Below are 55,491 nucleotides of genomic sequence, written 5' to 3'. Positions count from 1 at the left end.
GCCGACAATGCTGAGCGGCGTGGGGACTCAACAGGCTCCGCCATGCTTGCTACCATGCAGCCCACACTAAGCCGAATCGACAGGGAGTGCATGAACCGCGGCCATCGACTGGAGCCCGATCTCTGGCTGGAACGTTATGGTACCTACCTGTTTCGCTATGCCCTGGCCACCTTGCGCGACGAGCGTCTGGCCGAGGATGCCGTGCAGGATTGCCTGCTCGCCGCCTGGCAGGCGCAGGCCGGTTTCGCCGGCCAGGCCAGCGAGCGCACCTGGCTCACCGGCATCCTCAAGCACAAGATCGTCGACATCGTGCGCCGCGACAGCCGGGAAAAACCCCTGGACAACATCGAGCCGGACAACCCCTATGGCGAGTTCGAGGCCGGTTTCGACCAGACCGGGCACTGGGCCCAACTCGTTGCCGAATGGGGCGATCCGGCGGCGGCCTTCGAGAGCAAGCGCTTCTGGCAGGTACTGGAGGCCTGCCTGTCGGCCATGCCCCGTCGGCTGGCCCAATTGTTCATGTTGCGCGAGGTGGTCGGCGCTGACAGTGCAAAAGTTTGTCAGGAACTCGATATCACGCCGACCAATCTATGGACGATGCTGTACCGCAGCCGGATGAGCCTGAGGCGTTGCCTTGAGCGAAACTGGGCTGGGGCGGAGGGGGCGTGATGCTCAGTTGCAAGGAGGTCAGTCTGCTGGTGTCGCAAGCGCGGGACCGCCGTCTGAGTTGGTCCGAGCGCTGGGGCGTGCGCCTGCACCTGTGGGTCTGCGAGCAGTGCCGGCGGTATCAGCGCCAGGTCGCCTTTTTCGGCTGGCTGGCGCAGAAGCTGGAAGCCGATCCCAGTCCGTTGACCGGCGCCGAACTGCCCGAGGCCGCGCGCGAGCGCATCCAGAAGGCGATCGAGGCCTGCCGGCATGAAGGTTGTCGTCATTGAAGCGTGTTTTTTCACCCAGCAACGAAGAGAGGAGCATTTGATGAAAACCAAGCAAACCACCCTGACCCTGGCCCTGGGCAGCGCGATCGCCGCCAGCATGGCGGCTGCCCCGACCTCGGCCGAAAGCGTGTTTTCCACCCAGCCCCTGAAAGGCGGCTACATGGTGGCCGAGTCCGGCAAAGCCCAGGGCGACGCCAGAAAGGCCGCGCAGGGCAAGACCACCACCGAAAAGGCCGCCGAGGGGAAATGCGCCGGCCAGACCAAGGCCAAGGAAGGCAACTGCGGCGCCAAGACCATGGGCAAGGGCATGGAAGGCAAGTGCGGCGAAGGCATGTGCGGCAACCAGCCCAAGGCGAAGACCAAGGCCAAGGCCGCCGAAGGCAAGTGCGGCAGCGGCGCCAAGGCCCAAGAGGGCAAGTGCGGCAGCAAGAAGTAACGCGGCATGACGGCTAAGCGGACCTTGCAAGGTGCCGGCCTCGGTTTTCGGCGGGAACTCATCCCCGCCCTGAAGGCCGGGGTGCCGTCCGCCATCGATTTCTTCGAGATCGCGCCGGAAAACTGGATCGATCTGGGCGGTGCCTATGCCCGCGACCTGCGCCGCTTCACCGAGCGCCACCCCTTCGTCTGCCACGGCCTGTCGCTCTCCCTGGGCGGCCCGGCGCCGCTGGACGAAGTGTTGCTGAAAAAGATCAAGGCCTTGATGGCCACGCACAAGATCGATCTTTACACCGAGCACCTGTCCTACTGCTCGGACGACGGCCATCTCTACGACCTCTTGCCCATCCCCTTCACCGAGGCGGCGGTGCGTTACGTCGCCGGCCGCATCCGTCGCACCCAGGACATCCTGGAGCGGCGCATTGCGGTGGAGAACGCCTCCTACTACGTGGCCGCACCCATCGCCGAGATGAGCGAGGTCGAGTTCATCCGTGCCGTGCTGGCCGAGGCCGACTGCGACCTGCACCTTGACGTGAACAACGTCTACGTCAACAGCGTGAACCACGGCTTCGACCCGGTTCAATTCCTGCGCGCCATGCCGGCCGAGCGCATCGTCTACCTGCACATGGCCGGCCATTACCAGCAGGCGCCCGACCTCATCATCGACACCCACGGCGCCGAGGTGATCGAGCCGGTCTGGCAACTGCTCGATACCGCCTATGCGCTGTTCGGGGTGGCGCCGACTCTGCTCGAACGCGACTTCAACATCCCGCCGCTGGCCGAGCTGGTGGCCGAGGTCGGGCGCATCGCCGCCTTGCAGGCCCGGCATGCCAAGACAGCCGCCGTCGCCTGACATGGACTTCCAGGATTTCCAAAGGGCCTTCACCGGCCACATCCGCGACCCGAAGGGCGCGCCCAGGCCCAAGGGCGTGCCGGCACGGCGCATGCGGGTCTACAGCGAGCTGCTCTACAACAACGTCGAGGGTTTCCTGCTCGCCTGTTTCCCGGTCTGCCGGGCCGTGCTCGGCCAGCGCAAGTGGAACCGACTGACGCGCGGCTTCTTCCGCGAGCATCGCAGCCACACCCCCTTCTTCCGCCAGATCCCCGACGAGTTCCTGAAGTACTTGCAGGATACCTGGCAGCGGCCGGACGACGTGCCCGAGTTCCTGCCGGAGCTGGCCCATTACGAATGGGTGGAGCTGGAACTGGCCACGTCCAACCGCGACGAGGCGATGCCGGCCTGTGCGCCCGATGGCGATCTTTTGGCCGGGCGGCCGCTGGTCAATCCGGTGCTGCAGGCGCTGGCCTATCGCTATCCGGTGCACCGCATCGGGCCGCGGTTCAAGCCGAAGGCCGCGCCGGCACTGCCGACCTTCCTGCTTGCCTGGCGCACGCCGGAATTCGAGGTGCGCTTCAGCGCGATCAATGCCGCGACGGCGCGCCTGCTGCAGCTGTTGTTGGCGGATGCCGGGCTGACCGGGCAGGCCGCTATCGAGCGGCTGGCCGCCGAGTGGGACCAGGTCGACCGGGCGGCCATGATCGGCTCCGGGCGACAGGCCCTGGTCGATTTGCGGGCGATGGGCGCCATCCTCGGCACCCGCGCTTGAGCCGGCGTCACAAAAACTTCACGAAATCGTCATACCATTCCCCCAACGATCAAACAGGGGGACGCATGTCTGCCAGCATTCTTGTCGTCGAAGACGAACCGGGCATCCAGGAACTGCTCAAATTTAACCTGGGCCAGCACGGTCACAAGGTCCAGGTCGCCAGCGACAGCGAAGAGGCCCTGCAGGCCATGCGCGGCGCCCTGCCCGACCTGATCCTGCTCGACTGGATGCTGCCGGGCATGGCCGGCGTCGATCTGGCCCGGCGTATCCGCGGCGACGGCCGGTTGAAGGACATCCCCATCATCATGCTCACCGCCCGGGCCGAGGAGGCCGACAAGGTGAAGGGCCTGGAGACCGGGGCCGACGACTACATCACCAAGCCGTTCAGCCCCAAGGAGCTGATGGCCCGAATCAAGGCCGTGCTGCGCAGGCGGGCGCCACAGATGACCGAAGATGCGGTCGAGATCGCCGGCCTCAGGCTCGATCCGGCCAGCCACCGGGTGTTCGGTCGCGAGCGGGCGATCGATCTCGGCCCCACCGAATTCCGCCTGCTCCATTTCTTCATGACCCACCCCGAGCGGGTCTATTCCCGCACCCAGCTGCTCGACCAGGTCTGGGGCGACCACGTCTTCGTCGAGGAACGCACGGTCGACGTCCACATCCGCCGCCTGCGCAGTGCCCTGGAGCCGACCGGCCACGATGGCCTGATCCAGACCGTGCGCGGCGCCGGCTACCGGCTGTCGGCCAGCTGACATAGAATCCTGGTTCCCAAAGCATCCAGGTTCGAAAAGCCGAACATGCTCGCCTTCTGGTGGCGCCCGCTGGTTTTCGCGGCCCTGCTCGCCCTGTTCGCTCTGCTGATCGGCGCCATCTTCGGCCGGGTCGGCGGCTGGATCGCGGTCTGCCTTGGGCTGGCCGGTCTGCTGCTGGTCCACCTCTACCAGCACTCCCGCCTGTTCGCCTGGCTGCTCAAGCCCGGCCGCACGCTGCCCAGCTCCGAAGGCCTTTGGGGCGAGACCTTCTATCGCCTGGACAAGCTGATGCGCAGCCACCTGGACACCGAACACCGGGTCAGCGCCGAACTCGACCAGATGCAGGAGGCGACCCGCCTGCTGCCCGACGGCGTGATCATCCTCGACACCCAGAACCGCATCCAGTGGTTCAACGAGGCGGCCCAGGCCATGCTGGCCCTGCGGCCGGAGCGCGACTTCGGACAGTTCATCACTTATTTGTTGCGTAGTTCCCGGTTCAACGAGTGGCTGTTGGGCGAGGAAAACGAAGTTTCGGCGGAGGCCCATGTCGGCGCAGCCGACGTGAAGCCCGCGTCAGCGGGCGGCCGCAGCCACTACACCCAGCCGCTGACCCTGCCCGCACCGGCGGCCAAGGAAAAGACCCTGAGCCTGCGCATGGTGCCGCTGTCGCACGAGCAGAAGATGCTGCTCGCCCACGACATCACCGAGATCGACCGGGTCGAGGCCATGCGCCGCGACTTCGTGGCCAACGTCTCGCACGAGCTGCGCACGCCGATCACCGTCATCGTCGGCTTCCTGGAAACTTTCGCCGAGATGGAAAAACCCGACCCGGCCCAGTTCAAGCAGCACGTCGCTCTGCTGCGCGAGCAGTCCGAGCGCATCCGCCGCCTGGTCGACGACCTGCTCACCCTGGCCCGACTGGAAAGCGACAACGACGTGCGCGACGCCCCGGTCGACGTGCCCGCCCTCTGCCGGCGCCTGCTGGAAGAGGCATGTTCGCTCAGCCACGGCCGGCACGACATCACTCTGGAGGCCGACTGCCGCGTCTGGCTGCTCGGCAGCGAACACGAGCTATACAGCGCCCTGACCAACCTGGTCAGCAATGCCGTGCGCTACACCCCGGAAGGCGGCCGCATCGCCATCCGCTGGCGCGAGCGGGAAGAAGGCGGCGCCGAGTTCTCGGTCACCGACAGCGGCGAAGGCATCGAGCCGCAGCACATCCCGCGCCTGACCGAACGCTTCTACCGGGTCGACCGCGGCCGCTCGCGCGCCACCGGCGGCACCGGGCTCGGGCTGGCTATCGTCAAGCACACCCTGCAACGGCACCAGGCCCGCCTGCGCATCGACAGTACGGTGGGCAAGGGCAGCACCTTCACCGCCTGCTTCCCGCCCGAGCGGGTCATCCCGCCGCTGCAGGCAGGCGTCGAGACAGCGCCGCAATCAAACGCGGCCTGATTGTCGTGTCCCCACGCGGCTTGCCTGCGCGTTGGGCCTGCGCCCAGATCGCCTCCGGAAAGTGCTTGTCGTCGGCAAAGCGCGGAATCACATGCCAGTGCACATGCGGCACCATATTGCCCAGACTGGCGAGGTTGATCTTGTCGGGCTGCATCACCTCTCTTACCGCTGACTCCACCGTGAACACCACGTCCATCAAGCGCTGCCGATCCTGTTCGGGCAGGTCGGTCATTTCTTTGATGTGGGCGTTGAGGATGACCCGGCAGAAGCCGGGGTAGGCGGGGTCGTTGACGAGGATGACTCGGCAGAAGGGGTCTTGCCAGAGGAGGTCTTGGTTTTCTTTGGTGCAGAGGGGGCAAATGGGCATAGATATGTACGAGTGAAGGTCTTATTTTGAGGTCTCTGTGTCGAGACAGTATTCGTCGCCATAAATTGATTGATATTTAATAATCAAGCGCGCTCTCTTGGTTGCATGCTCTACTTCTTCTGGCTTCGGCAAGTGCTCACCAATGAACTGCAACACCACTAAAGGCCGGTTTTCCTTTTCCGACATCATGTATCCATTTGCCACATAAGACACATGAGAATGGTAGTTGTATTGGGGAAATAGGATTTTGATGGCTTTGAGTAGTGGTTCTCCAGCTTCGCCGCTAATCGTTTGCCCGTCGACTTGAACAAAGAATAATTTAATTAAGGCCGGTCCAATTCCATTATTGATGAGATCAATTTGATATCGACTGGCATTGTCGTCTGAATGCGACCATGTTGTTAGGTGTGGTGTGACTGATAGCCTGTTATGGCGCCTTGCCACAGATGTTTGCCACCAAGTGATGCCAAATGCACACAGCGCAATAACTGCTGTAGCAATGTCGGCGATAGTTGCCCAGTCAATTCCACAATCTGTATCCATGGCCGTTACGCTCTAAACAAATAAGCTGTCTAGTTAGAGTGAAACGCAATCTGTCGAGACGCGCAACTCAAAAACGGTTCCAAATAATTGGTCCGCGGGGAAGGGGAGCTTTGTGTTCACGTCTGGCCTTCGGCCGGGGCCGCCCGGCAGCGGGCATACTTTCTTTGCTCGTGCAAAGAAAGTAGCCAAAGAAAGCACGCCCCGCTTCGCCGGCCTTCGGCTCCCCGATCTTGAGCCAAATGATTGGGCGGCTGCGTAACTCGCCCTTCGGGCTCAGACAGTACTCGCCGACATCCCCCAATCATTTGGCTCAAGATCGGCGGCTCAGAGGGGAGGGGTGAGTCAACTAACGTGCTGAATTCCCGCGAGCGGGAATGCCGTTTGTTTTGAGAGAGGGTCGGCGCGGTGCGCCGACCCTCTGTCTTTGGTCTTTAGGTTTTTTGTTTTGATTTTAATGTCCCCTCTGACGCCGCCGGTGACGATGGCGTCAGGCAGGGAAGCCGAAGGCCGGCGAAAGCTGTCTGAGCGAAGCGAGTTCTTTCGCCGCCTGCGTGGCGGCAGCGGCGCCGGGGTTTCGGCGGAAGCGGGGCGTGCTTTCTTTGGTTACTTTTCTTTGCACGAGCAAAGAAAGTGACGCGCTGCCGGGCGCCCCCGGCCGTAGACACAACGTGCACCTCTTTGTCTGCCTAAATTGCACGGCCCAACTCATGCGGTGTACGAACCCCGCATGACATCGGCTACTTGCAATCAAAATCCCAAGTGCAAGACCGAATCCACTTCACGCACCGCTCCCCCTCATAAACCACGCATTCGGGTTGGCAGCGCATGCATCCCGGTAGGCGGTCGCTGACATTCATCATGGGATTGACCTTGACGTCCTTGTTGAAGCGGGCAACTTCTTTGCCGGACTCGTCGACGATGGCCTTGCCGTCGGCGGAGATGCGCAGCATCACCTTCGGGGTTTCGAGTTGGGCCTTGGCGTTGTCGGCCAGGGCGGGGAGGCTGGCGAAGCCGAGGCTGAGGGCGAAGATGACGAACAACTGCCTTGCCAGATGCCGGATCATGATGGACTCCCTTGTGCGTGGTGGATGTTTCTTTCTAGCACAGGGGCTGCGCCGCACCGAGGCGGCGTGGCGCTAGGCGTTGCCCTTTTCCGCGGCGATCCTTCTCAGGGTCGGCACGGCCAGACCCGCCTGGTCGGCGTGCTGCAAGGCCCGTTTCAGGCGGGCCGGCGCGGTGCGGCCGGCGCAGGCGTGCAGGGGGTCGGCGTTGAAGGCTTCAAGCAGGCCCTGCATGAGCTTGAGCCGGTCCTGCTCGCGGCCGGTCAGCCAGTCTTGGATGTCGAGCACATCGGCGGCAACGGCCTCGGCCAGGTCACGATGTTGGTTCCAGAGGCCACCGACATCGCCGCCAACCACCAGGCCGGCGATGTTGCTGGTGAGGATATAGAGGTTCTTGCGCACCAGTTCCCACTCCAGGGCGGCGGCGTCGGCCAGGGTGCGGGCGGGCAGATCGAGGGCGCCCAGGGCCGTGACCAGACGGCCGGCGGCCGGGCCGAAGGCGGGCGAGGGCAACAGGGCCTTGGCGTCCATGCCCGTTTTCTTTTCGAACCAGACCGAGATGACCGTGGGCTCGACCAGCTTGTGGCCGATCCAGTCGCGCGGCAGCAGTTCGTTCTGCAACAGGCCGATGCGGCTTTTCCAAGTCGGCGGCAGGTTGGTGAGTACGCTGTGCAGATCGGCCTCGGCCACAGCGACCAGGACCAGTGCTGGTTCGGGCCATTTGGCGGCGACGATGTCCATGTCGTCGCCACGGTTGACCGGCACGACGGTGTGGCCGGTGCGCAATAAGCCGCCGGCGAAGACCCGGCCGAGCTGGCCCAGGCCGATGAGAACGATGCTCTTGTCCATGGCGATCCCCTTGTGCAATGAGGCGATTGTAAGGCCGCTTCCGACCCTTTGCTCAAGCCTAGTAGAATCATCGGCATTCATTTCGGGAGTAGCCTCATGCCGTTTACCGCACCTGCCATCAAGTCGTTCCAGCCGCCGCGCCGCACCCTGATGGGACCGGGGCCCTCCGATGTGCCCCAGCGCATCCTCGATGCCATGGCCCGGCCGACCATCGGCCACCTCGACCCGGCCTTCACCGACATGATGGAAGAGATCAAGCAGCTCTTGCGCTATGCCTTCCAGACTGGGAACAAGCTGACCTTTCCGGTCTCCGGTCCCGGCTCGGTCGGCATGGAGACCTGCTTCGTCAATCTGGTGGAGCCGGGCGACAAGGTCATCGTCTGCGTCAACGGCGTGTTCGGCGGTCGCATGGTGGAAAACGTCAAGCGCACTGGCGGCATCCCCGTGCTGGTGGAAGACGCCTGGGGCGAGCCGGTGAGCCTTAACAAGGTGGCCGATGCCTTCGCCGCCAACCCCGACGCCAAGGTGCTCGCCTTCGTTCACGCCGAGACCTCGACCGGTGCCCGGTCCGACGCCAAGGCCCTGGCCGAACTGGCCCGCAAGCATGGCGCGCTCACCATCATGGACTGCGTCACCTCGCTCGGCGGCATCCCGGTGCTGATCGACGCATGGGGCATCGACGCGGCCTATTCCGGCAGCCAGAAGTGCCTGTCCTGCACCCCCGGCCTGGCGCCGGTTACCTTCAGCGAGCGCGCCATCGCCAAGGTGCAGGCGCGCAAGACGCCGGTGCAAAGCTGGTTCATGGATTTGAACCTGGTGCTCGGCTACTGGAGCGGCGAGGGCCGCCGCACCTATCACCACACCGCGCCGATCAACCCGCTCTATGGCCTGCACGAGGCCCTGGTGATGCTGGCCGAGGAGGGCATCGAGAACGCCTGGGCGCGCCACCGCGCCATGCACGAGCGGCTGAAGGCCGGCCTCGCCAAGCTGGGGCTCAGGTTCGTGGTGGCCGAGGCTGCCCGCCTGCCCCAGCTCAACTCCCTCGCCATCCCGGCCGGCATCGACGATGCCGCCGCCCGCGGCCGCCTGCTCACGGAATTCAATCTGGAGATCGGCGCCGGCCTCGGCGCGCTCGCCGGCCAGATCTGGCGCATCGGCCTCATGGGCTACAGCGCCAAGCAGGCGAACGTCGACTATTGTCTGAAGGCGCTGGAGGCCGTGTTGGCCGTGGAGGCGCAGCCGGTCGCAGTCATCTGAACAGCAGCAGCGTGCCGCTGATCACCAGCAGCACGCTGATGCCACGTTTGAACCACTCTTGGTCGATACGCAGGTGGATGTGGCCGCCGAGGTAGAGGCTGACCGCCATTACCGGCAGCATCAGGGCGATCAACAGGCCGTTCTGCGGGCTGTACAGCCCGCTCGCCAGATAGCCGATCAGGCGGTTGGCGCCGTCGAGCATGAAGATGGTGGCGAAGGTCGCGCGGAACGCGGTCTTGTCCAGGCCGCGCAGGTGCAGGTAGACCACATAGAAGGGGCCGCCGGTGCCGAACAGGGTGCCGACCAGGCCGCCCAGGCTGCCGGCCGGTGCCGCCCAGAGCCGGCTATGGCCTTGGTGTGGCGCCGGCGCCAGCAGGGAATACACCGCATAGACGATGATCAGCGCGCCCATCACCCGGGTCAGCAGCGCGGCGTCCACCGTCTTGAACAAGTACAGTGCCGTGAGCACGCCGGCCAAAGTGAACGGCAGCAGCGGCAGGATTTCGCGCCAGACGATGGCGTGACGGTTCTTCAGGCCCTGGCTGGTGCTCGCCAGATAATCCAGCAGCACCACCATGGGCACCGCGCTGGCCAGCGGCACGCCGTCCAGCACCAGCAGCGGGATGGCGATCAGGCCCGAGCCGAAGCCGGCGACGCCGCGCACGACATAGGCGAAGGCGATGATCGCCGCGGCGTAGAGCAGATGCAGGTCGAAGGCGATCTCGAACATTCTGTTCACTCCACCCGGTTGGTCAGGATGCCGACGCCGTCGATCACCACCTGCACGGTGTCGCCGCTCTGGATCGGCCCGGCGCCGAGCGAGGTGCCGCAGCTGATGATGTCGCCCGGGCTCAGGCTCATGTCCTGCGAGATGCGGGCGACGACCTCGCGCGGCCGATAGAACATGTCGGCCACCGGATAGTTCTGTTTCTCCTCGCCGTTGACCAGCACCCGCACCGACAGGCCGTCCGGCTCGATGCCGGTGCGAATGCCGGGGCCGAAGGGGCCGAAGCTGTCGCAGCCCTTGGCCCGCGTCCACTGCACGAAGCTGGGGTCGCACTTGAGCCAGTCGCGGGCGGTGACGTCGTTCACGCAGGTGTAGCCGAAGATGTGCCCGGCGGCCTCGGCCACGCCAATGTTGCGGCAGGCCTTGCCGATGACGATGCCCAGCTCGCCTTCGAACACGATCTTGCCGTCATAGCCGGCCGGCCGGCGAATAGCCTCGCCCTCGGCCAGATAGCTGGTGTCGGCCTTGATGAAATACAGCGGGTGGGGCGGCTGGCTCAGGCCCTCGGCTTGGGCGCGCTGGTGGAAGTTGTTCCACAGGCCGATCAGCTTGCCCGGGGTCACCGGCGTCAGCAGCTTGACCGCGGTCAGGGGCAGGCGGACACCGGTGGCCAGCGGCCGGCCGAAGAGATCGCCGTCATGGACCTCGACTATATCGCCTTCCAGGGTGCCGATATGGGTCTTGCCTGCATGCGTGAAGCGAATCCAGTAGGCCATGATCTCCCCTATGTTTTGTTCGAGGCGCGTGTCGCCCAAGTTTAGACCAACCGGCCCCAAGCCGGGAACCGGCCGCGCTGCTTCAGCTTGAGGCGGGCTGGATGAAGGCATCCAGGGTATGGATCAGCTGCTCGATGTGCAGCGGTTTGGTCAGATAGGCATCGAAGCCGGCACCTTCGCCGCGTTTGACGTCGTCGGTGGTCGCGCTCGCGGTGAGGGCAATCACCGGCACGCCGGCCAGGCTGTCGAGGGCACGGATGCGCCGCAGGACCTCGAAGCCGTCCATGCCGGGCAGGCCGAGGTCGAGCAGGATCAGATCGGGCCGGTTTTGTGCCAGCAGCTCCAGCGCGGCCTCGCCCGAGGTGGCCAGCAGCACGGTCAGCTCGGGCCAGTGGTTGGCCAGGGTCTTTTCCACCAGCCGCATGTTGATCGCGTTGTCCTCGACATAAAGCACGGTGCCGCTACGGCGCACCGCCGGCGCCACCTTGGCCGACCCGGCCGTCGGACCGGCCGCGGGCGCCGGCTCGGCCGCGGCATGATCGAACTCGACCCAGAAGGTGCTGCCCTGGCCGAGGATGCTGTCCAGGCCGAGCGTGCCGCCCATCATCTCGGTCAGGCGCTTGGTGATCACCAGGCCGATGCCGGTGCCTTCCACCGGCCCCATCTCCGCGCCCAGCCGGTTGAAGGGCTCGAACAGCTCCTGCTGGCGCTCGGCCGGAATACCGGGGCCGGTGTCGGCCACGCTGATGCGCAGGCGGCCGTTCGGCATCGATTGGCAGCGTACCTGCACGCGGCCGTTGTCCCGGTTGTACTTGATGGCGTTGGAGCACAGGTTGAGCACGATCTGGCGCAAGCGGGTGAAGTTGGCGACCGCGGCCAAGCCGGCGCAGTCGTCGCTGGAAAACTCGATCTGGATGCCGCGTGCGCGCGCCAGGGGCAGCACCAGCGAGCGACATTCCTCGAACAGCTGGGCGACCGGCACCGTGCCGAGCGGGATGTCCAGGCGGCCGGCCTCGATCTTGGCCAGGTCGATGACATCGCTGATCAGGGCGAGCAGGTGGTTGCCGGCCTGGACGATCTCGCGGACGTTCTCCCGGTGTTCGGGATCGAGCTTGGGGTCGAGTTCGATCAGTTCGGCAAAGCCGATCACCGCGTTGAGCGGCGTGCGCAACTCGTGGCTCATGCTGGAGAGGAATTCCGATTTGGCCCGGCTTGCGCTTTCCGCCCGCTCCTTGGCCTCCTGCAGCTCCGCCACGGTGCGTTCCAGCTCGGCCGTGCGCTGCGCCACCAGCTGCTCCAGTTCTTCCCGGTATTGCTTGAGGCTGGCATCGCGCTGCTGCAGCTGGCGCAGCAACTCGTTGAAGCCGTCGGTGAGCAGGCCCAGTTCGTCCTCGGCCTCCCGCGTGGCACGGGCGCCGTAGTCGTGGGTGGTGGAGACCCGGCGCACGGTCTCGGTCAGGCGCATGATGGGCCCGGCCAGCATGCTGGCGAGCGGGTGAGAGATCAGCAGGGCCAGGACCAGGGCGGTGACCAGCACGATCAGGCTGATCAGGAGCACGCTGACGATCTGGGTGTAGAGCGGCGCCAGGCTGGTGGCCAGGACGAAAATGCCCAGGCGTTCGCCCTGGAACTCGACGACGCGGCAGAGCTGCATCTGGCCCAGGTCGAACCGGGTATAGGGGCAGCCGGCGAGCATCGCCGGCACGCTGCCATCCAGGGCGGCGTGCAGCGCCGCGCTGCCGCGGTAGGCCTGTTCGTTGAAGTAGTCGGCCAAGTGCCGGCCGTCATCGGTGTAGATGGCGGCGTAGAACACGTGCGCCTCCTGCCGCAGGGTGGACAGGGTCTGCCCGGCGGCCGAGCTGTCGCCGAACACGATGGCCGGCGCCAGGTTGTGGATCAGGATGGCCGACAGGCTGCTGTACTTTTCTTCCAGGCCGGCCTTGGCGTTGACCACGTCCTTCACCAGCGAGACGGCGGCGAACAGCCCGACCAGCGCGGTGCAGGCCAGCATGATGACCAGCCGCAGCTTTTTCTGGATGGGATAGGCCTTGAAGTCGGGCATGGCGGTCAGTCCGGATAGCTGGTGTATAGGGTACGCGCCAGCTTGAGCAAATGCGAACTCAATTTCAGGCCGGCCTGGTCTGCGGCCGCATGGCACCGATAAAGGCCACGTGGCATTGGCCGAGCTGCTGCAGGCCGGAGAGCCGCTGCACGGCCAGCCGGCGCTGATGCACGGTGTTGCCGACGATGCCGGCCAGCTGGCTGCCGAAGGGGTCTTCGCCCAGCACGCACAGCATCAGCTGTTCGCTCTTGGCCAGGGCGGCGGCCGGCCATTCGGTGAACTGGGCGAAGCGGTAGAGGAACACCGCCTTGAGCTGGTATTCGGCGCCGTCGGCCGCCCGCGCCGTCGCCTGGCCGAAGAGCGATCCGGCCAGCAGAACGGCAGCGAAGGCAACGACGGCCGAGCGCATGGTCAGAAGCGCCAGCGCGCCTGGGCGTAGAGGCTGCGCGGCACGTCGCTGGCCGCGCTGTCCTGGCCGGTGAACTCGAAGTGGCGATCGTCCAACAGGTTCTGGCCGACCAGGCTGAGTTCCAGGTCCTTGCGCGGCCGCCAGGCCAGACGCAGGTCGAGCCGGGTGTACGCCCCCACCGCATCGTTTTGCACGCGGCTGACGTAATACAGCATGGCGTCGAGGTCGAGCGCCGGCTGCAGTTGCCATTGCGAGTGCAGCTGGAACTGGTGTCGCGGCCCGCTGCCTTCGATCAGCGCCCGGCTCAGGCTGTCGCCGCTGCCCGGCTTGGGCCCGGCATCCAGTTGCAGCCGGGAGTAGCTGGCGCGCAGGCGCCAGTCCGGCGTCGCCTGCCAGACGCCGCTCAGCTCGAAGCCGTAGCTCTTGAGCCGGAACAGGTTGTCGAACACGTAGCGGGTGGCGCCGGCCGGCTCGAGCGAGCGGATATCGTCGTAGTCGTAATAGAAGGCGGCCGCATCGATATTCAGGTCGCCGTGCATCTGTTTACGCCAGCCCGCCTCGTAGGCGGTGAGCCGTTCCGAATCGAATGCCCGGCTGCCCTGGTAAGCCAGCGTCAGGAAGGGGGTCAGGTTGGTCAGCTTGAGGGTGATATCCCGGTCCGAGCGGGAAGGCGTGCGCACCGCGCGCGACCAGGCCGCCCACAGGGCCTGGCTGTCGTCCACCTGCCAGAGCAGGCGGGCGCTGGGCTGCGGTTCCATGCCGGTGTATTCGTTGTGCTCGAATTTGCTGCCAAGGGTCAGCGCAAGATCGGGTCGCAGCTTGATCTCGTCCTGCAGGAACAGGTTGTACAGTGCGGTGTCACCCTTGGGCTCGCTGAACGAGACGGTGTGCGAGCCGATGAGCTCGCCCGCGACCACCCGGTAGCCGCCGCCCCAGACGATCTCCTGGTTTTGTCCCAGGCGGAAGCGGTGCTGCAGGTCGAGGTCCCAGGTGTCGATGCGCTGGCGCAGCACGGCCTCGCGCCGCTCGGCGCGGTCGGCATAGAGCTGCACCTGCAGCTCGCCCTCGCCCAGCCGGCGCTGCCAGCGCGCCAGCAGATTGGCGCCATTCACCCGCGCCGTCTCCCGCACCAACACGTTGCCGATCACGGCCGGGGCGACCGTGACCGCGGTCTGGTCGACGTCGCCATCGTAGACATCGCCCTGCAGGCTGAACTGGTCGCGGCCGCTCAACGGGTTGTCCAGGCGGAAGCCGGCGCGCCGCATGGCCCAGCCGTCGTGGGCGTCCCGGCCTGGCGTGCCGATCGGGCTGCCGGCCTGATAGGGCGCGTGGTCGGTCAGCTCGAACGGCTCGCGCGCGTTCACCTTGGCGTAGCCGCGCAGATGCACGCCCTCGCCCAGGGTCAGGCCGTAGCGGAAGCTCGCCTCGTTGTCGTGGCTACCGGCGCGGATGCTGGCCAGGCCGCCCTGGGTGTCGGCCGCCTTCTTGGTGATGATGTTGATCACGCCGTTCACCGCGTTGGCGCCCCAGAGCGTGCCGCCCGGGCCGCGGATCACCTCGATCCGCTCGATATCCTCCAAGAGCGTGTCCTGCACGTCCCAGTAGACGCCGCCGAACAGCGGCGAATAAATGGTGCGGCCGTCCATCAGCACCAGAAGCTGGCCGGCCCAGCGCCCGCCCAGGCCGCGCACGCTGACCGACCACTTGTTGCCGTCGATCTGCGCCACGTGCACGCCGGGCGCCAGGCGCAGGGCCTCGGGCAGGCTGGTGAGGCCGGCACGCTGGATGTCCTCGGCGGTGATGACGGTGATGGCGGCCGCCGCCTCGGCCAGGCGCTGGCTCTTCTTGGCCACCGAGCTGATCTCGATGGCCATCAGCTCTTCCAGACTCAGTTGGGTGAGATCGGACGCGAGGGCATGGGCGTTGCCGGAAAAGGCGATGGCGCAGGCGGCGGCAAGGAGGCGTCGGGTCATGATCAAACGGAGATTTGAATTGCGATAGGGGTGTCCTATTTCACGGGCTCGGCCAGAGGCTGTCAAGCCAGGATCGGCCTGCCCCTGGCCGCAGCATCGGACAATAAAAAAGCCCCGCCGAAGCGGGGCTTTTGAGGGTGCAGGTCGGCTTGGGCGCCGATTTACATCATGCCCATGTCGCCCATGCCACCCATGCCGCCGGCCGGGGCCGCCGGCTTGTCTTCCGGATGCTCGGCCACCATGCAGTCGGTGGTGAGCATCAGGCCGGCCACCGAGGCGGCATTCTGCAGCGCGGTGCGGGTGACCTTGGTCGGGTCGAGCACGCCCATCTCGACCATGTCGCCGTACTCGCCGGTGCCAGCGTTGTAGCCGTAGTTGCCCTTGCCGCCCAGCACCTTGTTCACCACCACCGAGGCCTCTTCGCCGCAGTTATTGACGATTTGGCGCAGGGGCTCCTCGATGGCGCGCAGCACGATCTTGATGCCGGCGTCCTGGTCGTGGTTGTCGCCCTTGAGCTTGGCGATGGAGGAACGGGCGCGCAGCAGTGCCACGCCGCCACCGGGGACGATGCCCTCTTCCACCGCAGCGCGGGTGGCGTGCAGGGCGTCTTCCACGCGCGCCTTCTTCTCCTTCATCTCGACCTCAGTCGCGGCGCCGACCTTGATCACCGCCACGCCGCCGGCCAGCTTGGCCTTGCGCTCCTGCAGCTTCTCCTTGTCGTAGTCGCTGGTGGCCTCTTCGATCTGCTTGTTGATCTGGGCGATGCGCGACTTGATCGCGTCGGCGGAGCCGGCGCCGTCGATGATGGTGGAGTTTTCCTTGCCCACCTCGATGCGCTTGGCCTGGCCCAGGTCCTGCAGCGTGGCCTTCTCCAGCGACAGGCCCACTTCCTCGGCGATCACGGTGCCGCCGGTGAGGATGGCGATGTCTTCCAGCATGGCCTTGCGCCGGTCACCGAAGCCGGGGGCCTTGACCGCCACGGTCTTCAGGATGCCGCGGATGTTGTTCACCACCAGGGTGGCCAGGGCCTCGCCATCCACGTCCTCGGCGATGATCAAGAGCGGCCGGCCGGCCTTGGCCACCTGCTCCAGCACCGGCAGGAGGTCGCGGATGTTGGAGATCTTCTTGTCGTGCAGCAGGATGAAGGGGTTCTCCAACACGGCCATCTGCTTGTCCGGGTTGTTGATGAAGTAGGGCGACAGGTAGCCGCGGTCGAACTGCATGCCCTCGACCACCTCCAGCTCGTTCTGCAGGCCGGAGCCGTCCTCGACGGTGATCACGCCCTCCTTGCCCACCTTGTCCATGGCGTCGGCGATGATCTGGCCGATGCTGGCGTCGGCGTTGGCGGAGATGGCGCCGACCTGGGCGATCTCCTTGCTGGTGGTGCAGGGCTTGGAGATATTCTTCAGCTCGCCGACCAGGGTGGTCACGGCCTTGTCGATGCCGCGCTTGAGGTCCATCGGGTTCATGCCGGCGGCGACGAACTTCATGCCCTCGTTGACGATGGACTGGGCCAGCACGGTGGCGGTGGTGGTGCCGTCACCGGCCACGTCGGAGGTCTTGGAGGCGACCTCCTTCACCATCTGGGCGCCCATGTTCTCGAACTTGTCCTTCAGCTCGATCTCCTTGGCCACCGACACGCCGTCCTTGGTCACGGTCGGGGCGCCGAAGCTGCGCTCCAGCACCACGTTGCGGCCCTTGGGGCCCAGGGTGACTTTAACGGCGTCGGCCAGGATGTTGACGCCAGCGACCATGCGGTGACGGGCGGAATCGCCAAAACGTACGTCTTTAGCAGCCATTTGAAACTCCTTAACTCTTGTTCGTCATTCCCGCGAAGGCGGGAATCTAGTCATTGGGGGTTACTTCTAGTTCCGACATCACATCCGCTGCGCGGATAAGAGTCTTCACTGAAAGTAATTTTTGCCATTGGCAAAAATTACTTTTCGACAACGCCCATGATGTCTTCTTCGCGCATGACCAGGACTTCCTCGCCCTCGATCTTCACGGCCTGGCCGGCGTACTTGCCAAACAGCACGCGATCGCCGACCTTCACGTCCACGGGGATGTTCTTGCCGTTGTCGTCTTTCTTGCCGGGGCCGACGGCGATCACCTCGCCCTGGTCGGGCTTCTCGGTGGCGGTGTCGGGGATAACGATGCCGGAAGCGGTCTTACGCTCTTCTTCCAGGCGTTTAACGATCACGCGGTCGTGCAAAGGACGAATCTTCACGATTGCCTCCAAAATAAGCAGTTGAGTTCTTGGGTGGTAAAACGGCGGGGGCCAAGTGTTAGCACTCGGCCCCAACGAGTGCTAATGATAGGGACGGGGTTGGGGTATTTCAAGGCCGGCCGGCGCAGGGTGGGCCGACCGGCTAGATAAGTGAGCGCATGCTCACCGGCAATTCAATGCTTGGCGTGGCCCTCGCCGCCGTTGGCGCCGCGCTTTTCCGCAACCCGCCGCCGCAATTCCATGAAGTTGGCGCGAAAGTAGTTCGCCGCATCCGGCAACAGGCGGGCGGTGAAGGCCGGCATGCGCTCCAGCCACAGGCGAAAGCCGGGGCTACCGGCCATGGCGTTCAGGGCGGCCAGTTCGTCCGGCGTGAAGTTGTTCACCAGGTGCTTGATGTAGATCGCCTCCAGCTCGGGCGACTGAAAGGCCTCGAGCACGATGGCCTTGATCTCGGGGCTGCTCGTGCCCATGCCGCGGGAAAAGGCCTCGATCATCTGCGGCCGGTCGATGTTCATCCAGGCGTTGTAAAACTGGCGGGCCGCCGCCTCGGGGTCGGTGTCGACCGCCCAGGCCGGGGCGGCAAGGGCGAGGGACAGCATAATAATCAGTGTGCGCATGCGGGGTTCCTGCATTGATTAATGGGGAATGAATCAACTTTACACCCCTCTCCCTCAGGGAGAGGGTGGCGAAGCCGGGTGAGGGCGTGGGCGCCGCAAGGCGCCCTGGCGGGCGCTCCCTCACCCTGCCCTCTGATGGACCCCCTACCCTTAGGTATCCCGGTGGGAGAGGGTGAAATACATCCCGTTCGGGTCGGCGATTAAACCAGTTCCCTTTCCAATACCGACCCCAGGCCTCTTAAATTCAAATTCCCTTGCCGTTTGACAGTGGCCGAGAAGGACGGGCACAGGCCAGCCTGCTCAAGGCGCAAGATAGCTTGGCTGCGGGAGCGGCAGCCAAAATCACCAATGCTTGCGCCACCGCGCGTGCAGCTACCGGAAATGTAGGTTGGCCTGCCGTCCTTCTCGATGAACAAAAGCACCCAGACTTCATCTTGAGCCGCGTTCATCGGGGCCTGGTAGGTGCGGCCATATTTGGGGTGTTTGAACTCGCCATCGTAGGGGTGGTGCGCGCAAACCTCCTCCCACTCGAAGCTGGCCAGTTCGGCAAGGTCGATTGCCTTCGCTTGGGCCTGCACGGCGTTGCCAAGCCGGTAACGGAAGAGCGCCTCATGGAATGAGGAGGGAAGCAGCAACACATCCCACGCCACCCAGCCCACGGCAATCACGATGAGTACCGCTATCGCCAACGCGCCCCGTCGAAGTTTTGAGGTGCTCATAGGAAACTCGCTTTGAAGATGGCTAAGGAACCTCTGAAAAAGTCCGATTTCGTCATGCCCGCGCAGGCGGGAACCTAGAAAGATAAATAAACTGGATGCCCGCCTGCGCGGGCATGACGGCTTAATCAGGCCTTCCCTAAGGTAATACGACACAGGACTACCCCTTTTTTAGTACCGGCCCGGCGCGTGATGTAGATCAATGCACCGCCTGCCGCCGCTGCCTAGACTATACCGTCGATTTCCTGATCGATTAGGAAAGCCGCCATGCGCATCGCCCTCGCCGTTGCCCTCGCCCTGGCCGCCAGCGCCGCCCAGGCCCTGGCCCCGCTGCCCGAGCTGCCGCCGCCCCCGGCCGACAACCCCATGAGCGCGGCCAAGGTGGCGCTGGGCCGGCAGCTCTTTTTCGAGCCGCGCCTGTCGCTCGACGGCACCGTCTCCTGCGCCTCCTGCCACGATGTCATCAAGGGCACCGGCGTCGATGGCCGCGCCACCTCGGTCGGCGTCGCCGGCAAAACCGGCAGCCGCAACGCGCCCACCGTCTGGAACGCCGCCTTGCTGAATACCCTGTTCTGGGACGGCCGCGCCGCCAGCCTGGAAGAGCAGTCCAAGGGCCCGCTGATCAACCCGGTGGAAATGGCCATGCCCGACCACAAGGCCGTCGTCGCGCGCCTGAAGCAGATCCCCGGCTACACCCGGCAGTTCGCCGCCGTCTTCGGCGGGGCCGACCCGCTCACCATCGACAACGTCGCCCGCGCCATTGCCGCCTACGAGCGCACCCTGCTCACGCCCGACAGCCCGGTCGACCGATACCTCAAGGGCGACAAGCAAGCCCTCTCGCCCCAGGCCCGGCAGGGCATGCAGTTGTTTCAAAAGCTGCGCTGTGTCGGCTGCCACTCCAGCCCCACCTATGCCGGCTACGTGCGAATCCCCGGCGCCATCTTCTACCCCTGGAACCTGCAGCGCTTCCCCTATTTCAAGGGCAGCCGCTACGACAGCAAGTACGAGCTGACCAAAGACCTCGGGCGGTTTGAAGTGACCAGGCGGGAGAAGGACAAGCACATGTTCCGCATCCCCTCCCTGCGCAATGTCGAGCTGACCGGCCCCTACATGCACAACGGTAAGGTGCCCAACCTGGAAGAGGCCGTGCGGGTGATGGCCAAGACCCAGCTTGACAAGGAGCTGAAGGAGGAAGAGGTGCAGGCCCTGGTCGCCTTCCTCAAGGGGCTGACCGGGCGCCTGCCCAAGCAGGAAAGGCCGGCGCTGCCGGCGGAGCGCCAACCTAGGGCTCACCCCCTTCCCTTCTGCAGGGCTGACTGCCCACCCAGGCGAGCCCTCACAGGACCCAAGCCTGGTCAACCGGGGTGACCGGCGCCGCCGGGGCGTTCAGCGCCAAGAGCCCGGGCCGTGCCTCGGGTACGCGCATCGCCCGGCCACGCCTCCAATTCCACCGACAACTTCCTGCGCCAGTTCGGGTGCTCATCCACGGTGCCGGGCAGGTTGGCCTGCTCGGTCTCGCCCAGCATGTCTTCGGCCTGCACGATGAATAGCTGGGCCGGGCTGCGGGCGAGGCGTTGGTGGATGGCCTGGATGAGCTCGGGCGTGAGCTCGGGCACCTGGGCCGGGTCGGCCGGCACGCCCTCGGGCAACAGGCCGTCGCGTTCCAGGGCCTGCAGCAGACGCCAGCGGTCGGCCTCGCGGCCGGCGATCTGCGATGCGCGCAGGTGTTCGCTGGGGTAGAGCTGCAGTTGTTCGCGCAGGGTGATGTCTCCGCCCTGCCAGAAGCCTTTGAGCGTGGCCAGGTCGTGGGTGCTGGCGGCGACCAGGCTTTGTGCGGGAAAGTGGCCGGGGGCGCGGAAATGCCCGTCCGGTTCGCGCTCGAAGTAGAACAGCTTGTAGGACAGCACGCCGTATTCGTGCAGCTTGTGCCGCACCTCGTCGGGCACGGTACCCAGGTCCTCGCCGATGATGAGGCACTGGTTGCGCAGGCTTTCCAGGGCCAGGATGCCGAGCAGGTCGGCAAACGGGTAGCTGAGGTAGGCGCCCGCGTCGCCCTGCATGCCGGGCGGCACCCAGTACAGGCGCATCAGGCCCATGACGTGGTCCAGGCGCAGGGCACCGGCGTGACGCATGTTGGCGCGCAGGGCGGCGATGAAGGGGGCGTAGCCGGCCTCTCTCAGGCGGTGCGGAATCCAGGGCGGCAGGCCCCAGTCCTGGCCGCGCGGGTTGAAGTCGTCCGGCGGGCAGCCGGTGCGCGCCTCCAGCGCGAACAGCTCATGGTGCGCCCAGGTCTCGGCCCCGCCCTTGTCGACGCCCACCGCCAAATCCTGATACAGGCCGATGCCCAGGCCCAGCCGCTCGGCCTTCGTGCGCAGCTCGGCAAGCTGGTCTTCGGCCAGCCATTGCAGGTATTCGAAGTATTCGATGCGTTCGGCATGCGCGGCGGCGAAGGTCTGCACCTCGCGCGAATTCGGGTCGCGCCAGGCCTCGGGCCAGACCGGCCAGCCCCAGAGGGTGGCGTCGTGCGCATGCAGGTGGGCCTGCAGGGCCTGGTAGAGCGCGAAGCGGCGCAGGTCTTCGCCATGCGTCTGCTGGAAGGCGCGGAAGGCCTTGGCCCGCGCCGTGTGTTGCGCCAGGTGGCTGGTGCGGAAGTGGTGATAGAGCAGGGGCAGGATGCGGCCCTTGGCCTCGGCCACGCCGGCGTAGTCGACCAGCTCGGCCGCGCGCAGGCCTTGCAGTTTGGCCTGGAAGGCGGGCTCGGCCAGCGCCGCCCGGGCCTCGGCGCAGTCGGCGAACTCGGGCACGGCCTCGACGTCGAGGTAAAGGGTGTTGACGAACTGCCGGCTGGACGGGCTGTAGGGGCTGATGTGCAGCGGGTTGTGCGGGTAGAGCGCATGCAGCGGGTTGACCCCGACGCAGGCGGCGCCGTTTTGCGCGGCCCAGGCGAGCAACCGGCCCAGATCGCCGAAGTCGCCCATGCCCCAGTTGCGCCGGCTGCGCACACCGTAGAGCTGCACCGACAGGCCCCAGACCCGGCCACCCTCGCCCAGGCAGGCGGGTTGATGGCAGCGGCGGGGGTGGACGATGAGGGGCAGGCCATGTGCGCCGTCGGGCAGGTCGATCTCCAGCCGGTGATAGCCGGGCGCGCCGAGGGGCGGCAGATAGAGCCGGTATCGGCGCCAGGGCGCGCCATCGAGTTCGCGTGCCTCGCCCTGTTCCAGCGCGGCCGGGGTGAACTGGCCGTGCAGGCGGTGGCCGTCTTCCTGGGTGAGGCGCCAGGTGCACACCCGATCGGCCGCGCGCTCGGGCAGGTGCAGGTCAAGCTCGATCGGAGTGTCGAGCGGCGCCACCCGCACCGGCGGCAGCCGGCGGCGCCAGGTCGCTTCCTGCCAGCCTTGGCTGGCCGCCGCGCATTCGGCCTCGCTCGCGCAGGCGATGCCCATGGCCTCGAGCAGGGCGCGCCGCGTGGCGTCCGAGGTTTCGTGGCGGTGGCCCCAGATGTCGTAGTAATCGGGCAGGATGCCGACGAGTTCGCAAAGTTGGTGCAAGGCGGCGCTCATGCGCGCGGTCTCCCTGTGGGTGATGCCCGATCTTGGCGCGGGCAGATGACAATGCCGTGGCGATCGGGGCCGGCTGTTATCCTATCGCCATTCCGTTCAGTGTGAAGCAGATCGTGAGCAACCGCGACTGGATCGAGCGCAGCCGCGCCGCCTTGTGGCATCCCTGCACCCAGATGAAGCAAATGGAGGCGACCCCGCCCCTGCCCATCGCGCGCGGCGAAGGGCCCTGGCTGATCGACTATGAAGGCCGGCGCTATCTCGACGCGATCTCCTCCTGGTGGGTGAACCTGTTCGGCCATTGCCACCCGCGCATCAACGCCGCCCTGCGTGACCAGCTCGAGCGCATCGAGCACGTCATCCTGGCCGGCGGCACCCACGCGCCGGTGGTGGAGCTGTCCGAGCGCCTGGCCAGGCTCACCGGCCTCTCCCATGCCTTCTACGGTTCGGACGGCGCCTCGGCCACCGAGATCGCGCTGAAAATGAGCTTCCACTATTGGCGCAACAGCGGCCGGCCGCAGAAGACCGGCTTCGTCAGTCTGCAAAACGGCTATCACGGCGAGACCCTGGGCGCGCTGTCGGTGACCGACGTGGCGATCTTCAAGGACACTTACGCCCCGCTCCTGCGCCAGACCCACCAGGCCATGAGTCCGGACTGGCGCCTGGCCGAGCCGGGCGAGACGGCCGAGGCCTATGCCCTGCGCGCCGCAGCCGACTTGGAGCGCTACCTGGCCGAACACGCCGAAACCACGGCGGCGCTGATCGTCGAGCCCCTGGTCCAGGGCGCCGCCGGCATGGCCATGTACCACCCGGTCTACCTGCAACAGGCGCGCGCCCTGTGCGACCGCTATCAGGTGCATCTGATCGCCGACGAGATCGCGGTGGGCTTCGGCCGCACCGGCACCCTATTCGCCTGCGAGCAGGCGCCCTCACCCGGCCCTGCGGGCCACCCTCTCGCGGTGGGAGAGGGGAACATCGCAGCGACGCGGGTGGCGGACATCGCCGACATCGTCTGCTTGTCCAAGGGCATCACCGGCGGCTATCTGCCGCTGTCGGCGGTGCTCTGCCGCGACGCGATCTACGCCGCCTTCTATCACGACGACAGCGCGCGCGGCTTTCTCCACTCGCATTCCTACACCGGCAACCCCCTGGCCTGCCGGGCGGCGCTGGCGGTGCTGGACCTCATCGAGGGCGGCAAGGTGATCGAGGCCAACCGCGACAAGGCCGCCCGCTTCACCGCCCTCCTGGCCGAGGTGGCCGCCCACCCGCGGGTGGCGCACTTCCGCCAGGCCGGCATGATCTGGGCCTTCGACGTGAAGGGTGCCGGCCCCGGCTTCGCCCGCGCCTGGCATGCCCAGGCGCTTGAGCTGGGGGTGTTCATGCGGCCGATCGGCCATTCAGCCTATTTCATGCCGCCCTACGTCATCGGCGAGGGCGAGATGCAGCTGATGGCACGGGTGGCGGCAAAGCTGTTGGATACCGTCCAGGCGGGGCCGGCCCTGGCGTGAATTGCCTAGCCGAAATAGTCCAAATGCACGATAGGCGGCCTATTTTCAGCGGCCCGCGCTTTGGCTAAGATGCGACTGCAACCTGAGTCAGGTGCATCCATTTCCTAGGAGAACATGATGAAAGCGATCCTTACCGCCGCCGCCCTGGCCCTGAGCCTGGCCGCCGGTTCCGCTGGCGCCAGCCAGGCCCTGGCCCAGAAGTATGCCTGCATGAGCTGCCACCAGGTCGACAAGAAGGTGGTCGGCCCCGCCTTCGGCGACGTGTCCAAGAAGTACAAGGGCAACGCCAAGGCCGAGGCCACCATCGAAGGCGTGATCAAGAACGGCAGCAAGGGCGCCTGGGGCCCGGTGCCGATGCCGCCCAACCCGCAGGTCCCCGCGGCCGATGCGGCTGCGATCGCCAAGTGGATCCTGTCGCTGTAAGTTCGGCGCGATCCCGAAAAAGGCCGGCTTGTCCGGCCTTTTTTGTTGCCGGCGCGGGGCGGCCGCCTGTCTCGGCCCACGGGGCTTTATGGTATAAATCGAGCCGTTGAAACCTAGACAGACAGGCCCCCGAGCATGCGCTATCCCATCGTTTCCGCTTTGCTGGTCACCCTGATCGCCGTCGCCGGCTGCAGCCCGAAACCCGAGGTCGGCAGCGAGGTGATCAAGATCGGCTCGGTCGCTCCCCTGACCGGGCCGCAGGCCCACCTGGGCAAGGACAACGAGAACGGCGCCCGACTGGCGGTGGAGGAGATCAACGCCAAGGGCCTCAGCCTGGGCGGCAAGCCGGTCAAGCTGGAACTGATCGGCGAGGACGACCAGGCCGATCCCAAGACCGGCACCGTGGTGGCCCAGAAGCTGGTCGACATGGGCGTGGCCGGCGTCATCGGTCACCTCAATTCCGGCACTACCATCCCCGCCTCCAAGATCTACGCCGATGCCGGCATCCCGCAGATCTCGCCCTCGGCCACGGCCATCGCCTACACCGCCCAGGGTTACAAGACCGCCTTCCGGGTGATGACCAACGACGAGCAGCAGGGCAAGGTGCTCGGCCAGTTCGCGGTGCACTCGATGGGCGCGAAGCGGATCGCCATCATCGACGACCGCACCGCCTACGGCCAGGGCCTGGCCGACGAGTTCGAGAAGGCGGCCAAGGCCGCCGGCGCCAGCGTGGTCGCCCGCGAATTCACCAGCGATCGCGCGACCGATTTCACCGCCATCCTCACCTCGATCAAGAGCAAGAACCCGGATGTCGTGTTCTTCGGCGGCATGGACCCGCAGGGCGGCCCCATGGCCCAGCAGATGAAGCGCCTGGGCCTGAGCGCCAAGTTCCTCGGCGGCGACGGCATCCAGAACGGCAACTTCATCAAGCTGGCCGGCGCCGAGGCCGAGGGCACCGTGGCCTCGCTGCCCGGCCTGCCGCTCGACGCCATGCCCGGTGGCGCCGGCTTCAAGCAGCGGTTCGAGGCCAAGTTCGGCCCGATCCAGGTCTACGCCCCCTATGCCTACGATGCGGTCTATGTGCTGATCGAGGCCATGAAGCGGGCCGACTCGGCCGAGCCGGCCAAGGTGGTGGCCGAACTGCCCAAGACCGATTTCGAGGGCGTGACCGGCCGCATCCGGTTCGATGCCAAGGGCGACACCACCGGCGGCGCCGTCACCCTGTACCAGGTGAAGAACGGCGCCTGGGTGGTGCTGGAAACGGTCAAGTAAGTCATCGGTCGGCAGTTTGCAGTCGGCAGCGGTGAAGCCTTGACTGCCGACTGACTCGCGCCGGCTGCCCACTCCCGATGGATATCTTCGTTCAGCAACTGATCAACGGCCTGGTCCTCGGCAGCATCTATGCCCTGGTCGCCCTGGGCTACACCATGGTCTACGGCATCCTGGAGCTGATCAACTTCGCCCACGGCGAGGTGACCATGTTCGGCGCCATGGTGGCGCTGGCGGTGATCGGCGCGGTGATGGGCGTGGCGCCCGAGCTGCCCGGCATCCTGATCGTGCTGGCCGGTGTGCTGGTGGCGATCCCGGTCTGCATGCTGCTCGGCTTTTCCATCGAGCGCCTGGCCTATCGGCCGCTGCGCAACGCCCCGCGCCTGGCGCCGCTGATCACCGCGATCGGCCTGTCCATCGTGCTGCAGAACGTCGCCATGCTGATCTGGGGCCGGCAGTACATCGCCTTCCCGCCGCTGCTGCCGAAAGGGCAGTACGAGGTGCTCGGCGCCCACATCAGCAACCTGCAGATCTTCATCGTGGCGCTTTCGCTGCTGGTCATGCTCGGCCTCTGGTTCATGGTCAAGCGCACCCGCCTGGGCCGCGCCATGCGCGCCACCGCGCAGTCGCGCGAGGTGGCCCAGTTGATGGGGGTGAACGTCAACACCGTGATCGCCGCCACCTTCGTCATCGGCTCGGCCCTGGCGGCGGTGGCCGGGGTGATGGTCAGCGCCTATTACGGCCTGGCCCACTACTACATGGGTTTTTTGCTCGGCCTGAAGGCCTTTTCGGCCGCGGTGCTGGGTGGCATCGGCAACATTGCCGGCGCCATGCTGGGCGGCCTTTTGCTCGGCGTGATCGAGGCCCTGGGCGCCGGCTATATCGGCGATCTGACCGGCGGCTTCCTCGGCAGCCATTACCAGGACGTGTTCGCCTTCTTCGTGCTGATCCTGGTTCTGGTGTTCCGGCCCTCGGGCCTGCTCGGCGAGCGGGTGGCCACGCGTGCATAAAACCGATCTCGCGCAGCGAAACCGCGGCCCCCTCGCCCCGCCGGGGAGAGGGCAGGGGTGAGGGGCGCGATCATGCCCGTCGTCAAATTCCTTCGCCAGCGCCCGCAGCTCACGCTGCTGCTGCTCGCCATCCTGCTCGCGGTGCTGCCCTTCCTGGTCGGCGCCAGCCTGGGCAAGAGCTGGATTCGCGTGCTCGACTTCGCCCTGCTCTATGTCCTGCTCGCGCTCGGCCTGAACATCGTGGTCGGCTATGCCGGTCTGCTCGACCTGGGCTACATCGCCTTCTACGCCCTGGGCGCCTATCTCTATGCCTGGCTGGCCAGCCCGCACTTCGGCCTGCATCTGCCGTTCTGGGCCATTCTGCCCTTGGGCGCGCTGCTCGCCGGCCTCTTTGGCGTGCTGCTCGGGGCGCCGACTTTGAGGCTGCGCGGCGATTACCTGGCCATCGTCACCCTGGGCTTCGGCGAGATCATCCGCATCTTCATGAACAACCTGAACGCGCCGGTGAACATCACCAACGGGCCGCAGGGCATGAACCTGATCGACCCCATCGCCTTCGGCGATTTCGCCTTCAAGGGCACCCACCACGTCTTCGGTATCGCCTTCAGTTCGGCCCACCTCTATTACTACCTGTTCCTCGCCTGCGTCCTGCTCGCCATGCTCATCGCCCTGCGCCTGCAGGATTCGCGCATCGGCCGGGCCTGGGCGGCGATCCGCGAGGACGAGGTGGCCGCCGCGGCCATGGGCATCAACACCCGCAACGTGAAGCTGCTGGCCTTCGCCATGGGCGCGGTATTCGGCGGCCTGGCCGGCGGCCTGTTCGCCGCCTTCCAGGGCTTCATCAGCCCGGAGAGCTTCGGCCTGATGGAGTCGATCATGGTGCTGTGCATGATCGTGCTCGGCGGCATGGGCAACATCCCCGGCGTCATCCTCGGCGCCGTGCTGCTCACGGTGCTGCCCGAGGCCCTGCGCTACATCGGCGACGCCCAGCGCGCCCTGCTCGGCCATGTCGCGGTCGACCCGGCCGACCTGCGCATGCTGCTGTTCGGCTGCGCCCTGATCCTGATGATGCTGTTCAGGCCCGAGGGCCTGCTGCCCTCGCGCCGGCGCCAGCGCGAGCTGCACCCGGAGGAAGGCCCGGGCGAACACGCGAGCCTGTATGACAGCCGGGGTTGAGGCGATGGAACTGCTCGAGGTCGAACGGGTGGGCAAGCGCTTCGGCGGCCTGGCCGCGCTGGACGAGGTCTCGCTCAGCGTGCGCCAGGGCGAGATCTACGGCCTGATCGGCCCCAACGGCGCCGGCAAGACCACGCTGTTCAACTGCATGACCGGCCTGTACAGCGTCAGCTGCGGCGAAATACGGTTCAATGGCAACGCCATCCACAATCGCAAGCCGCACGAGATCGTGCGCCTGGGTTTTGCCCGCACCTTCCAGAACATCCGCCTGTTTCCCAACATGACCGCGCTGGAGAACGTCATGGTCGGGCGCCACGTGCGCAGCCGTGCCACGGTGCTCGGTGCGATGCTGCGCGGGCGCCGGACGCGGGCGGAGGAGGCGGCGATCCGCGAGCGGGCGCAAGCGCTGTTGCACTTCGTCGGTCTCGGGCGCAAGGGGCGCGCCCTGGCCAGCCATCTGGCCTACGGCGAGCAGCGCCGGCTGGAGATCGCCCGGGCCCTGGCGACCGAGCCCAGGCTGCTGGCACTGGACGAGCCGGTGGCCGGCATGAACCCGACCGAGCGCCGGCAGATGGCCGACTTCTTCCGCAAGCTGCGCGACACCGGGCTCAGCCTGCTCCTGATCGAGCACGACGTGAAGCTGGTCATGGGCCTGTGCGACCGGGTGGCCGTGCTCGACTACGGCAGGAAGATCGCCGAGGGCACGCCCGAGGCGGTGCAGCGCGACCCGGCGGTGATCGCGGCCTATCTCGGCACGGGGGCGGCATGAGCCTGCTCGAAGTCAAAGACCTCAAGATCCACTACGGCGGCATCCAGGCCGTGCGCGGCATCGAGCTTAAGGTCGAGGAGGGCGAACTGGTCTGCCTGATCGGCGCCAACGGGGCCGGCAAGAGCAGCACGCTCAAGGGCATCGTCGGCCTGGAGCCGCATGGCGGCGAGGTGCGTTATGCCGGCGCGAGCCTCAAGGGCCGGCCGACCCACCGCATCGCCGCCGCCGGTGTCGCCCTGGTGCCCGAGGGGCGCGGCATCTTCCCCCGCCTGACCGTGGCCGAGAATCTGGCCATGGGCGCCTTCACCCGGCGCGACCAGGCGGCGGTGCGGGCCGACCTCGACCATGTCTACGGCCTGTTCCCCCGCCTTTTGGAACGCCGGCAGCAGACCGCCGGCCTGCTCTCCGGCGGCGAGCAGCAGATGCTGGCCATCGGCCGCGCCCTGATGAGCCGGCCGCGCCTGTTGCTTTTGGATGAGCCGAGCATGGGCCTGGCCCCGCTCATGGTGCAGAAGATCTACGAAACGATCCAGATGGTGGCGCGCGAAGGCGTGACCATCCTCCTGGTCGAGCAGAACGCCCACCTCGCGCTCAAGCTGAGCAGCCGCGGCTATGTCATGGAGAGCGGGGCGATCACCCTGTCAGGCCCCAGCGCCGAGCTGGCCGCCAACCCGCAGGTGCGGGCGGCCTATCTGGGCGAATAAAACCGATAAGCGCGTTTTTCGGTGATGGCCAGGTTCAGCGGTACATCCCAGGGGTCGTAAGGCACCGCCGGCACGTGCTGGCAGTCGAAGGCGACGCCGACCAGGCGCGGCCGGCGCCAGCGGCGACGGCGATGCAGGAAGGCCAGGCTGGCGTCATAAAAGCCGCCGCCCATGCCGATGCGATAGCCCTGATCGTCGAAACCCAAGAGCGGCACGAAGACCAGATCCAGTTGGGCGATGCGCAGCCGCTTGTCGCTGCGGTCGTGGTATTCCGGGATGCCGAAGCGGTTGAGGCTCCAGTGCTGGGGTTTTTCGCCCAGGCGGGTGAACCACAGTTTCTTCAGCGCGCGCAAGGGCAGCTGCGGCAGGTAGCAGTCGACGCCCAGGGCGCGGGCGCGCTCGAGCAGGGGCAGGATGTCGAGCTCGCCCTGGTTCGGGATGTAGAAGCCGATGCGGCGGCCCTGGCGCAGCAGACGCAGATGCAGGGCGCGGCGGACGATGCGCCGGGCGGCAAGCTGGCGCTCCGCCCGGCCGACGGCATTGCGCGCGCGGCGCAGCTGGCCGCGCAGGGTCTTCTTGTCGGGAATGGCGCTGGTGTTCATGGTGAGGAAGACGCCCCGCGCACGCCGTCCAGTGCGCAATCTCGAACCCAGGGGTTCGAGGTTGGCCGCAGCGCACCCGCCTCAGGCACATGGGACGAAGCCACGCGCACACCAGCGGATCTCGAGCCGCAGCCGGCGCATACGCATCGGTTCAGAGATACGCGCACCTCGCGAACGCAGCAGGGCGTCAGAACAGATTATCTTGCTCGGCCAGGGCGTTGTCGAGCAGGCCGTTGAGCCGGTCGATCCGCTCCTGGGCGGCGTCGGGGTCGAGGTCGCCGCCCTTGCCGCTGAGATAGTCGTGGGCGATGTTGAGCGCGGCCATGATGGCGATGCGCTCGATGCCGATGACCTTGCCGCTCTCGCGGATCTCGCGCATCTTCTTGTCGAGGAAATTGACCGACTGCATCAGCCCGGCCTTCTCGTCCTCCGGGCAGGAGATGCGAAACTCCCGGCCCATGATGGTGACGTCGAGGCTGACGTTCTTGGAATTGGCCATCGCTATTCTTCGGGCAATTGGTTGAACAGGCTTTCAACCCGGGCGCGCGCCTCGGCCAGGCGCTCGGTCAATTGCTTGTTGGCGTTTTCCATGGCCAGCACCTGCTGGCGCAGGCGCAGATTTTCCTCGCGCGCGGCCTGGTAGCGGGCGATCAGTTGCGACAGCTTGGTTTCGAGAGAATCGAATTGTTCGAGCATCGAGGCGATATTTTCCGGCTCTTTTGCGGCAAGATGGCGCCGAAACGGGTTGGCCACACTATAATCGGCGTTAATTTTCGCCGTCAATGGCTTGTTTTGGCGGATTTTTTCTCTTTACCCAAGCGTTGTAATTTGGACAGCAAAAACCTCTATCTCCGGCTGCTCGCCTATGTCCGCCCGCATTGGCGGATGTTCGCCCTGTCCATCGCGACCATGGTCATTATGGCGGCCACCGAACCGGTGCTGCCGGCGCTGATGAAGCCCATGCTCGACGGCAGCTTCGTCAGTCGCGACCTCGACGCCATCCGCTGGATCCCGCTCGCGCTGATCGCGCTGTTCCTGGTGCGCGGCGTGGTGATGTTCATCTCCAATTACGCCATGGCCGATGTCGGCACTCGGCTGGTGATGGATCTGCGCCGGGACATGTTCGACCGCTTGGTGATGCAGCCGACCCGCTATTTCGACGACGCCACCACCGGGCATCTGGTGTCCACCCTGGCCTTCAACGTCACCCAGGTGACCCAGTCGGCCACCGTGGCCCTGACCTCGGTGGTGCGCGACAGCCTGACCATCCTCGGTCTGGTCGGCTGGATGTTCTACATCAACTGGCGCCTGGCCCTGATCACCCTGGTGCTGGTACCTGCAGCAGGCTGGGTGTTCAGCGTCATCAGCCGCCGGCTGCGCAAGACCAGCCGGCTGATGCAGCAGAATCTGGGCGACATCACCCATGTGCTGGAAGAGAGCATTGCCGGCCACAAGGTGATCAAGGTGTTCGACGGCCAGGACTATGAGCGCGGCCGCTTTTTCGAGGCGATCAACCAGGCACGCAAGTTCGCCATGAAATCGGCGGTGGCGGCTTATGCCCACAGCCCCATCCTGCAGATGATGGCCGCCTTCGCCCTGGCGGCCATCGTCTACGCCGCCACTATGCAGGCGGCGGCCGACCAGACCACGGTCGGTGGTTTCGTCTCTTTCATCACCGCCATGCTGCTGATCGCCGCGCCGATGAAACGGCTGTCCAGCGTCAACGAGGCGATCCAGCGCGGCCTGGCGGCGGCCGAGGACGTCTTCCGCCTGCTCGACCAGGCCGGCGAACCCGACACCGGCCGGCAGGAGATCGGCCGGGCCAGGGGCGAACTGCGCTTCGAGGATATCGCCCTCACCTACGACAGCAAGTCGAGCCCGGCGCTGGACGGCATCGACCTCGTCGTCGAACCCGGCGAGACCGTGGCCCTGGTCGGCCCCTCGGGTAGCGGCAAGACTACCCTGGTCAACCTGATTCCCCGCTTCTACTGCCCGAGCCGCGGTCGCATCCTGCTTGACGGCGTCGACCTGCGCGAGATCAAGCTGGCCAGCCTGCGCGCCAACATCGCCCTGGTCTCGCAGGAGGTCATCCTGTTCAACGACAGCGTGGCGGCCAACATCGCCTACGGCCGGCAGGACAAGGCGAGCATGGCCGACATCCGGCGTGCGGCCGAGGCGGCCCATGCCTTGGGCTTCATCGAGGAGCTGCCGCAGGGCTTCGCCACCCTGGTCGGCGAGCGCGGGGTGAAGCTGTCCGGCGGCCAGCGCCAGCGCATCGCCATCGCCCGCGCCCTGCTCAAGGATGCGCCCATCCTGATCCTGGACGAGGCGACCTCGGCGCTCGACACGGAGTCCGAGCGCCACGTCCAGGCCGCCCTGGAGAACCTGATGCAGGGCCGCACCACCCTGGTCATCGCCCATCGCCTGTCGACCGTGGAGCGGGCCGACCGCATCGTGGTGCTCGACCGCGGCCGCATCGCCGAGCAGGGCAGCCATGCCGAACTCATCGCCCGGGGCGGCATCTACAGCCGGCTTTATGCCCTGCAATTCCAGGATGACGCGGCTGCCGACTGAGCGCGGCTATCGCGGCCGCTTCGCCCCCTCGCCGACCGGCCCCCTGCATTTCGGCTCTCTCGTCGCCGCGCTCGGCAGCTATCTCGATGCCCGCAGCCACGAAGGTGAATGGCTGCTGCGCATGGAGGACGTCGACACCCCGCGCGTGATGGCCGGCGCGGCCGATGCCATCCTGCGGGCGCTGGAGGCCTATGGTTTCGAGTGGGACGGCGAGGTGATGTATCAAAGCCGGCGCGGCGAGGCCTATCAGGCGGCGCTGGAGCGGTTGCAGGCGCAGGGCCTGGTCTATGCCTGCCGCTGCAGCCGCAAGCAGCTCGCCGAGACGGCCAAGCGCGGCATCGACGGCCTGGTCTACAGCGGCGCCTGCCGCGACCGGCCGCCCTTCTCCGAGCCGGCCGCGCTGCGCCTGATCGCGCCGGCCCGGCGCATCGCCTTCAATGATGCCTGGCAAGGCCGGGTGGCCTGCAACCTGCAGGCGGAGTCGGGCGACTTCGTGCTCAAGCGGGCCGACGGGGTATATGCCTATCAACTGGCGGTGGTGGTGGACGACGCCGAGCAGGCCATCACCGACATCGTGCGCGGCGCCGATCTGTTGACCTCGACCCCGCGCCAGATCGCCCTGCAGGAATACCTCGGCCTGTCGACGCCGCGCTACCTGCACCTGCCGGTGGTGCTCGACGCCGCCGGCGACAAGCTGTCGAAGCAGACCCTGGCCGCACCGATCGACGCGCGGCGGCCGCTGCCCGCCTTGCTGGCGGCCCTGGGTTTCCTCGGCATCGGTGAGGTGAGGCCGGTCGGCAACCTTGACGAGTTCTGGGCCCAGGCCCGCGAGCTTTGGCCCGGTGCCGGCCTGCCCTTGCGCGGTCGCCGGCCGTTCCATCAAACAGCTTTGGAGATTGCGTGATCGCCCAGCTGCTGGCCATCGGCCTGCTCATCGCCCTGCTGCCCCTGAGCTATGCCTGGGTCAGCGGCGACTCCGACAAATACCGCAAGCTGGTCTGGATCACCACCTTCCTGGTGTTCGACCTCATCCTGTTCGGCAGCTTCACCCGGCTGACTGATTCCGGCCTGGGTTGCCCGGACTGGCCCGGCTGCTATGGCACCTCCAACCCGATTCATGCCGGGGCGGACATCGCGGCGGCCGAGGCGGCCATGCCCCACGGCCCGGTGACCGAGATGAAGGCCTGGATCGAGATGCTCCACCGCTATTTCGCCATGGCGGTGGGCGCCCTGATCCTGACCCTGACCCTGTTGGCCTGGACCCGGCGCCGCACATTGGGCCATTCACCGTGGGCGGCCACCGGCTTGCTGGCCCTGGTCTGCGTGCAGGGTGCCTTCGGTGCCTGGACGGTGACCCTGAAGCTGATGCCGCTGATGGTGACCCTCCATCTCCTGCTCGGCATGGCCCTGCTGGCCGCGCTCGCCTGGCTGGCGGCCGAGCGCACGGCTGCGCCCGGCCGGAACGACCTGGCCGCCCTGCGCCGCCTGCAATCGGCCTTGCTGTTAGGTTTTGGCTTGCTGGTGGCCCAGATCGCCCTGGGTGGCTGGGTGAGCACCAACTATGCCGTACTGGCTTGCCAGGGCTTCCCTCAGTGCAACGGCAGCTGGCTGCCGGAGATGAATTTCGCCGACGGCCTCAGCCTATGGCGCGAACTCGGCCACACGGCCGGCGGCGAGCTGCTCGACCGGCAATCCCTGGTCGCCATCCATTGGTTGCATCGCGCCTTCGCCGTCGTGGTCCTGGCCTATCTGGCCTGGCTGGCGCTCAAGCTGGGCCGCCTGCCTTCGCTGCGCAAGTTCTCCCGTGCCCTCTGGGCCCTGCTCGTCCTGCAGTTTTCCACCGGGCTGTCCAATATCGTGCTCGGCTGGCCCCTGATTGCCGCGCTTGCCCACAACGGCGGCGCCGCCCTGCTGGTGCTCACCCTGGTCTGGCTGCTCTATCGCAGCCGGCGCGAGCAGGGCAGCTGGCCCATGGCGGCCTAGTGGGCGTTGTAGTTGTAATGAGAAGGGTGACTACGCTGGGCCTTGGCCCGCTTGGGCGCGGGTTTGGGCGCTGGCTGTGGCGGCGGGGCCAGGCTGCCGGCAATGGATTCCGCCTGTCCCAGTACGGCATCGAGCGATTCCTGCAGCCGCTCCGTCTCCTGCCGGACTTGATGCAGATGTGTGCAGATGTCGTGCGCTTCCGCGTATCCGTCGCCATGCGCCAGGTTTTGCAGGCGCTGGCAGGCGCTTTGACTCAGGCGGATGGCGGTAAGTAGCTCAACAGCGGCTTCCAGGGTTTCACTGATTTCTTGACGGCTCGCGTTCATGGCGGTGACTCCCACTTGTTGTATGACGCCGTACCACTACCATAGCCAATCCGCCCCGCCCCGCAAGGGCGAACTCGACCATTAATGGCAAACCGTTGTAATCCTTGACATAAAAAGCCCTGGCCAAGGATAATCGCGGGCTCTTTTGGCGGCTGTCTGGCCGAAAGACCGTGTTTTCCGGCGTGGTGATGTAGCTCAGCCGGTTAGAGCGACGGATTCATAATCCGTAGGTCGGCGGTTCAAGTCCGCCCATCACCACCATACCCCTATTTCCTTGATTTCCCGAATATTCCCCCAAGCTACAATTAGGTTTTTGCCCCTGTAGCCCCTCATGCCCCGCAAAGTTTTCATCAAGACCTTCGGCTGCCAGATGAACGAGTACGATTCGGCCAAGATGGCGGACGTGCTCGGCGCGGCCGAGGGCTTCGAGACCACCGACAACCCGGAAGAGGCCGACGTCATCCTGTTCAACACCTGCTCGGTGCGCGAGAAGGCGCAGGAGAAGGTGTTCCACGACCTCGGCCGGGTCAAGCACCTGAAGCAGGCCAAGCCCGATCTGGTGATCGGGGTGGGCGGCTGCGTGGCCAGCCAGGAAGGGGCGGCCATCGTCGAGCGGGCGCCCTATGTCGATCTGGTGTTCGGCCCCCAGACCCTGCACCGGCTGCCGCAGATGATGGCCAAGCGCGGCGAGACCGGCCGCCCCCAGGTCGACATCTCCTTTCCCGAGATCGAGAAATTCGACCACCTGCCGCCGGCCCGGGTCGAGGGCGCCAGCGCCTTCGTCTCGGTGATGGAAGGCTGCAGCAAGTACTGCACCTTCTGCGTGGTGCCCTATACCCGGGGCGAGGAGGTCTCCCGCCCGCTGGAGGACGTGCTGGCCGAGGTGGCCGGCCTGGCCGAGCAGGGCGTGAAGGAGGTCACCCTCCTGGGCCAGAACGTCAACGCCTATCGCGGCGCCATGCCCGACGGCGAGCCGGCCGACTTCGCCCTGCTCCTGGAATATGTCGCCGAGATTCCCGGCATCGAGCGCATCCGCTATACCACCTCGCACCCGCGCGAGTTCACCCCGCGGCTGATCGAGGCCTATGCCAAGCTGCCCAAGCTGGTGTCGCATCTGCATCTGCCGGTGCAATCCGGTTCCGACCGGGTGCTGATGGCGATGAAGCGCGGTTATACGGTTCTGGAATACAAATCCATCGTGCGCAAGCTGCGCGCGGTGCGGCCCGATCTCTCCCTGGCCTCGGACTTCATCGTCGGCTTCCCCGGCGAGACCGAGGCCGATTTCGAGGCGACCATGAAGCTGGTGGAGGAACTGGGCTTCGACGGCTCGTTCAGCTTCGTCTACAGCCCGCGCCCCGGCACGCCGGCGGCGAGCCTGGCCGACAACGTCCCCCAGGAAGCGAAGCTGCAGCGTCTGTACCGCCTGCAGGCCCAGCTGGACAAGCAGGCCCAGGCCAACAGCGAGGCCATGGTCGGCACGCTGCAGCGGGTGCTGGTCGAGGGCCCGTCCAAGAAAGACCCGAACGAGCTGTCAGGCCGCACCGACAACAACCGCATCGTCAATTTCCCCGGCAACGCCCGCCTGATCGGCCATTTCGTCGATGTCCGCATCATCCGGGCCTATCCCAACAGCCTGCGCGGCGAGGTGGTGCTGATGGCCGAGAGCGCCTGATGGAAGTCACTTTCGCCGACGTCGACAACACCCACCTGGCCAATCTGTGCGGGGTGCTGGACGAGAACCTGCGCCAGATCGAGGTCGCGCTCAACATTCGCATCGCCCGCCGGGGCGAGACCTTCCGCCTGGACGGCGCCCAGGACAAGGTGGAACAGGCGGCACGCCTGCTCCAGGACTTCTATCAGCGCGCGCGCAAGCCGCTGGACCTCGATGACATCCAGCTCGCCCTGGTCGAGGTTGGCCACTCGATCGAACCACAGGACGACATGCCGGTGTTGATGACCCGGCGCGCCGGCCTGCACGGCCGCACGCCGCGGCAGAACGACTACATCCGCCAGATCCAGGAGTTCGACGTCACCTTCGGCATCGGCCCGGCCGGTACCGGCAAGACCTATCTGGCCGTGGCCGGCGCGGTCGACGCCCTGGAGCGCGACCTGGTCAAGCGCCTGGTCCTGGTGCGGCCGGCGGTGGAGGCCGGCGAGCGCCTGGGCTTCCTGCCGGGCGATCTGGTACAGAAGGTCGACCCCTATCTGCGCCCGCTCTACGACGCGCTCTACGATCTGATGGGCTTCGACAAGGTGACCCGGCTGTTCGAGAAGGGTGTGATCGAGGTGGCGCCGCTCGCCTTCATGCGCGGCCGTACCCTGAACCATGCCTTCATCATCCTGGACGAGGCGCAGAACACCACGCCGGAGCAGATGAAGATGTTTCTGACCCGCATCGGTTTCGGTTCCAAGACCGTGGTCACCGGCGATGTCACCCAGATCGACCTCGCCCGCGGCCAGAAGAGCGGCCTGGTCGAGGCCCGGGCGGCGCTGCGCGAGGTGCGCGGTATCGCCTTCACCGAATTTGGCAACGAGGACGTCGTGCGCCACCCGCTGGTGGCGCGCATCATCGACGCCTACGACGCCTATGCCTCAGGCGCGCAGCCACAACGTTCCCCGCTCCCGCCGCCGGGAGAGGGTTAAGGGAGAAGGCCATGCCAAGCGCCAAGGCGGCGAACAGGCCGGCCAGGCCCAGGCTGAGCCTGGCCGTGCAGTTCGCGGTCGGCAACAAGACCCTGCCGACGCGGGCCGAGCTGCGGCGTTGGGCCGTCGCCGCGCTCCAACGGGACATCCAGGCCACGCTGCGCATCGTCGGCGAGGCCGAGGGGCGCGCGCTCAACCGCGATTTCCGCGGCAAGGACTATGCCACCAACGTGCTCACCTTCGTCTACGGTGAAGACCCCGAGACAAGTACATTGACCGGCGACATCGTGCTCTGCGCACCGGTGGTGGCGCGCGAGGCCAGGGAACAGAAAAAGTCTTTGCCGGCCCACTATGCCCATCTGATCGTGCACGGTTTCCTGCATTTGCAGGGCTATGACCATGAGGTCGACCGGGACGCCACTGTCATGGAAGCCCTGGAAAGCTTTATCATTCAATCATTGGGTTACCCCGATCCCTACCGATGAGCGACGACAGTAGTCCCCGACCTAGTCTTATCGAACGCCTGACCTCCTGGCTCCTGCGCGAGCCGGAAGACCGCGAGCAGCTGCTGGAAGTCCTGCACGCCGCCTACGACCACAACCTGCTCGATGCCGACGCCCTGACCATGATCGAGGGCGTGCTCCAGGTGTCCGAGCGCCAGGTGCGCGAGATCATGATCCCGCGCGCCCAGATGGACGTGGTCGACATCAACGATCCGCCCGAGAAGATCCTGCCCTTCGTCATCGAGGCGGCCCACTCCCGTTTCCCCGCCGTCGATGCCGAGCGCGACGACGTGGTCGGCATCCTGCTGGCCAAGGATCTGCTGCGTATCTGTGCCGGCGAGGCGGTGAACCTGCGCGACTGGCTGCGGCCGGCCATTTTCGTGCCCGAGTCGAAACGGCTCAACGTGCTGCTGCGCGAGTTCCGCGCCTCGCGCAACCACATCGCCATCGTGGTCGACGAATACGGCGGTGTCTCCGGCATGGTCACCATCGAGGACGTGCTCGAACAGATCGTCGGCGATATCGAGGACGAATACGACTACGACGAGGCCGAGGCCAACATCCTGCGCGACAGGAGCGGCGGCTGGCGGGTCAAGGCCCAGACCGAGATCGCCGACTTCAACGAGACCCTGGGCGCCCACCTGTCGGAAGAGGAGTTCGACACCGTTGGCGGCCTGGTGACCAATCGCTTCGGCCGCCTGCCCAAGCGGGGCGAGTCGGTCGAGATCGACGGCTTCCGCTTCCATGTCCTGCGCGCCGACAGCCGGCGGCTGCATACCCTGCTGGTCGAACAGCTGCCGCAGGCCTCGCTGCTCTAAGCATGCGCGCGGTTCTGCTGTTCCTTCTGCTGCTCCCTCTGTTTCCGGCGCTGAGCCTGCTCGTCCACTGGCTGCAGGACGGGCAGGCGCCGCAGACATGGTGGCAGTGGGCCTTGGTCCTGGCCTTGCCGCTCCTGCTTTGGTGGTACTTGCGCCACTTCTCCATCCTGGCCTGCCGAGAAGGCTGTCGTCCGCCGGGGACGTGAGGCAGTTGGCCGCCGGCGGCCATACTGAATCAAAGGCTTAACTTGCCAGCTCGGAACCGATACTATTGGCGGAAATCGGGCGAAAAACAGCTCAGGAGGACGGCAGAATGGGGTTTGTGCAGCGAATCGTCGTGGCGGCCGGACTGTATGTGGCGGCTGGCCTGGCTTGGGCGCAGTCCGGGCCGCTGGTGTTCGGCGTGCTCAACCAGCAAAGTCCGCAGCTGACCGCCGAGCGCTGGAACCCCGTGCTGCAATATCTGGGCGAGGCGACCGGCCTGAGCTTCCAATTGAAGATGGGCACGACCGTGCTGGAAACCGACGCCATGATGGGGCGCGGCGAATTCGACCTGATCTTCACCAACCACAATTTCCAGAAGGAATATGACGGCGTCTACAAGGTGATCGCCCGGCTCGGCAGCAAGCCGGTGCATGGCACCATCGCCGTGTTGGAGGACAGTCCGATCAAGACGCTGGCGCAACTGAACGGCAAGCGGGTGGCCTATCCTTCGCAGGAGGCCTTCATGGCCTATGCCGTGCCCAAGGTCGCCCTGATCGGTGCCGGCATCAAGGAGGCCGAGGTCTTTGCCGGCAATCAGGAGGGCGCCATGGCCCAGGCGGTGGCCGGCCTGGCCGATGCCGTCGCGGCCAATTCCCGCTCGCTCGAGCAATATGCCGAGCGCAAGAATCTCAAGTTCCGCAGCCTCTATACCTCCGAACCCTATTACGACTTGGCCATCGTGGTGCATCCGCGGGTGGCCAAGGCCAAGGTGCAGGAGATTCAGAAGGCCCTGACCGGGATGGCGCACGACCCCAAGGCCAGGGCCATCCTGGCCAGAAGCCAGTTACCTGGCTTCGAGCCGGCTACCGACAAGGACTATGACAATGTCCGTCGGGTCTACCGTCAGATGGGACAGTGATTCCAATCCGGCGCAGCCTCGCGGCCGCTTATGCCTAAGTTGAGCCTATCCGCCCGTGTGCTTTGGCTGACCAGCCTGGGGCTGCTCTTGGTGACGCTGGCCGGTTTGCTGTTCCAGGTGCGCAGCCAAGTCGAGAGCGAGCGACAGGCGGCCGAGGATAACATCCGCTCGGTGGCGGCCGCGCTGTTGCCGGTGTTGCGTCAGACCCTGGTCGTCGGCGACATCGAGACCGTGCAGCAGACGCTGGACAGCGTCGGCCGCTACCGCGGCCTGGCCCGGATCGTGGTCTACCAGGCCGTGCCCTATCAGGTCATCGCGCAGACCCGCGGCAAGGGCGCGGACACGGTGATCTCCGCGCCGGCCTGGTTCACCGGGCTGCTCAACGAGGAGATCGCCTCCTATCAATCGACCATCACCCTGGGCGGCATCACCTATGCCGAACTGCTGATCGAACCTTCCCTGGCGATGGTGGTGGAAAACGCCTGGCAGGTCAGCCGGCAAGCCCTCATCGCATCGCTGGTTTTCCTCATCGGTCTGGTCGTGTTGCTGGGCATGATGCTGCGTCAGGGGCTGAAGCCGTTGACTGGACTCGCGCAAACGGTGAAGCGCTTCGGCGACGGCGAGCTGTCGGAACGGGCGACGGTGGCCGGCCCGCCCGAGATCGCCAGCACGGCTGCTGCGTTCAACCAGATGGCGGCCAGTATCGAGGAGTTGCTGGCCAAGGTCCGGGTCAGCGAGCAGACCAATCGCCGGCTCGCTTTGGTGGTCGAGCAATCGGACGACGCCATCCTCACCCTTGACCTGGAAGGCCATGTCCTCAGCTGGAACCAGGGTGCCGAGCGACTGTACGGCTATCCGGCACAGGAGGTGATGGGACGCTCAGTCGGCTTCCTGTTGCCGGATTCGCGTCAGGGCGAGCTGGCCCAGTGGCTCGACCGTGTGCGCCACGCCATCGCCGGTACCCGCTTCGAGAGCCAACTGCTGACCCGCGATGCCCGCCTGCTCGATGTCTCGATCTCCGCATCGCCCCTGTTCGATGCCGACGGCAAGCGCATCGGCGAGATCAATATCGGCCACGACATCAGCGAAAGAAAGGCCATGGCCCGGGCACTGCACATGGCGAAGGATGCAGCCGAGACGGCGAACCGGGCCAAGAGCGAGTTCCTCGCCAATATGAGCCACGAGATCCGCACGCCGATGAACGGCATCCTGGGCATGACCGAGCTGGCACTGGACAGCGAACTGACTGAAGAGCAGCGCGACTATCTCAATATCGTCAAGAGCTCGGCCGAGGCCCTGCTCACGGTGCTCAACGACATCCTCGATTTTTCCAAGATCGAAGCCGGCCGGCTGGAGCTGGAGCACATCACCTTCGAGCTTGAGAGCGTGGTCAGCGGCGCCGTGCGCACCTTGGCGATCCAGGCCAAGGACAAGGGTCTGGCGCTCGAGTGGAACATCGCAGCCGACGTGCCTCAGTTCCTGGTCGGCGATCCCGCCCGGTTGCGACAGATCCTGCTCAACCTGCTGGGCAATGCCCTCAAGTTCACCGAGCGGGGCGGGGTGAAGGTCCAGGTCACGGTCGACCAGCACCTGGAGCATGGCGTGCGCCTGCATCTGGCGGTCAGCGATACCGGCATCGGCATCCCGGCCGAGCAGCTCGACAGCATCTTCAAGGCCTTCTCCCAGGTCGACGCCTCGATGACCCGCCGTTTCGGCGGTACCGGCCTCGGCCTGTCGATCTGCGGCCGCCTGGCCGAGATGATGGGCGGCCGCATCTGGGCCGAAAGCGTTCTGGGTCAGGGCAGCACCTTCCATTTCACGGTGGAACTGGCGGTGGCGGGTGCGCCCCCCGCGCCGGAGACGGAGACGCCCGAGCGGTCCGCCCAGGCCGTGGCGGCAACCTGCCAGGTGATGTTGGTGGAGGACGTGCCGGTCAACCAGAAACTGGTCCAGGCCCTGCTGGAGAAGCGGGGTTACGGCGTCACCCTGGCGCAGGATGGTGAGCAGGCCCTGGCCCTGCTGCAGCAGGGCCGGCAGTTCGACCTGATCCTGATGGACCTGCAGATGCCCGGGCTCGATGGCTATGAAACGACCGTCCGCATCCGGGAGATGGAGCGCGGCAGCGGCCGACGCACGCCCATCGTCGCAGTGACCGCCAGCGCCTTGACCACCGATCGCGAGCGCTGTCTCGCCCTGGGCATGGACGCCTTCATGGCCAAGCCCTTCCGTGCTGACGAACTGTACGCCGCGGTCGAAAGATATTGCCCGCAAGAGGGCTGAGCGGCTGGCTCGATCGCTTGTCTTTTGCCGCCGCTGCCTTTACCTTACCGGCTGTTCGTTATCCTGAATGCCGCATGAATCATGATCCACGCTTGGAGTGAATACTTGCAAACGCAAGGCGCCGCGATCGAGGGCGGCGCCGTCAAGCATTTTGGCGCCCCGGCCGAAGAACTGCGCACCGCGCGTGACGGACTGGTGGTGGCCGACCTCTCGCATTACGGTCTGATCGGTTTCGAGGGCGAGGATACCCAAACCTTCCTCCACGGCCAGTTGACCAACGACATGCGCGGCCTCAAACCCGAGGCGGCCCTGTTCGCCGGCTATTGCACCGCCAAGGGCCGGTTGCTCGCCAACTTCCTGGTCTTCCGCCGCGATGCCGGCGTCCTGCTCATGCTGCCCGAGGCCGTGCGCGAGGCCGTGCAGAAGAAGCTGTCGATGTTCATCCTGCGCTCGAAGGTCAAGGCCCGTGACGCCGGTCCAGAGTGGGTGCGACTCGGTCTCAACGGCATCGGCGCCCGTGAAGCGCTGGTCGCCGCGATCGGGGCCGCGCCCCAGGGCATGATGAGCGTGCTGCACACCGATTCGGCCTTCGCCGTGCAACTGGGCGACAACCGCTTCGACCTTTTCGTCCAGCCCGACCACGCCCAGCGCGTCTGGCAGGCGCTGACCACCGAGGCGCGCCCGGTCGGCGCGCCCGCCTGGGACTGGCTGATGATCCGGGCCGGCGTGGCCATGGTGCTGGCCCCGACCCAGGACCAGTTCGTGCCCCAGATGCTCAACATGGAAGTGCTGCACGGCATCAGCTTCCAGAAGGGCTGTTACCCCGGCCAGGAGATCGTCGCCCGTACCCAGTACCTGGGCAAGATCAAGCGCCGCACCTATCTGGCCCATGTCGAGGCTGCCGTCCGGCCCGGCGACGAACTGTTCAGTCCCGACCTGCCGGGTCAGGCCTGCGGTGTCATCGCCAATGCAGCACCGGCGCCCGAGGGCGGCAGCGATGTGCTTGCGGTGATGCAGGTGTCCAGCTTCGAGGCCGGTGAGGTGCGCTGGCAGCGGCCCGACGGTCCCCAGCTTAGGTTCGAGCCTTTGCCCTACAGCCTGTGAGCGTAGGTTATTACGTCTGGTACCGGGTGGCGGACGCCGACGACCGCGAGTTGGAACAGGCAGTACGCGGCATGCAGGCGCGTTTGGCCTGCCGTACCGGCGTGGCTGGCCGCTTGCTGAAGCGGCGCGATGCGCCGGCTACCTGGATGGAGGTCTACGAGGCCGTGGCCGAGCCGGCTGCTTTTGAGCGCGTACTGCAGGCATTGGTCGACCAATTCGATATCGAGGTGCGGCTGGCCGATCGCCGCCATGTCGAGTGTTTTGTCGAGTCGCCCGGCGCTGCGGTGCCGGCCTGTGCTGTTAAGGAGATCTGATGGCGAGCAAACCGGGAGAACGCAAGCTGCAAATCCTGCAGGTTCTGGCCGAGATGCTGGAGAGCCCGCAGGCGGAAAAGGTCACCACCGCCGCCCTGGCGGCCCGGCTCGAGGTGTCCGAGGCCGCGCTCTACCGTCACTTCGCGAGCAAGGCCCAGATGTACGAGGGCCTGATCGAATTCATCGAGTCCACCCTGTTCGGGCTGATCAACAAGCTGTCCACCGAGGAGACTCGCGGCCTGGAGCAGGTGCGCGGCATGCTCGCCCTGCTGCTCGGTTTCGCCGAGAAGAACCCGGGCATGACCCGGGTGCTCACCGGCGAGGCCCTGGTCAATGAAAACGAGCGCCTGCAGGCGCGGATGAACCAGTTGTTCGATCGCCTGGAGGCCAGCCTGCGCCAGGCCCTGCGCATCGCCGCCAGCCAGAACGACCTGGCCGAGGGGGTCGATGCCAATGCCGCGGCCAATCTCTGCCTGAGCTTCGTCCACGGCCGCTGGCATCAGTTCGTCAAGGGCGGCTTCAAGCAGAACCCGACCGCGCAATGGGATGGCCAGTGGCCGCTGCTGATGCGAGCAGTGGCGCCATAAAGCGCCCGCCCTGCCACGCCTGCGAAGGCGGGAATGGCAAACTGGGTTACAGCAGTACCCGTTCAATCCCGCCTTGATTCGCCCGTTCGATGAAGCCCTGCAGCCATTCTTCACCGAAATGGTGGCGCGCCATCTCGATGATCAGGTAGTCGGCCTCGACCCCGGCCTCCGCCTCGTAGCGGGAAAGGCCTTGCAGACAGGATGGGCAGGCGGTGAGCAGCTTGACCGGGGCTTCGCTGCCGCCGCGCAGTTCGCCGGCGACGCGCTGGATCTCCTCGGCCTTGCGGAAGCGCACCTGGGTGGCGATGTCGGGCCGCGCGGCGGCGAAGCTGCCGGCCTCGCCGCAGCAGCGTTCCGACAGCTTCACCTCGGCGCCGAGCAGGGCCTTGGCCGTGGCGATCGGGTTGTGCTGCTTCATCGGGCTGTGGCAGGGGTCGTGGAACATGTACTTCATGCCGGTCACGCCTTCCAGCTTTATGCCTTTTTCGTACAGGTACTCGTGGATGTCGAGCAGGCGACAGCCGGGGAAGATCTTCTCGAACTGGTAGTCCTTCAACTGGTCGAGGCAGGTGCCGCAGGAGACGATCACCGTCTTGATGTCGAGGTAGTTCAGGGTGTTGGCGATGCGGTGGAACAGCACCCGGTTCGCGGTGGTGATCGCCTCGCCCTGGTCGCGCCGGCCGCTGGCGGTCTGCGGGTAGCCGCAGCAGAGCTGGCCCGGCGGCAGCACGGTCTGCACGCCCAGCTCGTAGAGCCAGGCCAGGGTGGCCAGGCCCACTTGCGAGAACAGGCGCTCGGAGCCGCAGCCGGGGAAGTAGAACACCGCCTCGGCCTCCTCGCCCACCTTGGCCGGGTCGCGCAGGATGGGCACCACCTTGGGGTCGGTCAGGCCGAGCAGGGCGCGCGCGGTCTTGCTCGGCAGCTTGTCGGGCAGCGGCCGGTTGAGGAAGTGGATGACCTGGGTCACCGGCTTGGCCGGGCCGACCGAGGCGGGCGGCCGGCGCAGCTCGCTGCGCCCCAGGCCGAGCCGCTTGACCACGGCGTGGCCCAGGCGCTGGGCCTGGTAGCCCCACTCGATGGCCGCCTTGCGGGTGAGGTCGATCACCCGCTCCGAGGTGGCGTTGAGGAAGAACAGGGCCAGGGCCGAGCCGGGGCTGAAGCGCTTCTTGCCCTGCTCGCGCAGGAAGTTGCGCATGGCGACCGAGACGTCGCCGAAGTCGATGTCGACCGGGCAGGGATTCTTGCACTTGTGGCAGACCGTGCAGTGGTCGGCGACGTCGTTGAACTCGTCGAAATGCTTGAGCGAGATGCCGCGCCGGGTCTGCTCCTCGTACAGGAAGGCCTCGATCAGGAGCGAGGTGCCGAGGATCTTGTTGCGCGGGGAATAGAGCAGATTGGCGCGCGGCACGTGGGTATTGCACACCGGCTTGCATTTGCCGCAGCGCAGGCAGTCCTTGATCGAGTCGGCGATGGCGCCGATCTCCGACTGCTCCATGATCAGCGATTCCAGTTCGAGCAGGGAGAACGACGGCGTGTAGGCGTTGGCGAGGTCGGCGCCGGGCGCCAGCTTGCCGGCATTGAACCGGCCTTCGGGATCGACCTTGTGCTTGTAGGCGGCGAAGGCGGACAGCGCTTCGTCGGTGAGGAATTCGAGCTTGGTGATGCCAATGCCGTGTTCGCCCGAGATGACGCCGCCGAGATCGAGCGCCAATTGCATGATCCGGTGCACCGCCGCGTTGGCGGTCTGCAGCATGGCGTAGTCGTCGGAATTGACCGGGATATTGGTGTGCACGTTGCCGTCGCCGGCATGCATGTGCAGGGCGACGAAGACCCGGCCCTTGAGCACGCGCCGGTGGATGGCCTCGCATTCGGCCAGCACCGGCGCGTATTCGCGCCCGGTGAAGATCTGGCGCAGCTCGTTGCGCACCTCGCGCTTCCAGGAGACGCGCTCTTCCTTGAGTTGCAGCTGGCGGAACACGGCAGCGTCGGCCAGCCGATCGAGCAAGCCTTGCCAGCGGGCGCGCACGCTGGCGATCAGCGCCAGTGCGCGGCGGCGGCGTTCCTCGGTGTGCTCCGGGTCGGCGATCGTGTCCTCGTCTTCGGCCAGCGGCAGCGGGCCGCGCAGGAAGGGCTCCAACTCGTCGAGCAGGGCCAGCTTGTTCTTGATCGACAGTTCGATGTTGATGCGCTCGACGCCGTCGGTGTAGTCGGCCATGCGGTCGAGCGGGATGACCACGTCCTCGTTGATCTTGAAGGCGTTGGTGTGGGCGGCGATGGCGGCGGTGCGGGCGCGGTCGAGCCAGAACTTGCGCCGGGTCTCGGCGCTGACCGCGATGAAGCCCTCGCCGCCGCGATTGTTGGCGATCTGCACGATGCGGCTGGCGGCCTCGGCCACGGCGGCCTCGTTGTCGCCGACCAGGTCGGCCAGCAGCACCATGTTCGGCCGACCGGGCCGGTTGGCCTTGGTCGCATAGCCCACCGCCTTCACGTAGCGGGCGTCCAGGTGTTCCAGGCCGGCCAGCAGCACGCCGCCGGGCTTGGCATCGAGGTGACGCTTGATCTCGACGATGGCCGGCACCGCCTCGTGCGCGGTGCCGAAGAATTCCAGGCAGACCGTGCGGGCATGGCCGGGCAGGCGGTGCAGGATGAAGGTCGCCTCGGTGATCAGGCCGTCGCAGCCTTCCTTCTGGATGCCGGGCAGGCCGGCGAGGAATTTGTCGGTGACGTCCTTGCCCAGGCCCTGCTTGCGGAACTGGCTGCCCGGGATCGCCAGGATCTCGGGGGCGCCCTTGGGTCGGCCGGCGGCATCGAGGCGGCGCAGTTCGAAGCGGGCGGTCTCGGCATCGTGGATCTTGCCCAGGTTGTGGTCGAGCCGAACCACCTCCAGCCAGTCGGCCTGCGGCGTCACCATCTTCCAGGACACCAGGTTGTCCACCGCCGTGCCCCAGAGCACCGCCTTCTTGCCCCCGGCGTTCATGGCCACGTTGCCACCGATGCACGAGGCGTCGGCCGAGGTCGGATCGACCGCGAACACCAGGCCGGCGCGCTCGGCCGCCTCCATCACCCGGCGGGTGACCACGCCGGCGCCGCAGGTGATCACCGCGGTGGCCGCCGTGTGACCGGGCAGGATGCGGTATTCCACCGGCGAGAGGTGGTCGAACTTCTCGGTGTTGATCACGGCCGAGCGGCGCGACAGCGGCACCGCGCCGCCGGTGTAGCCGGTGCCGCCGCCGCGCGGGATGACGGTGAAGTCGAGTTCGGCCAGTTCGCGCACCAAGGCCGGAACCTCCTCGGCCGCATCCGGCGTCAGCACCACGAAGGGGTATTCCACGCGCCAGTCGGTGGCGTCGGTGACGTGGGAGACCCGCGCCAGGCCGTCGAAGCCGATGTTGTCGCGCCGGGTGTGGCGGGCCAGGCGGCGGGTCAGTTCGCGCCGGAGCTTCGCGGTTTCTTCGAAGCCGGCCTCGAAGGCGTCGACCGCGCGATTGGCCAGTTCCAGGACGCGGCCGACCTTGGCGTTGCCCTGGCGCCGCTTCTCGATCTCGTTCAGGCGGTGACGCAGGGCGGCGACCAAGAGGGCGCGCCGCTTGGGGTTGGCCAGCAGGTCATCTTCCAGGTAGGGGTTGCGCGAGACCACCCAGATGTCGCCCAGCACCTCGAACAGCATCCGGGCCGAGCGGCCGGTGCGGCGCTCGCCGCGCAGTTCCTCGATCAGGCCCCAGCCTTCGGCGCCGAGCAGGCGGCGGATGATCTCCCGGTCGGAGAAGGAGGTGTAGTTGTAGGGGATCTCGCGGATGCGTTCGGTCATGGGGTCAGTGCGGAGCGGGGCGATACTCGACTGCCGCTCCGCGCCTTCTCGGGCGCGCTTAAAGTCGTGATTTTACTTGGCCGGCGCGGCTTTTATAACCCCGCACCGCGCGTGGTCAGCGCATTCAGCATGGCTTGGGCCAGGCCCGGCGCCGAGGCCGGGTTCTGGCCGGTGATGAGGCGCCGGTCGACCACGACATGGGCCTGGCCGGGCGGGGCGAAGGTGAGCTGCCCGCCCAGGGCGGCCAGGCGCTCGGCCAGCAGCCAGGGCAGGCGCTCGGCCAGGCCGGCCTCGCGTTCTTCCTCGGGCGAGAAGCAGGTCATGCGGTAGCCGGCGAAGGGCCAGCGGCCAGCCGCGCGCGCCGGCAACAGCCCGGCGGGGCCGTGACAGATGGCGCCGATGAGGCCGCCGGCGCCATGGATGGCCGCGACCAGACGGCCGACCGCCGCATCCCCGGCCAGATCGACCACCGGGCCATGGCCGCCGGGGAAAAAGATCGCCGCGTAATCCTCGGCGTTGACGGCCGTTGCTGCGAGCGGCGCCTGCCAGTCGGGCAGGGCGGCCAGGGCGGCCTGCAGCCGCGCAGGGCGGCCGGGGTCGTCCTGGTGAAACTCGGGGGCGAGGCAGAGGGCGTCGAGCACCGCCGGCCGGCCTTCCGGGGTGGCGATGTCGACTTTGTGGCCGGCCTGGCGGAAGGCCTCGAAGGGCGGGATGAACTCCTGGGCCCAGAAACCGGTGGCGATATCGCGGCCGTCACTTAGGTGCAATGCACTAGCCGAGCTAAGTACAAAAAGGATGCGGGCCATGGGCTGGGCAAGGGTAAAATAGCGCCGAAATTCGCACGACACGGCACAGTCTACATGATCGGTCTTCTCATCGTCGCCCACGGCACCTTGGGCGAAAGCCTCATCGAATGCGCCACCTATGTCCTCGGTGGTCGACCCGCCAAGCTGCTGCCGCTGGACATCCACGATTGCTCCAACACCACCGAGATCGTCGCCGTCGCCCGCGCCCAGCTGGCCGAGCTCGACACCGGCGACGGTGTGCTGGTGATGGCCGACATCTACGGCGCCACCCCCTGCAACATGCTGTGCAGCCTGATCGAGCCGGGCCGGATCGAACTGGTGGCCGGGGTCAACCTGCCCATGCTGCTCAAGGTGCTGACCTATCGGCACGAGCCCCTGCCCACCTTGATCGAGCGCGCCCTGCAGGGCGGCCGCGACGGCACCTTCCACGTGACCCACTGCCATGGTTGAACGCGAAGTCGACATCATCAACAAGCTGGGCCTGCATGCCCGGGCCTCGGCCAAGCTGACCCGCCTGGCCGGCCAGTTCCAATCCGAGGTCTGGCTCTCGCGCGAGAGTCGCCGGGTCAACGCCAAGAGCATCATGGGCGTGATGATGCTGGCCGCGGCCAAGGGCAGCCGGCTCAAGCTGGAGGTGCACGGCCCGGACGAGGCCGAGGCTACCGATGCCCTGGTCGCGTTGATCGCGGACAAATTCGGCGAGGGGGAGTGATCATGGTGAGGCGTGAGGTGTTAGGCGTCAGGCGAAAAACACTCCGGGCATTTGCTCCTCACGCCTCACCCCTCACGCCTCACGCGTCATGAGCTTCACCCTGCACGGTATCGGCGTCTCCGGCGGCTATGCCATCGGCCGTGCCCAGTTGTATTCCCATGCCCGGCTGGAGGTGCCGCACTATGTGCTGCGCGAGGAGCATCTGGCCGAGGAGATCGCCCGTTTCGCCGAGGCGATCGAGCAGGTGCGGGCCGAGATGCTGTCGACCCGCGACCACATCCCGGAAGGTGCGCCGGCTGAGCTGGCGGCCTTTCTCGACCTGCATCTGATGTTTCTCGACGACTCCATGATCGCCGAGGTGCCCAAGCAGCTGATCCAGGACACCCGCTGCAATGCCGAATGGGCGCTGGCCCAGCAGACCGAGGCCCTGATCGGCCAGTTCGAGGCGATCGAGGACGCCTACCTGCGCGAGCGCAAGCACGACGTGCGGCAGGTGGCCGACAAGATCCTCAAGGCCCTGATGGGGCATCCCGGCCATGCCCCGCTCAAGCTGGCCGACGAGCCTTCGGTGCTGGTCGCCCACGACCTGTCGCCGGCCGACATGGTGCTGTTCAAGCGGCAGACCTTCGCCGCCTTCATCACCGATCTGGGCGGCAGCACCTCGCACACCGCCATCCTCGCACGCAGCCTGAACCTGCCCTCGGTCATGGCGCTGCACAACGCCCGCGGCCTGATCAACGAAGGCGACATGCTGATCGTCGACGGCGTGGCCGGCGTGGTCATCGTCGATCCCGACAACACCGTCCTCGAGGAATACCGGCTACGCCACAACCAGTGGCGGCTGGAACAGCAGAAGCTCAAGCGGCTGAAGACCAGTCCGTCGACCACGCTCGACGGCATCGAGGTGGAGCTCTTGGCCAACATCGACATGCCGCAGGACGTGCATGAGGCGATGGAGGAGAAGGCGGCCGGCATCGGCCTGTTCCGCAGCGAATTCCTCTTCCTCAACCGGGCCGACCTGCCGTCGGAAGAGGAGCAGTTCGAGGCCTACCGCCATGTGGTCGAGGCGACCAAGGGTCGGCCGGTGGTGATCCGTACCCTCGACGTCGGCGCCGACAAGTCGCTGGCCTGGCTGCCGCAGGCCAGCGTCAACCCGGCCCTGGGCCTGCGCGCAATCCGGCTCTGCCTGTCCGAGCCGCAGCTGTTCCTGACCCAGCTGCGCGCCATCCTGCGCGCCAGTCATTACGGTCGGGCACGCATCCTGATCCCCATGCTGGCCAGCCTGGCCGAACTCGACCAGGCCCTGGCCCTGATCGAGCAGGCCAAGGACAGCCTGCGCCAGGACGGGCATTTGTTCGATGAGGCCATCCCGGTCGGCGGCATGATCGAGATCCCTGCCGCCGCCCTGGCGGCCGAGTGGTTCGCCAAGAAACTGGATTTCCTCTCCATCGGCACCAACGACCTGATTCAGTACACCCTGGCGATCGACCGCACCGACGACGCGGTGGCCCACCTTTATGATCCCTTGCATCCGGGGGTGATCCAGTTGATCCGCCACACCCTGGCGGTCGGCCGGCGCTTGAAGAAGTCGGTCTCGGTCTGCGGCGAGATGGCGGGCGACCCGAAACTGACCCGGCTGCTGCTGGGCCTGGGCCTGCGCAGTTTCTCCATGCATCCGGCCCACCTGCTCTCGGTCAAGCAGCAGGTCCTGCGCAGCCATGTCGGCGAGTTGACGCCGCAGGCGACCAAGCTGCTCAAGGCCGGCGACCCGCTGCGCATCCAGGCCCTGCTCGAGCGCCTGAACGGCTGATCCTTGCCGGATTACAAAACGTAGCGGGCGATCACCTGGTTGCCGCTGCCGGCATAGCGCAGCTGGCTGCACAGGCTGCGGACCAGGGCCAGGCCACGGCCGTGCGGCAGCGCGGTCTGTCTGAGCAGGCTTTCTTCATCCAGATACCGCTCGTAATCGAAGCCGTCGCCACTGTCGGTCAGCTTGATATCGAGCACAGTCGCGTCGTCGCTGTTGTGCAGCCAGAAGCTGATGTCGATCCGGCCGTCATCCAACTCAGTCAGCCTGGCCTCCCGTTGTTGCATGTATTGTTCGAAGTCGCCGCTCGCCTTCAGCTTGGAGTCGAGCCCGAGCAAGCCGTGATCGAGGGCGTTGTTGAACAGCTCTGAGAGGACGATGAACAGCGAACTCTTGTGCGGCTTCAACACCTGGACCTGGCAGATCAGGTCCAGCAGGTCGGGCACGACGTCGAGGTATTTCAATTCGTCAGCCCAGTAGGAGATGGCCAGGTGCCATTCGCCCTTGTGCGAGAGATGGGGCTTTGCCTGGCCGCCCTCGACGCGCGGCACGGCCCGGCGCTCGATGGGAATCCAGGCCAGCAGGCCGGAGATGTCGTCCAGGGCGGGAGCCCCGGCCAAGTGGTTTTGCACCAGTGACTGCAGGCCTGTCAGGTGTTGATCCTTGTCGGTCGCGGCGAACAGGTCGAGGATGCGCCCGCGGTCGATGCGCTGGCCGCTGGGACTTTCCGCTTCCCAGAGGCCGTCGGAACAGATCAACAGGTTGCAGTCTTCCTTGTAGCTGATGGTCTCGACCAGTTCGGAGAACGCCGCCTCGGGCAGCACGCCGAGCGGCGGGTGCTGCGAAGGCCAGTCCTTGAGCAGATTGCCACTCGCGCCGATCAGCAGGGCGCTGGGATTGCCACCGTTCCAGACCTCGATCACCTGGTCCTTGACGTCGATCGCGGCCAGGGTGGCGGCGACGAAGCGGTCGGCCGGCAGAAACTGGCGCAGCTTGGTATTCATCTCGCGGGCGATACTGGAGATCGGGAAGCCCTTTTCGGTCATCCGATAGAAGGCGCCGGCGATGGGGATGGCGCTCAGCGCCGCCGGCAGACCGTGGCCGGTGGCGTCGGCCAGCAGCAGATGGGTGATGTCGTCCGGTGTGCGCGCGGCGCAGATCAGGTCGCCGCTGAAGGTGTCGGCCGGGATGTTGAACTGGCTGACCAGGGCGTTGCTGACGCCGCCGGCGTTGATCAGGCGGTCCATGATGTGGCTGCCCAGCTCGGACTGCTGCTGGGCCATGGCGTGCCAGTGTTCCAGTTCGGCCGTGTGCCGCAGGATCTGTTCCTGCATCTCGACCTGGTGGGTGAAGTTCTGCAGCTTGGCCTTGAGCAGCTGGATGTTGACCGGCTTGACCACATAGTCGTCGGCGCCGGCCTCGAGGCCGCGCACGATGTCGCTGATGTCGTCGAGGGCTGACAGCAGGAGGATCGGCACCCATCTATTGAGGCTGCGCAGGCGGGCACGCAGGGCCTGGGTGGCGGTGATGCCATCCATCACCGGCATCATCACGTCCATCAGCACCAGGTCGGGCTGCTCGGATTCGAACAGATCGAGGGCGCGCTGGCCGTTTTCGGCCAGGATCGAGGTGTGGCCCAGGCGGTTGACGACAGTCTCGACCAGCTTGGCGTTGGCCAGGGTGTCGTCGACGATCAGGACCTTGAGCGGTCGCATCGAGGCGTCCGGCTCAAGGCTTCATGACGAAGATCTTGTCGAAATTGGCGACGTCGAGGACTTGCTTGACCGTGCCCTGCATCTTGCTCAGGGACACGGTCTTGCCCAGGCTCTCGGCCCGCTCGCGCAAGAGCAACAGCATGCCCAGGGCCGAGCTGTCGAGGTAGTCGACGCCGCCGAGGTCGATGACGATCTCGCGGGTGGCGGCATCTTCCAGGGCCTGTTCGTAGGCGCCCCGGAAGTCCCGGTGGGTGTGGAAATCGAAGCGACCCTGGAGCGACAGGGTGGTCTGGTTGTCGGTGCTGCGGCTGCTGATTTGCATGGTCTCCCCTTCGATCACTGACGGTACTGCGGAAAAAGGTATCAATTTGCATGATAGCGTGCCTGCGCGCGCTTGGCAGGGCCTCGGGCGGATGCTCAGCCACGCTGCGCCAGCCGGTCGAGGATGCGCCCGGCGATGTTCTGTAGCGGCGCCACTTCCTGCACGGCGCCGACCTCCACCGCCGCCTTGGGCATGCCGTAGACCACACAGCTCGCTTCGTCCTGGGCGATGGTGTAGGCCCCGGCCTCGCGCATGGCCAGCATGCCCGCTGCGCCGTCGCGGCCCATGCCGGTGAGCATGACGCCGATGGCGTTGGCGCCGACCGCCTGGGCGGCGCTGTTGAACAGGACGTCGACCGAGGGCCGGTGGCGGTTGACCGGTGCCGCCTGCGACAGCTCGGCGTAGTAGTAGGCGCCGCTGCGGCGGACCAGGAGATGCGAGTGACCCGGCGCCAGGTAGGCATGGCCGGGCATGATCCGTTCGTTATGCACGGCCTCTTTCACGGTCATGGCCGACAGGCTGTTCAATCGCTGGGCGAAGGACTGGGTGAAGGTCTCCGGCATGTGCTGGGTCATCATGATCGCCGGGGCATCGGCCGGCATCCGGGTCAGCACCTCCTTCAGCGCCTCGGTGCCGCCGGTCGAGGAACCGATGAAGATTACCTTCTCCGTGGTATGCAGGATGTGGCCGCTGATCGGCTGCGGCCGATTCGGCGCCACGGTGCTGGCGCTGTGCCGGCGGATGCGGGCCTGCGCCGCGATGCGGATGCGACCGACGATGTCGTCGGTCAGCGTCTGCATGCCCTCGGTCACGCCCAGCTTGGGTTTGGTGATGAAATCCACCGCGCCCAGTTCCAGGGCCTTGAGGGTGACGTTGGAGCCTTCCTCGGTCAGGGTCGAGATCATCACCACCGGCATCGGCCGCAGGCGCATCAGTTTCTCGAGAAACTCGAGGCCATTCATCTTCGGCATCTCGACATCGAGGGTGAGCACGTCGGGATTGGTCTCTTTGATCAGCTCGCGCGCGGCGTAGGGATCGGGCGCGACACCGACTACCTCCATGTCGGGCTGGCTGTTGATCAGCTCCTTGAGCACACTGCGGATCAGCGCGGAGTCGTCGATGATGAGGACTTTGATTTTGAACATGGCTGGGTTCGTTCAGGGCCGGCGTGGCGACAGGATGGGCTGCGGCATCAGAACAGCTCCACGTCGCCGGCGATGGTGGACGACTTGAGGCGGCTGCCGTATTCCTTCTCGCGCTCGACAATGGTGTTGTTGTGCACGGTCTTCAGGGTCTTGACCAGCACCCGGCCGCTGGCGGGGAAGAAATAGACCTTGCGCGGGTAGAGGCCGCGCAGGTCCTGGGAGACGACGCGAATCTTTTCATTGCTCAGGTAGTCGAGCACGAAATCGCTGTTGCTTTCGCCGACGTTGACCGTGGTGAAGCCGCGCAGCACGGCGGCGCCACCAAAGACCTTGGCCTCGAGCCGGCTGCGGCTGGCGCCCAGCTTGATCAGCTGGTTGATCAGCATCTCCATGGCGTAGCCGCCATAGCGGGCGGAGGATGACAACACGTTGGCGGCATCGCCGCTTTCGGGCAGCATGAAATGGTTCATGCCGCCGATGCCGGTCTTCGGGTCGCGCACGCAGGCCGCCACGCAGGAGCCGAGCACCGTCACCAGCAGCATGTCGCGGCCGGTCACGTAGTACTCGCCGGGCAGGATCTTGGCCGCCTCGATCTGGAAATTGCGGTCGTAATACTGGGTCGGGGCGAGGACTTCCTCGTAGGCCGGGTGGCTCATTTGTGCCCCTTCCCGGCGGCCTCGGCGTGGACGTAGACGGTCTGGCCGCGCAGGCGGAACAAGTCGGAGGCGTGGTAGAGCGCCTCGGAGTGGCCGAGGAAGAGCAGGCCGTCCGGCTTCAAGAGCGGCTTCATCTGCTGCAGGATCTTGTACTGGGTCGGCTTGTCGAAATAGATCATGACGTTGCGGCAGAAGATGGCATCCAGCGGGCCTTTCACCGACCAGTGCTTGTCCAGCAGGTTGAGCCGGAAATAGTTGATCATGCCCTGCAGCTCCGGCCGCACCCGGGCCATGCCTTCCTTGCCGCCGGTGCCCTTGAGGAAGAAACGACGCTGCTGGGCCTCGGACAGCTTGCTGATCCGATCGATCGGATAGATGCCATCCTGGGCCTTGCGCAGGACGTTGGTGTCGAGGTCGGAGGCCTGGATCTTGACCGCCGTGCCGGCGCCGTCGCCGAGACTCTCGATCGCGGTCATCGC

General features: G+C 66.2%; 57 protein-coding genes, 1 tRNA gene and 1 other RNA gene (2 of these 59 cut by a window edge). 33 read left to right on the top strand and 26 right to left on the bottom strand.

Going from position 1 to position 55,491, the window contains the following annotated elements:
- From EL388_RS12990 to phoR, 8 genes are all read left to right on the top strand, one after another.
- Positions 1–14: the final stretch of an HvfX family Cu-binding RiPP maturation protein gene (locus EL388_RS12990; protein WP_126463808.1), read on the top strand. 460 nt of this gene lie to the left of the window's left edge; the window shows 14 of its 474 coding nt (coding positions 461–474); the start codon falls outside the window, past its left edge; its stop codon occupies positions 12–14.
- 40 nt (positions 15–54) lie between these two features.
- Positions 55–669, top strand: a complete 615-nt coding sequence (locus EL388_RS12985; protein ID WP_232019134.1) for a sigma-70 family RNA polymerase sigma factor — start codon at positions 55–57, stop codon at positions 667–669.
- Entirely contained in the window at positions 669–935 is a 267-nt protein-coding gene (locus EL388_RS12980) for a zf-HC2 domain-containing protein (protein WP_126463807.1), read from the top strand. Before EL388_RS12985 ends, EL388_RS12980 begins: the two co-directional genes overlap by 1 nt.
- 40 nt (positions 936–975) lie before the next feature.
- Positions 976–1,371, top strand: a complete 396-nt coding sequence (locus tag EL388_RS12975; protein ID WP_126463806.1) for an HvfA family oxazolone/thioamide-modified RiPP metallophore — start codon at positions 976–978, stop codon at positions 1,369–1,371.
- A 6-nt stretch (positions 1,372–1,377) separates the two neighbouring features.
- On the top strand, positions 1,378–2,223 hold the full coding sequence (locus EL388_RS12970; RefSeq protein ID WP_126463805.1) for an HvfB family MNIO-type RiPP peptide maturase: 846 nt from the start codon (positions 1,378–1,380) through the stop codon (positions 2,221–2,223).
- Complete coding sequence (locus tag EL388_RS12965; RefSeq protein ID WP_126463804.1) at positions 2,198–2,977, top strand: HvfC family RiPP maturation protein; 780 nt, start codon at positions 2,198–2,200, stop codon at positions 2,975–2,977. The genes EL388_RS12970 and EL388_RS12965 overlap by 26 nt, the downstream gene beginning before the upstream one ends.
- 65 nt (positions 2,978–3,042) lie before the next feature.
- Entirely contained in the window at positions 3,043–3,729 is a 687-nt protein-coding gene (phoB, locus tag EL388_RS12960; RefSeq protein ID WP_126463803.1) for a phosphate regulon transcriptional regulator PhoB, read from the top strand.
- 45 nt (positions 3,730–3,774) lie between these two features.
- Entirely contained in the window at positions 3,775–5,184 is a 1,410-nt protein-coding gene (gene phoR, locus EL388_RS12955; RefSeq protein ID WP_126463802.1) for a phosphate regulon sensor histidine kinase PhoR, read from the top strand.
- Here phoR and EL388_RS12950 read toward each other — a convergent pair.
- From EL388_RS12950 to EL388_RS12935, 4 genes are all read right to left on the bottom strand, one after another.
- The gene (locus EL388_RS12950) at positions 5,129–5,551 is read right to left on the bottom strand and encodes an HIT family protein (RefSeq protein ID WP_126463801.1); all 423 of its coding nucleotides are present in this window, start codon (positions 5,549–5,551) and stop codon (positions 5,129–5,131) included. The two genes, phoR and EL388_RS12950, sit on opposite strands and share 56 nt — an antisense overlap.
- Before the next feature lie 21 nt (positions 5,552–5,572).
- Positions 5,573–6,094: a hypothetical protein gene (locus EL388_RS12945; RefSeq protein ID WP_126463800.1), complete on the bottom strand. Its 522-nt coding sequence runs from the start codon at positions 6,092–6,094 to the stop codon at positions 5,573–5,575.
- A gap of 737 nt (positions 6,095–6,831) precedes the next feature.
- Positions 6,832–7,158 carry a hypothetical protein gene (locus EL388_RS12940; protein ID WP_126463799.1) on the bottom strand — a complete coding sequence of 109 codons (327 nt, stop codon included), beginning with the start codon at positions 7,156–7,158 and terminating at the stop codon, positions 6,832–6,834.
- 72 nt (positions 7,159–7,230) lie between these two features.
- Positions 7,231–8,004, bottom strand: coding sequence for a Rossmann-fold NAD(P)-binding domain-containing protein (locus EL388_RS12935; protein ID WP_126463798.1), 774 nt, complete (start codon positions 8,002–8,004; stop codon positions 7,231–7,233).
- A 96-nt stretch (positions 8,005–8,100) separates the two neighbouring features.
- On the opposite strand from EL388_RS12935, the gene EL388_RS12930 reads away from it, so the two are divergent.
- Positions 8,101–9,261, top strand: a complete 1,161-nt coding sequence (locus EL388_RS12930; RefSeq protein ID WP_126463797.1) for a pyridoxal-phosphate-dependent aminotransferase family protein — start codon at positions 8,101–8,103, stop codon at positions 9,259–9,261.
- Here the strand turns inward: EL388_RS12930 and EL388_RS12925 are convergent.
- The 9 genes from EL388_RS12925 to EL388_RS12885 form a co-directional block, all read right to left on the bottom strand.
- Positions 9,254–9,991, bottom strand: a complete 738-nt coding sequence (locus EL388_RS12925) for a sulfite exporter TauE/SafE family protein (protein ID WP_126463796.1) — start codon at positions 9,989–9,991, stop codon at positions 9,254–9,256. The genes EL388_RS12930 and EL388_RS12925 overlap by 8 nt on opposite strands.
- A gap of 5 nt (positions 9,992–9,996) precedes the next feature.
- Positions 9,997–10,764 carry a fumarylacetoacetate hydrolase family protein gene (locus EL388_RS12920; protein ID WP_126463795.1) on the bottom strand — a complete coding sequence of 256 codons (768 nt, stop codon included), beginning with the start codon at positions 10,762–10,764 and terminating at the stop codon, positions 9,997–9,999.
- A gap of 82 nt (positions 10,765–10,846) precedes the next feature.
- Complete coding sequence (locus tag EL388_RS12915) at positions 10,847–12,826, bottom strand: ATP-binding protein (RefSeq protein WP_126463794.1); 1,980 nt, start codon at positions 12,824–12,826, stop codon at positions 10,847–10,849.
- A gap of 64 nt (positions 12,827–12,890) precedes the next feature.
- Positions 12,891–13,235, bottom strand: a complete 345-nt coding sequence (locus EL388_RS12910) for a YfiR family protein (protein WP_126463793.1) — start codon at positions 13,233–13,235, stop codon at positions 12,891–12,893.
- A gap of 2 nt (positions 13,236–13,237) precedes the next feature.
- A complete protein-coding gene (locus tag EL388_RS12905; RefSeq protein WP_126463792.1) occupies positions 13,238–15,208 on the bottom strand; it encodes a TOL_0244 family TonB-dependent receptor in 1,971 nt (656 codons plus the stop codon).
- 161 nt (positions 15,209–15,369) lie between these two features.
- Entirely contained in the window at positions 15,370–17,007 is a 1,638-nt protein-coding gene (gene groL / locus EL388_RS12900) for a chaperonin GroEL (protein ID WP_126463791.1), read from the bottom strand.
- A 137-nt stretch (positions 17,008–17,144) separates the two neighbouring features.
- Positions 17,145–17,435, bottom strand: a complete 291-nt coding sequence (gene groES / locus EL388_RS12895; protein WP_126463790.1) for a co-chaperone GroES — start codon at positions 17,433–17,435, stop codon at positions 17,145–17,147.
- 173 nt (positions 17,436–17,608) lie between these two features.
- Positions 17,609–18,052 (bottom strand): DUF2059 domain-containing protein, encoded by a 444-nt coding sequence (locus EL388_RS12890; protein WP_126463789.1) that lies wholly within the window; start codon positions 18,050–18,052, stop codon positions 17,609–17,611.
- A 200-nt stretch (positions 18,053–18,252) separates the two neighbouring features.
- A complete protein-coding gene (locus tag EL388_RS12885) occupies positions 18,253–18,771 on the bottom strand; it encodes a hypothetical protein (protein WP_126463788.1) in 519 nt (172 codons plus the stop codon).
- A gap of 264 nt (positions 18,772–19,035) precedes the next feature.
- Here EL388_RS12885 and EL388_RS12880 point away from each other — a divergent pair, with 264 nt between their 5' ends.
- On the top strand, positions 19,036–20,136 hold the full coding sequence (locus tag EL388_RS12880) for a cytochrome-c peroxidase (protein ID WP_126463787.1): 1,101 nt from the start codon (positions 19,036–19,038) through the stop codon (positions 20,134–20,136).
- Here the strand turns inward: EL388_RS12880 and malQ are convergent.
- Positions 20,124–22,328 carry a 4-alpha-glucanotransferase gene (gene malQ / locus EL388_RS12875; RefSeq protein WP_126463786.1) on the bottom strand — a complete coding sequence of 735 codons (2,205 nt, stop codon included), beginning with the start codon at positions 22,326–22,328 and terminating at the stop codon, positions 20,124–20,126. The genes EL388_RS12880 and malQ overlap by 13 nt on opposite strands.
- 113 nt (positions 22,329–22,441) lie before the next feature.
- Here malQ and EL388_RS12870 point away from each other — a divergent pair, with 113 nt between their 5' ends.
- From EL388_RS12870 to EL388_RS12840, 7 genes are all read left to right on the top strand, one after another.
- Positions 22,442–23,833, top strand: coding sequence for an aminotransferase class III-fold pyridoxal phosphate-dependent enzyme (locus tag EL388_RS12870; RefSeq protein WP_126463785.1), 1,392 nt, complete (start codon positions 22,442–22,444; stop codon positions 23,831–23,833).
- Positions 23,834–23,950: 117 nt separating this feature from the next.
- Positions 23,951–24,256 carry a c-type cytochrome gene (locus tag EL388_RS12865; RefSeq protein ID WP_172599406.1) on the top strand — a complete coding sequence of 102 codons (306 nt, stop codon included), beginning with the start codon at positions 23,951–23,953 and terminating at the stop codon, positions 24,254–24,256.
- Between the two features lie 135 nt (positions 24,257–24,391).
- Complete coding sequence (locus tag EL388_RS12860; protein ID WP_126463783.1) at positions 24,392–25,528, top strand: branched-chain amino acid ABC transporter substrate-binding protein; 1,137 nt, start codon at positions 24,392–24,394, stop codon at positions 25,526–25,528.
- A 77-nt stretch (positions 25,529–25,605) separates the two neighbouring features.
- Entirely contained in the window at positions 25,606–26,535 is a 930-nt protein-coding gene (locus EL388_RS12855; protein WP_126463782.1) for a branched-chain amino acid ABC transporter permease, read from the top strand.
- 72 nt (positions 26,536–26,607) lie between these two features.
- Positions 26,608–27,711: an ABC transporter permease subunit gene (locus EL388_RS12850; protein WP_126463781.1), complete on the top strand. Its 1,104-nt coding sequence runs from the start codon at positions 26,608–26,610 to the stop codon at positions 27,709–27,711.
- Positions 27,695–28,480: an ABC transporter ATP-binding protein gene (locus tag EL388_RS12845; protein WP_232019133.1), complete on the top strand. Its 786-nt coding sequence runs from the start codon at positions 27,695–27,697 to the stop codon at positions 28,478–28,480. The genes EL388_RS12850 and EL388_RS12845 overlap by 17 nt, the downstream gene beginning before the upstream one ends.
- Before the next feature lie 2 nt (positions 28,481–28,482).
- Positions 28,483–29,184, top strand: a complete 702-nt coding sequence (locus EL388_RS12840; protein WP_207899558.1) for an ABC transporter ATP-binding protein — start codon at positions 28,483–28,485, stop codon at positions 29,182–29,184.
- Here EL388_RS12840 and EL388_RS12835 read toward each other — a convergent pair.
- From EL388_RS12835 to EL388_RS12820, 4 genes are all read right to left on the bottom strand, one after another.
- Positions 29,169–29,786 carry a 5-formyltetrahydrofolate cyclo-ligase gene (locus tag EL388_RS12835; RefSeq protein ID WP_126463779.1) on the bottom strand — a complete coding sequence of 206 codons (618 nt, stop codon included), beginning with the start codon at positions 29,784–29,786 and terminating at the stop codon, positions 29,169–29,171. The genes EL388_RS12840 and EL388_RS12835 overlap by 16 nt on opposite strands.
- Before the next feature lie 8 nt (positions 29,787–29,794).
- Positions 29,795–29,975, bottom strand: a non-coding RNA gene (ssrS, locus tag EL388_RS12830) — 6S RNA.
- Positions 29,974–30,285 (bottom strand): cell division protein ZapA, encoded by a 312-nt coding sequence (locus tag EL388_RS12825; protein ID WP_126463778.1) that lies wholly within the window; start codon positions 30,283–30,285, stop codon positions 29,974–29,976. The genes ssrS and EL388_RS12825 overlap by 2 nt, the downstream gene beginning before the upstream one ends.
- Before the next feature lie 2 nt (positions 30,286–30,287).
- Positions 30,288–30,482 (bottom strand): hypothetical protein, encoded by a 195-nt coding sequence (locus EL388_RS12820; protein ID WP_126463777.1) that lies wholly within the window; start codon positions 30,480–30,482, stop codon positions 30,288–30,290.
- 189 nt (positions 30,483–30,671) lie between these two features.
- On the opposite strand from EL388_RS12820, the gene msbA reads away from it, so the two are divergent.
- From msbA to EL388_RS12805, 3 genes are read left to right on the top strand one after another with little or no spacing between them, the layout of a single operon-like run.
- Positions 30,672–32,360, top strand: coding sequence for a lipid A export permease/ATP-binding protein MsbA (gene msbA, locus EL388_RS12815; protein WP_232019245.1), 1,689 nt, complete (start codon positions 30,672–30,674; stop codon positions 32,358–32,360).
- Positions 32,341–33,264, top strand: a complete 924-nt coding sequence (gene gluQRS / locus EL388_RS12810; protein WP_126463775.1) for a tRNA glutamyl-Q(34) synthetase GluQRS — start codon at positions 32,341–32,343, stop codon at positions 33,262–33,264. The genes msbA and gluQRS overlap by 20 nt, the downstream gene beginning before the upstream one ends.
- Positions 33,261–34,343: a COX15/CtaA family protein gene (locus EL388_RS12805; protein WP_126463774.1), complete on the top strand. Its 1,083-nt coding sequence runs from the start codon at positions 33,261–33,263 to the stop codon at positions 34,341–34,343. Before gluQRS ends, EL388_RS12805 begins: the two co-directional genes overlap by 4 nt.
- Here EL388_RS12805 and EL388_RS12800 read toward each other — a convergent pair.
- Positions 34,340–34,669: a hypothetical protein gene (locus tag EL388_RS12800; protein ID WP_126463773.1), complete on the bottom strand. Its 330-nt coding sequence runs from the start codon at positions 34,667–34,669 to the stop codon at positions 34,340–34,342. The two genes, EL388_RS12805 and EL388_RS12800, sit on opposite strands and share 4 nt — an antisense overlap.
- A gap of 184 nt (positions 34,670–34,853) precedes the next feature.
- On the opposite strand from EL388_RS12800, the gene EL388_RS12795 reads away from it, so the two are divergent.
- The 10 genes from EL388_RS12795 to slmA all read left to right on the top strand — a co-directional run bounded on the left by EL388_RS12795 (position 34,854) and on the right by slmA (position 44,041).
- Positions 34,854–34,930 (top strand) — tRNA-Met (locus EL388_RS12795).
- 70 nt (positions 34,931–35,000) lie between these two features.
- A complete protein-coding gene (gene miaB, locus EL388_RS12790; protein ID WP_126463772.1) occupies positions 35,001–36,341 on the top strand; it encodes a tRNA (N6-isopentenyl adenosine(37)-C2)-methylthiotransferase MiaB in 1,341 nt (446 codons plus the stop codon).
- A complete protein-coding gene (locus tag EL388_RS12785; RefSeq protein ID WP_126463771.1) occupies positions 36,341–37,312 on the top strand; it encodes a PhoH family protein in 972 nt (323 codons plus the stop codon). Before miaB ends, EL388_RS12785 begins: the two co-directional genes overlap by 1 nt.
- 11 nt (positions 37,313–37,323) lie before the next feature.
- Positions 37,324–37,797, top strand: a complete 474-nt coding sequence (ybeY, locus tag EL388_RS12780) for an rRNA maturation RNase YbeY (RefSeq protein WP_126463770.1) — start codon at positions 37,324–37,326, stop codon at positions 37,795–37,797.
- Positions 37,794–38,633, top strand: coding sequence for an HlyC/CorC family transporter (locus EL388_RS12775; protein ID WP_126463769.1), 840 nt, complete (start codon positions 37,794–37,796; stop codon positions 38,631–38,633). The genes ybeY and EL388_RS12775 overlap by 4 nt, the downstream gene beginning before the upstream one ends.
- Positions 38,634–38,955: 322 nt before the next feature.
- The gene (locus tag EL388_RS12770) at positions 38,956–39,756 is read left to right on the top strand and encodes a phosphate/phosphite/phosphonate ABC transporter substrate-binding protein (RefSeq protein ID WP_165919139.1); all 801 of its coding nucleotides are present in this window, start codon (positions 38,956–38,958) and stop codon (positions 39,754–39,756) included.
- Between the two features lie 30 nt (positions 39,757–39,786).
- Positions 39,787–42,036 (top strand): ATP-binding protein, encoded by a 2,250-nt coding sequence (locus tag EL388_RS12765; RefSeq protein ID WP_126463767.1) that lies wholly within the window; start codon positions 39,787–39,789, stop codon positions 42,034–42,036.
- 105 nt (positions 42,037–42,141) lie between these two features.
- Complete coding sequence (gene ygfZ, locus EL388_RS12760; RefSeq protein WP_232019132.1) at positions 42,142–43,140, top strand: CAF17-like 4Fe-4S cluster assembly/insertion protein YgfZ; 999 nt, start codon at positions 42,142–42,144, stop codon at positions 43,138–43,140.
- Positions 43,137–43,454, top strand: coding sequence for a DUF4936 family protein (locus tag EL388_RS12755; RefSeq protein ID WP_126463765.1), 318 nt, complete (start codon positions 43,137–43,139; stop codon positions 43,452–43,454). Before ygfZ ends, EL388_RS12755 begins: the two co-directional genes overlap by 4 nt.
- Entirely contained in the window at positions 43,454–44,041 is a 588-nt protein-coding gene (slmA, locus tag EL388_RS12750) for a nucleoid occlusion factor SlmA (protein ID WP_172599405.1), read from the top strand. The genes EL388_RS12755 and slmA overlap by 1 nt, the downstream gene beginning before the upstream one ends.
- Positions 44,042–44,087: 46 nt before the next feature.
- On the opposite strand, the gene EL388_RS12745 is transcribed toward slmA, so the two are convergent.
- Positions 44,088–47,849 carry a DUF3683 domain-containing protein gene (locus EL388_RS12745; protein WP_126463763.1) on the bottom strand — a complete coding sequence of 1,254 codons (3,762 nt, stop codon included), beginning with the start codon at positions 47,847–47,849 and terminating at the stop codon, positions 44,088–44,090.
- A gap of 92 nt (positions 47,850–47,941) precedes the next feature.
- A complete protein-coding gene (locus EL388_RS12740; protein WP_165919140.1) occupies positions 47,942–48,616 on the bottom strand; it encodes a type 1 glutamine amidotransferase domain-containing protein in 675 nt (224 codons plus the stop codon).
- 93 nt (positions 48,617–48,709) lie between these two features.
- Here EL388_RS12740 and EL388_RS12735 point away from each other — a divergent pair, with 93 nt between their 5' ends.
- From EL388_RS12735 to ptsP, 3 genes are all read left to right on the top strand, one after another.
- The gene (locus EL388_RS12735) at positions 48,710–49,105 is read left to right on the top strand and encodes a PTS sugar transporter subunit IIA (RefSeq protein WP_126463761.1); all 396 of its coding nucleotides are present in this window, start codon (positions 48,710–48,712) and stop codon (positions 49,103–49,105) included.
- A complete protein-coding gene (locus EL388_RS12730) occupies positions 49,098–49,367 on the top strand; it encodes an HPr family phosphocarrier protein (RefSeq protein ID WP_126463760.1) in 270 nt (89 codons plus the stop codon). The genes EL388_RS12735 and EL388_RS12730 overlap by 8 nt, the downstream gene beginning before the upstream one ends.
- An 88-nt stretch (positions 49,368–49,455) precedes the next feature.
- The gene (gene ptsP, locus EL388_RS12725) at positions 49,456–51,177 is read left to right on the top strand and encodes a phosphoenolpyruvate--protein phosphotransferase (protein WP_126463759.1); all 1,722 of its coding nucleotides are present in this window, start codon (positions 49,456–49,458) and stop codon (positions 51,175–51,177) included.
- An 11-nt stretch (positions 51,178–51,188) separates the two neighbouring features.
- Here ptsP and EL388_RS12720 read toward each other — a convergent pair whose 3' ends face one another.
- The 5 genes from EL388_RS12720 to EL388_RS12700 all read right to left on the bottom strand — a co-directional run.
- A complete protein-coding gene (locus tag EL388_RS12720; protein WP_126463758.1) occupies positions 51,189–52,889 on the bottom strand; it encodes a fused response regulator/phosphatase in 1,701 nt (566 codons plus the stop codon).
- A gap of 13 nt (positions 52,890–52,902) precedes the next feature.
- The gene (locus EL388_RS12715) at positions 52,903–53,211 is read right to left on the bottom strand and encodes an STAS domain-containing protein (protein WP_126463757.1); all 309 of its coding nucleotides are present in this window, start codon (positions 53,209–53,211) and stop codon (positions 52,903–52,905) included.
- Between the two features lie 95 nt (positions 53,212–53,306).
- On the bottom strand, positions 53,307–54,356 hold the full coding sequence (locus EL388_RS12710; protein ID WP_126463756.1) for a protein-glutamate methylesterase/protein-glutamine glutaminase: 1,050 nt from the start codon (positions 54,354–54,356) through the stop codon (positions 53,307–53,309).
- A gap of 47 nt (positions 54,357–54,403) precedes the next feature.
- Positions 54,404–55,012, bottom strand: coding sequence for a chemoreceptor glutamine deamidase CheD (gene cheD, locus EL388_RS12705; protein ID WP_126463755.1), 609 nt, complete (start codon positions 55,010–55,012; stop codon positions 54,404–54,406).
- On the bottom strand, positions 55,009–55,491 hold the 3' portion of the coding sequence (locus tag EL388_RS12700; RefSeq protein ID WP_126463754.1) for a CheR family methyltransferase. It continues 384 nt past the right edge of the window; the window shows 483 of its 867 coding nt (coding positions 385–867); its start codon lies off the right edge, out of view — the gene reads right to left on this strand; the stop codon is at positions 55,009–55,011. Before EL388_RS12700 ends, cheD begins: the two co-directional genes overlap by 4 nt.

This window comes from Sulfuritortus calidifontis, assembly GCF_003967275.1.
In the GTDB taxonomy this organism is placed as follows: Bacteria; Pseudomonadota; Gammaproteobacteria; order Burkholderiales; family Thiobacillaceae; genus Sulfuritortus; species Sulfuritortus calidifontis.
This window is presented reverse-complemented; position numbering and strand designations above follow the sequence as displayed.

Coding starts and splice junctions, on each gene's coding strand:
- EL388_RS12985 (WP_232019134.1), top strand. CDS start 55: ATGCAGCCCACACTAAGCCGAATCGACAGGGAGTGCATGAACCGCGGC.
- EL388_RS12980 (WP_126463807.1), top strand. CDS start 669: ATGCTCAGTTGCAAGGAGGTCAGTCTGCTGGTGTCGCAAGCGCGGGAC.
- EL388_RS12975 (WP_126463806.1), top strand. CDS start 976: ATGAAAACCAAGCAAACCACCCTGACCCTGGCCCTGGGCAGCGCGATC.
- EL388_RS12970 (WP_126463805.1), top strand. CDS start 1,378: ATGACGGCTAAGCGGACCTTGCAAGGTGCCGGCCTCGGTTTTCGGCGG.
- EL388_RS12965 (WP_126463804.1), top strand. CDS start 2,198: ATGCCAAGACAGCCGCCGTCGCCTGACATGGACTTCCAGGATTTCCAA.
- phoB (WP_126463803.1), top strand. CDS start 3,043: ATGTCTGCCAGCATTCTTGTCGTCGAAGACGAACCGGGCATCCAGGAA.
- phoR (WP_126463802.1), top strand. CDS start 3,775: ATGCTCGCCTTCTGGTGGCGCCCGCTGGTTTTCGCGGCCCTGCTCGCC.
- EL388_RS12950 (WP_126463801.1), bottom strand. CDS start 5,551: ATGCCCATTTGCCCCCTCTGCACCAAAGAAAACCAAGACCTCCTCTGG.
- EL388_RS12945 (WP_126463800.1), bottom strand. CDS start 6,094: ATGGATACAGATTGTGGAATTGACTGGGCAACTATCGCCGACATTGCT.
- EL388_RS12940 (WP_126463799.1), bottom strand. CDS start 7,158: ATGATCCGGCATCTGGCAAGGCAGTTGTTCGTCATCTTCGCCCTCAGC.
- EL388_RS12935 (WP_126463798.1), bottom strand. CDS start 8,004: ATGGACAAGAGCATCGTTCTCATCGGCCTGGGCCAGCTCGGCCGGGTC.
- EL388_RS12930 (WP_126463797.1), top strand. CDS start 8,101: ATGCCGTTTACCGCACCTGCCATCAAGTCGTTCCAGCCGCCGCGCCGC.
- EL388_RS12925 (WP_126463796.1), bottom strand. CDS start 9,991: ATGTTCGAGATCGCCTTCGACCTGCATCTGCTCTACGCCGCGGCGATC.
- EL388_RS12920 (WP_126463795.1), bottom strand. CDS start 10,764: ATGGCCTACTGGATTCGCTTCACGCATGCAGGCAAGACCCATATCGGC.
- EL388_RS12915 (WP_126463794.1), bottom strand. CDS start 12,826: ATGCCCGACTTCAAGGCCTATCCCATCCAGAAAAAGCTGCGGCTGGTC.
- EL388_RS12910 (WP_126463793.1), bottom strand. CDS start 13,235: ATGCGCTCGGCCGTCGTTGCCTTCGCTGCCGTTCTGCTGGCCGGATCG.
- EL388_RS12905 (WP_126463792.1), bottom strand. CDS start 15,208: ATGACCCGACGCCTCCTTGCCGCCGCCTGCGCCATCGCCTTTTCCGGC.
- groL (WP_126463791.1), bottom strand. CDS start 17,007: ATGGCTGCTAAAGACGTACGTTTTGGCGATTCCGCCCGTCACCGCATG.
- EL388_RS12890 (WP_126463789.1), bottom strand. CDS start 18,052: ATGCGCACACTGATTATTATGCTGTCCCTCGCCCTTGCCGCCCCGGCC.
- EL388_RS12885 (WP_126463788.1), bottom strand. CDS start 18,771: ATGAGCACCTCAAAACTTCGACGGGGCGCGTTGGCGATAGCGGTACTC.
- EL388_RS12880 (WP_126463787.1), top strand. CDS start 19,036: ATGCGCATCGCCCTCGCCGTTGCCCTCGCCCTGGCCGCCAGCGCCGCC.
- malQ (WP_126463786.1), bottom strand. CDS start 22,328: ATGAGCGCCGCCTTGCACCAACTTTGCGAACTCGTCGGCATCCTGCCC.
- EL388_RS12865 (WP_172599406.1), top strand. CDS start 23,951: ATGAAAGCGATCCTTACCGCCGCCGCCCTGGCCCTGAGCCTGGCCGCC.
- EL388_RS12860 (WP_126463783.1), top strand. CDS start 24,392: ATGCGCTATCCCATCGTTTCCGCTTTGCTGGTCACCCTGATCGCCGTC.
- EL388_RS12855 (WP_126463782.1), top strand. CDS start 25,606: ATGGATATCTTCGTTCAGCAACTGATCAACGGCCTGGTCCTCGGCAGC.
- EL388_RS12850 (WP_126463781.1), top strand. CDS start 26,608: ATGCCCGTCGTCAAATTCCTTCGCCAGCGCCCGCAGCTCACGCTGCTG.
- EL388_RS12845 (WP_232019133.1), top strand. CDS start 27,695: ATGACAGCCGGGGTTGAGGCGATGGAACTGCTCGAGGTCGAACGGGTG.
- EL388_RS12835 (WP_126463779.1), bottom strand. CDS start 29,786: ATGAACACCAGCGCCATTCCCGACAAGAAGACCCTGCGCGGCCAGCTG.
- EL388_RS12825 (WP_126463778.1), bottom strand. CDS start 30,285: ATGGCCAATTCCAAGAACGTCAGCCTCGACGTCACCATCATGGGCCGG.
- EL388_RS12820 (WP_126463777.1), bottom strand. CDS start 30,482: ATGCTCGAACAATTCGATTCTCTCGAAACCAAGCTGTCGCAACTGATC.
- msbA (WP_232019245.1), top strand. CDS start 30,672: ATGTTCGCCCTGTCCATCGCGACCATGGTCATTATGGCGGCCACCGAA.
- gluQRS (WP_126463775.1), top strand. CDS start 32,341: ATGACGCGGCTGCCGACTGAGCGCGGCTATCGCGGCCGCTTCGCCCCC.
- EL388_RS12800 (WP_126463773.1), bottom strand. CDS start 34,669: ATGAACGCGAGCCGTCAAGAAATCAGTGAAACCCTGGAAGCCGCTGTT.
- miaB (WP_126463772.1), top strand. CDS start 35,001: ATGCCCCGCAAAGTTTTCATCAAGACCTTCGGCTGCCAGATGAACGAG.
- EL388_RS12785 (WP_126463771.1), top strand. CDS start 36,341: ATGGAAGTCACTTTCGCCGACGTCGACAACACCCACCTGGCCAATCTG.
- ybeY (WP_126463770.1), top strand. CDS start 37,324: ATGCCAAGCGCCAAGGCGGCGAACAGGCCGGCCAGGCCCAGGCTGAGC.
- EL388_RS12775 (WP_126463769.1), top strand. CDS start 37,794: ATGAGCGACGACAGTAGTCCCCGACCTAGTCTTATCGAACGCCTGACC.
- EL388_RS12765 (WP_126463767.1), top strand. CDS start 39,787: ATGCCTAAGTTGAGCCTATCCGCCCGTGTGCTTTGGCTGACCAGCCTG.
- slmA (WP_172599405.1), top strand. CDS start 43,454: ATGGCGAGCAAACCGGGAGAACGCAAGCTGCAAATCCTGCAGGTTCTG.
- EL388_RS12745 (WP_126463763.1), bottom strand. CDS start 47,849: ATGACCGAACGCATCCGCGAGATCCCCTACAACTACACCTCCTTCTCC.
- EL388_RS12735 (WP_126463761.1), top strand. CDS start 48,710: ATGATCGGTCTTCTCATCGTCGCCCACGGCACCTTGGGCGAAAGCCTC.
- EL388_RS12730 (WP_126463760.1), top strand. CDS start 49,098: ATGGTTGAACGCGAAGTCGACATCATCAACAAGCTGGGCCTGCATGCC.
- ptsP (WP_126463759.1), top strand. CDS start 49,456: ATGAGCTTCACCCTGCACGGTATCGGCGTCTCCGGCGGCTATGCCATC.
- EL388_RS12720 (WP_126463758.1), bottom strand. CDS start 52,889: ATGCGACCGCTCAAGGTCCTGATCGTCGACGACACCCTGGCCAACGCC.
- EL388_RS12715 (WP_126463757.1), bottom strand. CDS start 53,211: ATGCAAATCAGCAGCCGCAGCACCGACAACCAGACCACCCTGTCGCTC.
- EL388_RS12710 (WP_126463756.1), bottom strand. CDS start 54,356: ATGTTCAAAATCAAAGTCCTCATCATCGACGACTCCGCGCTGATCCGC.
- cheD (WP_126463755.1), bottom strand. CDS start 55,012: ATGAGCCACCCGGCCTACGAGGAAGTCCTCGCCCCGACCCAGTATTAC.